The sequence below is a fragment of the Thermostichus sp. MS-CIW-23 genome (assembly GCF_054059455.1).
Genome location: NZ_JBSSCC010000026.1, coordinates 1 through 45827 on the forward strand (window position 1 = coordinate 1; position 45827 = coordinate 45827).

A 45827-nucleotide genomic window follows, 5' to 3' on the forward strand; every position below is an offset into this window, starting at 1 on the left:
CACTGTCCGCCCTTGGGAGTCGGTGATGCGGCCATCGTCCAGCACCTGCAGCAGGATGTTGAAGACATCCGGGTGGGCTTTTTCCACCTCGTCAAACAGCACCACCGAGTAGGGGCGTCGCCGCACCGCCTCGGAGAGCTGCCCGCCTTCTTCGTAGCCCACGTAGCCTGGAGGAGCTCCGATTAGACGAGAGACCGAGTGCTTCTCCATGTACTCGGACATGTCGATGCGCACCATCGCCTCGGAAGTGTCGAAGAGGAACTCCGCCAAAGCACGGGCCAGCTCGGTTTTCCCCACGCCAGTGGGCCCCATGAACAGGAAAGAGCCGATGGGGCGATTGGGATCCTTCATGCCGGCCCGGGCGCGCCGAATGGCTGCCGCTACGGCGGCTACCGCCTCGTCTTGGCCCACCACCCGCTGGTGCAAATGGGCTTCCAGGCGCAGCAGCTTCTGCTTTTCCGACTCCATCAGGCTGGTGACTGGGATCCCGGTCCAGCGGGAGACGATTTCAGCGATATCTTCAGGAGTCACTTGCTCCCGCAGCAGCGGCTCGCCGTTGGTCTGCAGCTTGGCCAGGTGAGCCTCCTGCTCTTGGATTTGCCGCTCCAATTCCATCAGCTTGCCGTACTTGAGCTCGGCAGCGCGGTTGAGGTCATATTTTTGTTCAGCCTGTTCGATTTGAAGCTTGACGGCGTCCCGCTCGGCTTTAAGGCTTTGCAGGCGTTCAATAGCCTCTTTTTCAAATTGCCAGCGAGCATTCAACTCCCGTTGTCGCTCCGTCAGGTTGGCCAGCTCCTGCTCAATTTTGCTGAGGCGATCTCTAGAGGCAGCATCATCTTCTTTTTTCAGGGAGAGCTCCTCCATCTGCAGTTGCATGATGCGCCGGTCGATCTCGTCCAGCTCGACGGGCTTGGAGGTGATCTCCATTTTCAGCTTGGCCGCCGCCTCGTCCACCAGGTCGATGGCTTTGTCGGGCAGGAAGCGCTCGGAGATGTAGCGGTTGGAGAGCACCGCTGCCGCCACCAAGGCGGAGTCGCTGATTTTGACCCCATGGTGCAGCTCGTAGCGCTCTTTGAGGCCGCGCAGGATGGAGATGGTATCTTCCACCGAAGGCTGATCCACGTACACCGGCTGAAAGCGGCGTTCTAGGGCCGCATCTTTTTCGATGTGCTTGCGGTATTCATCCAGGGTGGTGGCGCCGATACAGCGCAACTCGCCCCGCGCCAGCATGGGTTTGAGCAAGTTGCCGGCATCCATGGCCCCTTCGCCGGCCCCGGCGCCGACAACGGTGTGCAACTCGTCGATGAAGAGGATGATCTGGCCTTCGGATTCAGTGACCTCTTTGAGCACAGCTTTGAGGCGGTCTTCAAATTCCCCGCGGTACTTGGCCCCGGCAATGAGAGCGCCCATGTCCAGAGCAATGACTCGCCGGTTTTTCAGAGACTCCGGCACATCTCCCCGGTTGATGCGCTGGGCTAGGCCCTCCACAATGGCTGTTTTCCCCACGCCGGGTTCGCCGATGAGGACGGGGTTGTTTTTGGTGCGGCGGGAGAGCACCTGAATGACGCGGCGGATCTCGTCATCTCGCCCGATCACCGGGTCCAGCTTCCCTTCGCGGGCCGCCTGGGTGAGATCGCGGCCATAGCGCTCCAGGGCTTCGTAGCGGGATTCGGGGTTTTTGTCGGTGACCCGCTGTTTGCCTCGCACCTCTTTGATGACCGGTTTGAGGCGCTCTACCGTCAGGCCCAGGGGTGCCAAGACCCGCTTGCCCACCCGCTCATCTTGCAGGGATCCCAAAAACAAGTGCTCCACCGAGATGAAATCATCGCCGTACTCTTTGCGAAACTCCTCGGCCCGATCCAGGGTGGTTTCCAGGCCGCGACCCAAGTAGAGCTGATCCACCCGCGCCAACTTGGGCTGCTGGTTGATGAAGCTTTCCACTTTATCCCGCACCAGCCTCGGATCGATACCTGCCCGTTGCAGGAGGGTTTGGGTGAGCCCCCCCTCTTGATCCAGAAGGGAGATCAGCAAATGCTCGGTTTCCAACTGTTGCTGCTGGTGCCGCCGGGCCACATCTTGGGATTGGACAATGGCGCTCCAAGCTTTTTCGGTAAATTGATTGGGATTGGTGGGCTGCATAGGAGTTCGGCAGAGCTTTGCTACTCAGTATAGGAAGGCAATACAGACACAGGGAGCACCCTGGACTCTTTCGGGGCAGTAGAGCTGGGTGCCGGAAGCTCCGGTAGGATCTTCCTGATCTAGGTATCGCCTATTTTGCCAGAGCCAGAGTTCGCAACAACCGTCCTCTCCAGCTGCGATCCATGGAGGGATCCCCGCCTTATTCTTCTTCGTAGGGACGGCCTTCCCCGATTACCGCCAGGTCAATTTGTTGGCGGTAGTAATCCACGTTCTTAATCTGCACCTCCACCCGATCCCCCAGGCGGAACTGGCGTCGGCTCTTGCGTCCCACCAGCGCCTGCTGACGGCTGCGGTACTCGTACCAATCGTTTTTCAGGGTGCTGACCCGCACCAAGCCTTCCGCCAAGATGGGATCCACCTGGACAAAAAAGCCGTAGTTCTGGACGCCGATGATCAGGCCGGGGAACACCTCTCCCAGGTGCTTTTGCATGAACTCAGAGCGCTTCAGGCCCATCAGCTCCCGCTCCGCCTGCTGCCGGATCCGGTACCCCTCCTGAATTTTGGGCAGTTGCGCCTGGAGAAACGCCTGCCATTCCTCCTGCACCTTGGGCGGCAACACCTGCCAGTCGATTTGGCCGTAGCCGCTGGGGCCGTGCAGATCCACCACGGTTTTGGAGCGAGAGCTGCGGCGCTCGCGTCCTTTGCTCAGGGCCAGGTGCAGGGCACGCAAATTGAGCAAGTCGGCATAGCGGCGCAAGGGGGCCGTAAAGGTGGCGTAGGGTTCTTTGAGGCCCAACCCAAAATGGCCGAGTTGCTCTTCCAGAGGCTGGAGACGATACTCGACCGGGGGCAAGGTGGCTAGCATCTGCGCCACCAAGGCCGGGCTCGCGCCAGAGGCCAACACATCGGGAGCGGTGATGCGGGCACAAATCCGCTGCCAGTCCGCCAGAGTTACGACAGCGGGATCTTGCAAATTCAGATCCAGCTTCATGGCATTGGCCAGGCGCAAAAAGCTCTGCAGGGCCTCGGCGGCAGGGGCAGGCTGCACGCGGGCCAAAGAAGGGATCCCCAACTGGCGCAAATGGTGGCCCAGGATTTGGTTGGCCAGCAGGAGAATTTCCGTCATCAGGGCATGGGCGCCGAGGCGATCGCTGATCAAGAGGGGGCCGTAGCCGCTTTCATCGGCAGAGTGGGGAGTGAGCAAATCCAACAGGGGCAGGTCAAATCCCCCCGCCTGGTGACGTTTGGCCCGCAGGATCTGGCTAAGGCGCAGCAGGTTTTGCAGCAGGGCCATCAACTCCGGCACTTCTTCGTCGGGGCCCAAGTCGGCGGTGGTGGCCAAAAGAGCCTGCACCTGACCATAGGACAGGTGAGCCCGCGATTGCACCAGGCTGGGGTAAATCTCGAAGTTTTGTACCACCCCTTCTGGGTCGAGGGTCACTAGCAGCGAATAGGCCAAGCGCTCCTGCTGTGGCAACAGAGCCAGGCGGTTGTGCACCTCCGGCGGAAAGAGAGGCAGCACCATCGTATCGAGGTAGACGGTGGCCGTCCGCTGCTGAGCCTCTTGCTCCAAGGGGTGGTCGGGATCCAGCCAATGGGCCACGTCAGCAATGTGGATCCCCAGCAGCCAGTGGTCATTCTCTTGCCGCTGCAAGGAAACAGCCACGTTGGGTTCCAAGCCGTGGGGATGCTGCAGATCCAAAGGCTCCAAAGTGATGCAAAACCAATCGCGCAGATCGCGGCGGCCCTTTTGGTCAGAGCGGCTGAGCTTTTTGGGCAGAGCTGCTGCTGCCTCCAACACTGGAGCGGGAAACTCCTGCGGTAGGTCGTACTTGCAACAGACCAAATCTGCATCGATGGAGGCCTCTGGGCCGTCGCCCAAAATTTTGCGAATGGTTCCGGTTGGGGGCAGATCCCCCAGCGGGTAGCGATTCACCTCCACATAGGCCACCCGCCCCTCTGCCAGCTCGACAGGGGATCCCTCCGTCAGGGCCAGCTCGAACAGCAGCCGGTCATCCAAGGGCACCACCCGAAAACCCTGTTCCGTCTGTTTGAGGCGACCCACCAGGGCAGAATTGGCCCGCTCCACAACGGCCACCACCTCTCCCTCAGGGCTGCGGCGACGGTTGCCATCTTTGGTGACCCGCGCCAACACCTGATCCCCATTCCAGGCGCCGCTGAGGTTGCTGCCGTGGATGTACACATCCTCTACCCCCGGCTCGTCCCGAATGGCGAAGCAAAAGCCTTTGCTGGAACAGCGCAAACGCCCCACCACCAAAGATTCGTCCGGCTTGCGCCGATAGCGAGGGGGATCCCCGGATCGTTCCAGAAACCCAGCCCGCACCAGGCCATCGAGGGCAATCTCCAGCATTTCCGGCGCTTCTGGATCGGCGGACTGCAAGAGGGCAAGAAGAGTATCTTTGTCGGTCAATTGCTCGGGAGGCTGAGAGAGAAAATGCTGAAAAATTCGAGAGAAGTCCATTTTGGGTATTGGCAAAAGAGGAGAGAAGAAGAGGGGTTAAGACATCGCAAGACCCAACCCATTGGCGTTAGTCACGCTGGCCGGTGACGATAAAAGCTACCCGCTGACCGATGTTGGTGCTGTGGTCGGCCAGACGCTCCAGGTAACGGATCGCCAGCAACATCAATAGAATAGGCTCGACCGATCCGCGAATGTCAGACTGCTGCGCCAACGTATTGTAAAGGTTAGTGTAATCTTCATCAACGGCGTCGTCTTCCCGCTTCAATTGTCGGCCCAGGTCGGCGTCCAATTCTGTCAGGGCCACCAGGCTGTGGCTGAGCATTTTCTGGCAACGCTGCATCATCACCTGAATACGACCCAGCTCCGGGGGCGGCGGGTACATGACCAAGCGCAGGGCCACTTCGGCCAAATCTTTGGCGTAGTCGCCAATCCGCTCCAGATCGCGTACCAGTTGCATCAGGGTACTGATCCAGCGCAGATCCCGCGCCACCGGGGAGCGCAAGGCAATCAAATTAATACAGTCTTTCTCGATTTGACGATAAAAACGGTCAATTTGCTTGTCTTGGGCGATCACCTGTTCGGCGGCGGCCAAGTTCTGTTCAAACAGGGCCTGCTGGGCCAAGACCACCGACTTTTCCACCAGCGCCCCCATGCGCAGCACGTCCTGCTGTACCCGTTTGATGTGAAGTTGCAGCTCGGCTTGCCCCATGGCTTTCTCCCATGAATGTGGGCAGGGGGGAAATGTCTGCAGTCGTTTTGGATTCAACAGAGCCAGTTGATCTCAATCATGGCAAACTTCGCCTGGAATAGGGGCAGGGAAGATGGCCAACTTGGGGGAAGATGAAAATAGCGGTTGCCCTTTGAGGGGGATTCGTCTGTCTGGAGTTCTCGGGTTGCTTTGTCATTGAGACGGTCTCATGGCTCTCCCCCCTATCGTTGTGTTGGACGATGATCCCACCGGATCCCAAACCGTTCACAGTTGCTTGCTCCTCACCCGCTGGGATCCGCAGACTTTGAAGCTGGGGTTGCAGGATAGCTCGCCAATTCGCTTTATCCTCACCAACACCCGATCCCTGCCGCCGGCCAAGGCCGAAGAGGTGACGCGGTCGGTCTGCCGGGCCCTCAAGCAGGCCATGGGGGAGCTGGGGTGGGAGCGGGCCCTTTTCGTCAGCCGCTCCGACTCGACGCTGCGGGGGCATTACCCCCTGGAAACGGATGTGATGGCAGCAGAGCTGGGGCCTTTTGATGCCCATTTTCTGGTGCCGGCCTTTTTTGAGGGAGGGCGCATCACCCGCAACAGTGTCCACTACCTACGGGTGGGGGAGCGCTGGGTGCCGGTGCATGAGACGGAGTTTGCTCGGGATGCGGTGTTTGGCTACCACCACAGCTATTTGCCCGCTTATGTACAGGAGAAAACACAGGGGCGGATCCGGGCTGACCAAGTGGAGCGATTTACCCTGGAGCAGATTCGCTCTGGCTGTTTGCCGCGGCTGCTGGCCTTGCAGGGGAATATCTGCTGTGTAGTGGATGGAGAAACTCAAGCGGATCTGGATCGGTTTGCCCAAGATGTTTTGGCGGCAGCCTCTCAAGGCAAACGCTTTTTGTTTCGCAGTGCCGCCAGCCTCCTGACGGCTCTGGCCCAGTTGCCGCCACAACCCGTTCCCCCGGAACAGATGGGGCAGTTTGTTCGCTCCTCTCAACCGGGGGTGGTGATCGTGGGATCCCATGTGCAAAAGTCCAGCCAGCAGTTGGCCCGCCTTCTGCAGGAGCCCGAAACCCAAGGCATCGAGGTGGAGGTGAGGCGACTATTGGATCCCGACGCGGAGCTGCTGCCAGGGATCCTGGCCCAAGTTCACAGCGCCTACGAGAAGGGTCTGACGCCGGTGGTCTACACCAGCCGAGAGGAACTGACTTTTGAAAAGGGCTCCGTGGAAATGCGCCTAGCTTTTGGGCAGAAGGTTTCCCGGTTGTTGATGGGTGTGGTGCAGGGGCTGCCAGAAGGGATCGGCTATCTCATCAGCAAGGGCGGCATCACCTCCAACGACACCCTCAGCGTTGGCCTCAACTTGCCGGCGGTGCGTCTGCTGGGGCAAATTTACCCAGGGATCTCGATGGTGATCACCCCGTCCGATCATCCCCGCTTTCCCAACCTGCCGGTGGTGTTGTTTCCGGGCAATGTCGGCGAGGCGGATACGCTGCTTTTGCTCCACCGTCGCCTCAAAAGTCGGGGCTTGATTTAGGGTGAAGAGGATGGTCTTGTGGGTTCCTGATACATTTACGCTGAACACTGCTGAACATCACTGTTCAACTATGCAGCGATAGCATTCTGTTTGTTTCCATTCGCGTTAGCGGGACGGAGTCCAAACAGAATGGCGGTATCCCGCAAAGCTTTGAGTAGAATACCCAAAGCGCAGTTTCCGTGTCGTCTTACTACCAATTTTCTGCTTTGCTTTGGCTACCATGTTGGCAGACTCGAAAGTAAACAGAAAGATCAACTGGTAGTAATCCGTACTGAACATATTATACATTATTTTCAGTATAGTTGAGCTTATTATTGACTAGAGTCATGCTCCTGCCGATGGCTGAAGTTGTCCCCCCGCCGGAAGCCTTGCCCGCCTCGGATGCCTGGTGGGGATCCCTGCGGCAGAGGCGGAGGGAGTTACCGCCGACAGTCGTGCAGCAGGCTTCCCAGAGCTTGGGCAGCTGGGAGGTGGATGTTGTCATTGCCGGTGGCACCCTGGGGATCTTCTTGGCAGCGGCTTTGGCCAAGCGGGGCTGGCGGGTGATCCTGCTGGAGCGCGGGATCCTACGGGGGCGGGAGCAGGAGTGGAACACCTCACACCAGGAGCTGCAGGTGTTGTTAGAGCTGGAGCTGCTTACCCCGCCCGAGTGGGAGGCAGTCCAGGTTACCCACTACCCGAGGGGGCGGATTGGCTTTGGGGATGGCCCCAGTTGGTGGGTGGAAGGGGTGCTGAATGTGGGGGTGGATCCAGTCAGCCTCCTGGAGTTCCTCAAGCAGCATTTCCTGGCCTGGGGGGGCCAAGTGTGGGAGCAGACTGCCTTTCAAAGTGCCACCGTTCACCCCGATGGGATCTGCCTCCAGACCACCAAGGGACAGATCCGTGCTCAACTGCTGGTGGATGCCATGGGGCACCGCTCGCCCATCGCGGCCCAGGCTCGCCAAGGGCAGCCGCCAGATAGCGTCTGTCTGGTGGTGGGATCCTGTGCCCAAGGGCTGCCAGACCAACCCAGCGGGGATCTCTTCTACAGCTTTACCCCGGCCCAGAATGGCTACCAGCCCTTTTGGGAAGCCTTCCCCGCCCGCGATGGGCGCACCACCTATCTTTTTACCTACTGCGACCGGGATCCCCGGCGGCCTAGTCTAGAGCAGCTCTGGCGGGATTACTGCCGGCTGCTGCCAGCCTACCAGGGGGTGGAGCTGGCCCAGATCCGCTGGGTGCGCAAGCTATGTGGCGTTTTCCCCGCCTACCGCCGCAGCCCGCTGCAACTGCCCTGGGATCGCCTATTGGCGGTGGGGGATAGCAGTGGCAGCCAGTCGCCTCTAAGCTTTGGCGGCTTTGGCGCCATGTTGCGCCACCTGGATCGCCTACAGCAGGGGATCCACGAGGCCCTGGCGCAACGGCAGTTGAACCAGGCAGCCCTGGCCCTGCTGCAACCCTACCAGCCCAACTTGGCCGTGACCTGGCTATTTCAGAAGGCCATGATTCCCCCTCTGCAGAACAAAAGTTGGGATCCCAATAGCATTAACCGCCTGTTGAGCAGGGTGTTTGCGGCCATGGTTGCCGCTGGCCCCCAGGTGGTGCAGCCCTTTTTGCAGGATGTGGTGCAGTTTGGCGGCTTGGCCCAGGCCCTGTGGGGGGTGACGCGTCGGGATCCCAGCTTGGTAGCCAGACTTTTGCCTCGGTTGGGGTTGCCGGAGCTGGTGGCATGGGCGGGCCACTTTGGCGCCCTTGGCCTCTACGAGCTGCTGCAAAGGCTAACAGATCGCCCGGAGCCGGAAACCAACCCCCAGGACTACTTCTGGAAGCGGCGCCGCGAGGCTTGGCGCTACGGCTGCGGTCAAGATTACAAGTTATTTCCATAGTGATTCTGTAGATATTCTATCTGAAAATAGGGGCTTTGAACGAGCTTGAGACGTTCCCCTGACAATCTGCACCGCCGAGGCCCTAACTCGCAGTTTTTATCTCATTAGGAAGAGGAAAGTTGAGAGCCAAGGAGCGGTTGCACTACTGTAATTCAACATAGCTGCAATCAAGACACTCAAGAGATATCGAAACATTGTCAATGTGATCAAGCTCACCATTACGTTTCATGACGTTTGATATCCATAGTGGAAGAGTTGGGAATTCTTTATCCATCCACTCGTCAGTGTAGGAGTTAGCCATGGTTATTCTCGACTACAGCGATACAGACAGTGGCTTCTGGGCTTCGACTCCTCAGGGTTTGGTGGAGGTGATCAAGTTTCAGAATCACTTCTACGCCCTTCGGCAAGTGTACAAACGCGCCCAAGACGCGATATCTGCCTGTCGCGCCGACATTGAAAGGGGATTTCTTAGCATTGTGGTGCAGTTTGAGAATCACGCGGAAGTGTGGGCTCAACTGTCGCCGGGCGTACCCGTGCAGTCCCAACCAGAGGCTGCTCCTACGGGCAACCCTGCCAAGCCCAAGCTGACCTATCGCGGCCAACCGGTGAGCAAACCTTCCCGAAATCCCAGCCTCGCCCGCAGGCCCTTGCCTGACTCCCTCTATTTCCGCGGCGCGAAGATCGGCTAGACCGTTTCCGTTTGCCAGGTCTGGAGCGGTCGAGATTTCCCTTCTGGCCGCAGCCATCTGCGTTAGCGGTGCAAAGCACCATAGAGGCCCACCCCATAGCCCAGTACCTCAACCGGATCCCCTTGGCTTTCTGCTGGCAGTTGGGATCCCTTTCCCAACCACTGGGTCTCATGGCTGTCCAAAAGTTTTTCCCAGGTGCCGCTGGGCCATTGGGTATAGGTGACTGGCTGATCGGGGCTGAAATTGAAAAGGGCAAGCAAAGCCTGGGATCCCTGGCGGCGGTGCAGAGCTAGGCCAGAGTTGGAAAAGAGCTCCACTTCCACCCCGTCCCGCTCCAAGTGCTGGAGAGCCGGTTGGGTTTTGCGCAGCCGGATCAGGGCCTGGTACCACTTCCAGAGAACCTGGTGGTGACCGGCCTTTTTCAAGTCCCAATTCAGCTTGGAGCGCAGGAAAGTCTCTTCAGCTTGGGGATCCGGCGGCTCTCCCTGCCAGGCAAAGGCGCTGAACTCGCGGCGGCGTCCCTGTCGTACCGCTTCCACCAGGTCGGGATCCCCGTGGCTGACAAAATACAGAAATGGCGCCACTTCCCCATACTCTTCCCCCATAAATAGCAGCGGCAGCATGGGAGCTAGCAGCAGGGCAGCGGCAGCCAATTTGAGGCCCTCGAAAGAGGTGAGCTGGCTAAGGCGCTCTCCCAGCCTGCGGTTGCCCACCTGGTCGTGGTTTTGAATGCAGACAACAAATTGGGATCCCGGTCGCCCAACAGCGGAGTTGCCGTGACGCCTGGCGCGGTAGCAGGAGTACTGGCCAGAATAAACGTAGCTCTCCCGGTAAGCCTTGGCCAGGTGCTCCAATTCGCCAAAGTCCTGGTAGTAGCCTGTCTTTTCCCCGGTAAGCAGGGTGTGAAGTGAGTGGTGGAAGTCATCGCACCACTGGGCATCTAGCCCGTAGCCCCCTTGCTCTCGGGGGGTGATGAGGCGGACATCGTTGAGGTCGCTTTCGGCAATGAGAACCCTGGGCCGGCCAGTGCGAGCTTCTAGGGCATCCACCTGCTCTGCCAATTCCTGCAAGAAGGGGTAGGCGCTGAAGTCGTAGATGGCATGCACCGCGTCCAGCCGCAGCCCATCGAGATGAAACTCCTCCAGCCAGTACTCGGCGTTTTGTAGGAAAAACTCTCGCACGCCGTCAGAATAGCGGTCGTCGAAGTTGAGGGCATCCCCCCAAGGGGTGTGGTACTTGTCGGTGAAGTAGGGGCCAAAATCCCGCAGGTAGTTCCCCTCCGGCCCCAGGTGGTTGTAGACCACGTCCAAGATGACGGCCAAGCCCAGTTGGTGGCAGGCGTTCACCAGGGCTTTCAGATCTTCAGCTCCCCCATAGGCGGTCTGCACCGCGTAGGGATAAACACCGTCGTAGCCCCAGTTGCGTCCCCCCGGGCATTGGGCCACCGGCATCAGCTCCAGCACATTCACCCCCAACTCTACCAATTCCGGCAGGCGAGGGATCAGGGCGGCAAAGGTGCCCTCAGGGGTAAAGGTGCCCACATGCAGCTCGTAGAGGATCCACTGAGACAGGGGGATCCCCTTCCACCCCTGATCCTGCCAGTCGAAGTGGGGATCCACCACCCGCGAAGGGCCGTGGACGCCGTAGGGCTGGCAGCGGGAAGCGGGATCCGGCCGCTCCACTACCCCTGCTGAGGTGTGCAGGCGGTAGAGGTAGTCCACTGGCCCAGGTGGGATCCCGTCCACCTCCCCCTGCCAATAGCCCTGCTCATCCCGCACTAGAGTAAAGCAACGTTGGACAGGGCTGAGCAGCTTCAGCTCCACCCGTTCAAGCAGAGGCGCCCATACGGAAAAACGATAGCGACCTTGGCCCAGGGGATAGGCCCCAATTCGCCCGATCTCTGCGTGTTGCAAGGGAGTGGAGAAAAGGTGTGGCACGAAACTCACCCGGAAAACCCGGCTTCTACTATAGCGGGGCTTGATCCCAAGAGTCCTCAGAGTGGGTTCTCGGCTCCTCCCTCTGCCATAGTGGAATGGGTCTCCAGCGATTAGGTCTTATGCTCAACTATCCCCCCAGCTATCCCGATCCCACTGTTGTGGACATCTACCACGGGCAGGCGGTACCGGATCCCTACCGCTGGCTGGAGGATCTGGATTCGGAGCAGACGCGGGCCTGGATTGAGGCGCAAAACCACCTTACCTTTAACTACTTGCAGCAGATCCCAGCCCGGCAGCGGATCCGAGAACGCCTGACCCAGCTCTGGAACTATGAAAAATACAGCCAGCCCTTCAAAGAAGGGGGCCGCTACTTCTACTTCAAAAACGACGGCCTGCAAAACCAGAGCGTTCTCTACACCCAAGAAAGTCTAGAGGGCCAGGCGCGGGTTTTGCTGGATCCCAACACCTTCTCGGAAGACGGCACGGTGGCTCTAGCGGGCATTGCCATCAGCCGCGCTCGCGACAGCGGTGCGGAGCACGCTGGACGGTATCTAGCCTATGGCCTCTCCTGCTCCGGCTCCGATTGGCAAGAGTGGAAGGTGCGGGACATCGAGACCGGCGAGGATTTGCCGGATCACCTGCGCTGGATTAAGTTCTCGGGAGTAAGCTGGACCCTGGACGGGCAGGGATTTTTCTACAGCCGCTACGACGAACCAGCCCCGGGCAGCGAATACGAAAGCGCCAACTACTTCCAGAAGCTCTACTACCACCGCCTGGGCACCCCCCAGTCAGAAGATGTTTTGGTCTATCACCGCCCCGACCAAAAAGAGTGGGGCTTTGCCGGCGGGGTTACTGAAGATGGGAATTACCTCATCATCTCCGTCTGGCGGGGCACGGATCCCAAAAACCTCATCTTCTACAAAGACTTGCGGGATCCCCAGTCTCCTGTAGTAGAGCTCATCCGCGAGTTTGAGGCCGAATACAGCTTCGTGGGCAACGACGGATCCCGCTTTTGGCTGTTGACGGACTGCCAAGCTCCTCGGCGGCGACTGGTGGCCATCGACTTGGAGCAGCCTGACCGGGTGCAGGAGGTGATCCCTGAGGCGGAGGAGACCCTGCAGGGGGTTAGCTTGATCAACAATCAGTTTGTGGCCTTCTACCTCAAAGACGCCCACACCCAGATCAAGACCTTTGCTTTAGACGGCACCTACCTAGGAGAAATCCCGCTGCCCGGGCTGGGATCTGCCAGCGGCTTTGGCGGCAAGCGCTACGACACCGAGACCTTCTACACCTTTACCAGCTTCACTACCCCGCCCACCATCTACCGCTACGATTTCACCAGCGGCACCAGCACCCTGTTCCGTCAGCCCCAGGTGGATTTCAATCCCCAGGCCTACGAGGTGCAGCAGGTGTTCTACACCAGCAAAGATGGCACCCGCATCCCCATGTTTCTTGTCCACCGCCGCGGCCTGGCTCGGACAGGGGATCACCCCACTCTGCTGTATGGCTACGGCGGCTTTGGCATCTCTCTTACCCCCAGCTTTTCAGTGGGTCTGGTGGCCTGGCTGGAAATGGGAGGGGTTTACGCCCAGCCCAATTTGCGCGGCGGCGGCGAGTACGGAGAAGAGTGGCACCAGGCGGGCACCAAGCTCAACAAGCAAAAGGTGTTCGACGACTTTATTGCCGCTGCCGAGTGGCTGATAGCCCATGGCTACACCAACCCCGCCAAGTTGGCCATCTCCGGCGGCAGCAACGGCGGCCTGCTGGTGGGGGCCTGCCTGGTTCAGAGGCCGGAGCTGTTTGCAGCGGCCCTGCCGGCAGTGGGGGTGTTCGACATGCTGCGCTTTCATAAGTTCACCATCGGCTGGGCCTGGATCTCCGAGTACGGATCCCCGGAGAACCCGGAGGAATTCAAGGCCCTCTACGCCTATTCCCCTCTGCACAACCTCAAGCCCGGCACTGCCTATCCCGCCACCCTGATCACCACCGCAGATCACGACGACCGGGTGGTGCCCGCCCACAGCTTCAAGTTTGCCGCTGCCCTGCAGGCAGCCCAGGGGGGATCCCAGCCCATCCTCATCCGCATCGACACCAAGGCAGGGCACGGGGCCGGCAAGCCCACCAGCAAGCTGATTGAGGAAGCTGCCGACCGCTGGGCCTTTTTGGTGCAGGTGCTAGGGATCCCCTGGGACGGAACGGGAAGTTAGCGAGCTCTAGGACCCAGGCCCACCCGACCGGCATAAACTGCCGCTTCCCCCAGCTCGTCTTCGATGCGCAGCAGTTGGTTGTACTTGGCAATGCGCTCGCTGCGGCAGAGGGATCCGGTTTTGATCTGCCCGGCACGGGTGGCCACCGCCAAGTCGGCAATGGTGGTGTCTTCCGTCTCGCCAGAGCGGTGGCTGATGATGGTGCGAAAGCCGGCTTGAACTGCCAATTGGATGGCCGAGACGGTCTCCGTCAGGGTGCCGATTTGGTTGGGCTTGATCAAAATGGCGTTGGCGGCGGCGCTGTCGATACCCTTTTGCAGGCGGGTCAGGTTGGTTACAAACAGGTCATCTCCCACCAGCTGTACCCGGGATCCCAGTTGAGCGGTCATGGCTTGCCAACCGGCCCAGTCTTCTTCCGCTAGCCCATCTTCAATGGAAAGGATGGGATAGTTGGCCAGCAGTTGCTGGTAGTAAGCCACCATATCAGCCGCGCTGTGGGCTTTGCCCTCAAAGTGATATTGCCCATCCTGCAGCAGCTCGTTGGCGGCCACATCCAAGGCCAAGGCGATATCTGCTCCCGGTTTGTAGCCTGCCTGTTCAATAGCCGTCATCAGCAGATCCAAAGCCGCCGCATTGGAGTCGAGATCAGGAGCAAACCCCCCTTCATCCCCCACACCGGTGGACAGCCCCTTCTGCTGCAGCACTTGTTTTAGTACCGCAAACACCTCAGCCCCGTAGCGCAGCGCCTCGCGAAAGCTGGCCGCTCCAATGGGCACAAGCATAAATTCTTGAATATCGACGTTGTTGTCGGCGTGGGCGCCGCCGTTGAGCACGTTCATCAGCGGCACCGGCAGCAGGTTGGCAAAGGGCCCCCCCAGGTATTTGTAAAGAGGCAAGCCCACTGCTTCCGCAGCCGCTTTGGCTGTCGCCAGAGAAACTGCCAAAATAGCGTTGGCCCCCAGGCGGGACTTGTTGGGGGTGCCGTCCAGGTCGATCAGCAACTGGTCAATACGGGCTTGGTTGAGGGCATCTTCTCCCTGCAGCTCCGACTGGATGGGGCCAAGGATGTTTTCCACCGCCCTCAGCACACCCTTACCGCCGTAGCGTTTGGGATCCCCGTCCCGCAGCTCATGGGCCTCAAAGGTACCGGTCGAAGCGCCGCTGGGAACCTGCGCCAAGCCCGTTGCTCCATTGGCTAGACCCACCAGGGCTTCTAGGGTGGGACGCCCTCGCGAGTCGAGGATCTCATGGGCGGTAATCCACTCGATGGCTGTTTCCACAGTTACACCTCAGCAATTGGCTAGACAGCTCTGGCCAAAGCCAGATCCCCCCATAGACTAGTGGATTCTTGCCCGCGATCCGGTCAGCTTCCAGAAAACTTTAAGTCTGTCCTTCGGGCACAGAGATTCTTCAAGGCTGCAGCAGTAGATTGAACATAGGCCGGCCAGAGCTTCAACCAACCATCGAGCGGGGTTTGCCTGGGCAGGGTGCTACTCAGGAGGTGTTCTCCTCTTCCTTCTAGGCAAAGCGATGGCTCAGCCGCATCGGGTCGTGTACGGTGATCTTCTTCTTGTGAATGGAGATGTACTTCTTCTTGCGCAGCTCTCCCAACAGGCGGGTGATGGTGACGCGGGTTGAGCCAATGGCCTCGGCAATGGCCTGGTGAGACAGCTTGAGATCGATGGTGACCCCATCTGGGCCAGGCACCCCGAAATCGCGACAGAGAATCAACAAAAAGCTGACCAGACGGGATCCCATGTCGCGATGAGCCAGTGTCTCGATCATCATCTCCGTTTGCAAGATACGAGACGACAGGCTTTTAACCAGCAACATGGCCAGTTCGGCGTTCTCCTGCAAGGATTTTTCCACCTGCTCGATCGGTAGAGAGAGTAACTCGGTAGGTGTAAAAGCCACCGAGTGATAAAAGCGGTCGGAGCGCTGTCCCGTGATAAAGGAGAGCACGCCGAAGATGCTGTTTTCCCGCAGGAGGGCAACGGTGATTTCCTCTCCCATTTCGTAGACCCGCGAGAGCTTAACGGCTCCCTTTACCAAAAAGTAAACCCGCTCCGCCGGATCCCCTGGAAAAAAAATGGTCTTCCCGCGCTCGAACGTTTCGATAACCGGAGGATGGTGAGGGCCTCCCAATTGCTTGAAGGCTGTGATCAGAGATTTTTCCGCTACGGCCACCGCCATACTCATCAACCTTTTAAGGTCAGTTTGTACCTAAGATCAACCTATTAAGATCAATCTAGAAGCATTAGGCTAGGTTGCAACCCCTTGACTTCAGAATCGATGATGATACCAAGATTTACCCTAAAGTAGAAGGTTCTGCCCAGGCATCTTTGTAGCACGTGCTACATTTTTGAGTCTCGTTTTTGCCCCAGAAAGGGATCCCCAACCGAAAGCAGGGGTTAGGATAAGAGCCATTGTCGCTGGGGGTTGCGTCGGCCCTTGGCGGTAGAAAGTGGAGTGGGTTGGAACATTCTATCTATCTATCTATGGGGATCCCAGAGGTTATCGTTGCTGCACCTTCTCAACTGAGCCGCCAGCATTTCACAGTGCGGATGCCGGATCCGGCCAATCACCTGCTGGAGGTGGAACTGCAGATCCAAGAGGTGGATCCAGAGGTGCCTTTGCGGCTGCGACTGCCGGTGTGGACGCCGGGATCCTACTTGGTGCGGGAGTATGCCCGTCACGTGCAGGAGTTCCAGGCGGCAACTGAGCAAGGGATCCCTTTGGCCTGGCGGAAGGTGGATAAGAATACCTGGCAAATCGATCCGCCGGGCTGTTCTGCCGTGAAGGTGTGCTATCGGGTCTATGCCTATGAGCTGACGGTGCGCACGAACCATCTGGATTTGACCCACGCCTATTTCAACGGAGCAGCGCTCTTCCTCTACGTGCCCGGTCGCGAGCGGGAACCTTACACTTTGACGGTGATCCCCCCCAAGCCCGATTGGCGCATCGCCACCAGTTTGCGGCCCTTGACCTCTCCTTCTGAGGATCCCGCTTCCGGCCAGTCTTTTGTGGCAGAGGACTATGACGAGCTGGTGGATAGCCCGGTGGAGGTGGGTCCACATCGAGTGCAATCGTTTGAGGTGGAAGGGATCCCGCATTACCTTGTGGTTTGGGGGGCGGGCACTCTGGATGTGGAGCGGGCTGTCGCTGATGCTAAGGCGATTGTCGAAACCACAGCCGCATTTTTTGGTGGGCTACCCTATGACCGTTACTGGTTTATCGTGCATTTGTCGCCGGGAGGATTTGGTGGCCTTGAGCACAAGTACAGCACCACCCTTCTTTACTCTGGGCTGGAGCTGCATCAGCCGGAGTCCTATCGGCGCTTTTTGTCTTTGCTGGCCCACGAGTTGTTTCATGCCTGGAATGTCAAGCGTCTGCGTCCTCTGGCATTGGAAAAGATCGATTACAACCAGGAAAATTATCTGGAATGTCTGTGGTTTTGTGAGGGGGCGACCAGCTATTACGAAAATGTCATCTTGTTGAGGGCAGGGATCCTCAGTGCCGGCGATTTCTTGAAGATTCTTTCCGAACAGATTGGTCGCTTGCAGCGTACTCCGGGCCGGGCCGTGCAATCGCTGCGGGAGTCCAGCTTCGATACCTGGATCAAACTCTACCGCCCCCACGAAAACACCCTCAACAGCCAGGTTTCTTATTACTTAAAAGGGGCTTTGGTCTGTTGGCTGCTGGATCTGCACATCCGTCACCTTTCCGGCGGTCAGGGATCCCTGGATACGGCTTTGCAGGATCTGTGGCAGCGCTTTGGTCGGTCAGAGAAGGGCTACAGCGACCAAGACTTGCGGGAGGCGTTTGAGCGGGCAGCCGGTGCCGATCTTGGCCGGTTTTTCGCAGCCTATGTGGAAGGCACGGAAGAGCTAGACTACAACACTTACCTACACCCCTTTGGCCTCACCCTCAAAGCCCAATTCAGCCGCCCCAACCCCAGCCCTTACTTGGGCCTCAATTTCAACGGCGAGGGCAATCGCATCAGCGCAGTAGAGATGGGATCCCCGGCGCAAAAAGCGGGCATCTGGGCCGGCGATGAGCTGGTGGCCCTGGATGGGTTCAGGGTGAGCGCCGCCAACCTGACAGAACGCTTGACGGCCTATCAGCCCCACCAGATCATTTGTTTGAGCGTTTTTCAAGCCGATCAGTTGAAACATTTCTGGATCCCGTTGGATCCCCCTCGGCCCGATGTCTACACGTTGGAGGTGTTGCCTGAACTGACTCCTGCTCAAGAAGCTCTTCAGCAAGGCTGGCTGGGATCCCTTGTCGGCGCCCAGCTTCGGTCAGAGGCAGGTCCCCATCTGCTTGAAAATTCACCTATCTCCTCCTATCATGTTGAGGCAAGCAGGTAATCCAGTTAACTGGAAAGAAAAGTAACAGCAGCAGAGGACAGGAGTATCTGATGGACTTAGTTTTGGTTTTATTGATTGGGGCAGCTGTTGGTTTCTCGGTAGGCATTTACGTTGCTCGCCAGTATGGGGCCAGTCCTAAACTGGAAATCTGGAAACGAGAGATTATCAGAGATATATCTTCGCAGCTAAGCCAACGCAGCCAAGAACTCAACAACCCGGACAAAGCACTCATCAAGTTGAGCGAAGGATTGGTAGACAAGATTTCTCAAAAGTTACAGGAAAAGTTACAGGCCGTCCAAGCTACCCTTGAAGAGTTTAAATTTCGCCTTGCTGACAGCCAGCAAAGCTTGCTACAGGACTGGGGCAGAGACTTTCTACAAGCTATATCTGTAAAGTTGGCCGAACATGGCCAGCAACTGAACAATCAGCTAGCCATTCTGGAAAATCTAGTGGAAGAGGCCAAAGATATTTATCGGCAACTACGGGTTACTATTCAAAGTTCTCATGGATCCGAGATATGCCCAACTGCAAATCAGGACTCCCAGAATGAGCAGGTTACTCAGGTCATTGGTAAAGCACCAGATCCTGAGACACCAGACGAAGTACTAAGAGACAAGGATGGGACAGCTACTGTTGATATATCAAAGATAGAGTCGTTCTTAAACTCAAAAAACATAAAGATAAAAAGCATAGCTGCGGAAGAAAAAGAGGAAAAGCTAGATCAAATAGCCGCCTTTATGGGCAGCCGATACTCTTTTATCAAGAGATTTTATGGAATGGTTAAATCAAACATGAAGAGCGGCAGTTCTTTCTTCCTAAACCTTAGAGACGAACCTCCACAAGTAGTCAGTTCAACTTGCCAAGTTGCTAAGGAGTTACACGACATCGCATTTTTGGAAGAGTACAGATACTCTAAGGCGCCCAGATGCCTTTTGGTAGCGAGACCCAGTAGGTCGCCTCAGGCGCTGAATTTTCTGGCAGGGAACTGGCTGGAAAGATATGTTAGGGGCACGCTGATCCGCCTTGTTGCGGCTCACACCGAAAAGATCAGTTTCTCTTACGTCGCGAATGCCCAAGTTACTTTATCGAATAGAGCCGATTTTGAGATGGATCTTTTCTTCCATATCAATGATAAATTCTACTGGGTGGAATCGAGGACAGGTGGGTACCAAGATAAAATACAAAAATACTCCGGAATCGCTCATGAACTCGGTCTTCAGGGAAGCCAAGCTTTCATAGTTTTAACTGATGTTAGTCAAGATACAAGAAGTAGTCTATCTTCCCTCTATCACCTGTCAGTGATTGGCGTCGATGAGGTTGAGTCTACCTTTGATGGGATCCTGAAAAGCCATCTCTGAAAGTCTGAAAAAGTCCCCAAGAGCATCGGCTCAGGCCACAATCTTGACGGCTTGCTCCATACACCACCAGGGATCCTCCGCAAAAGCTGGCATGGGAGTGCTGCCTGCCTTGCCCAGAACGGCCAGCCTTACCTCTCGATCTAGACGGGATCCGGCCCCGTAGGGATCTTCTGAGGGAGGTTCCAGCCGTTGCCCCAGAGGGGGCATCACCATAATGCCTGGCTGCATGCTGGTGCTGCTGACCCAGATTTTGAAGCGATCCACCGCTACGTCTGTTCCTTCTGGCAGCTGCATCTGCAGCAGGTAGCGGGGGCCAGAGCCAATCAGCAGGCTCTCGTTGGGGCGTAAACGGGCAGGCAGATCTGGTTGATAGGGGTAAACCAAATCCACGCTGTACCGCCGCTCGTCAAAGACGGTGACATAAACATGCACTGGAGTGGGGGCTCTGTTTCTCAAGGCAATGGCCAGGTTGCGGCCTGCTTGGATTTGCACTTTCCCTTGGGGATCCCGCGGCAGGGGGCTCACTTCGGCAGGGGCAGAGCTGCTGGCCGGGGTTTCCAGTTGGAGAAATTCCACTTCCAAGATGCTGCTCAGCGCATCGCTGGCAGGTTGCAGGTTCAAAAGATTACCAAAAGCAGCCACGTGCTCCAACAGCCGCACCAGCTTGCGAGGCAGGGCCAGTAGCTTCTTCACCGGGATCCGGAAGGCCGCCAGAGCCACCTCTTCCCCCCGCCGGTAAAAGTGATAAGTGGCATCGGGCAACAGCTCTACCCGCAAGTCCGCTGCTTCCGGGTCTGTGTAGGTCAGAAGCGGTGAGGCCGGCAAGGCCGCCAGCAAATCGGCAACGGGCATTTGCACTTGACTGGGATCCGCACAGGTGAAAGCCACCCGCAACGGCTGGAATCGGATAGAGGACATGGGGAAAACCTGGAACGGAGTCTGCCGTATTCTCCTGCTCTGAGGTTGCCAGGCAAGCAAGCCAAGCTCTATATTACCTGCTCATTACCTGCTCAGTTCTCTCGACTGGGCTGTGGCCAAGTCAGCTCTCGGCCAACAGACTCCCAACAGGCCATAGCTCCGTAATCAAACTTAACACCAAAGGCAAATGGAACCATTGGGAAACTATCCCGGATCCCATCTGCAAATGATCTCTTAATGGTCTATTCTTGATCCTGTTGTCGGGTTTGTGGCTGGAGTGGAGCCCACCTCTCCTCTTTCTAGGCTGATCTACGGAGAACCATGTTTAGCAAAGCTTTTTCTTTTCAGAAGGTGTTTGCGCCAGCGCGTCGTCGGTTGCTTGTCCTGCTGTTGGCTGCGTTGATGGCTGGGTTTGGCTGGGGTCTGGCTCCAGTGTTTGCAGCTAGGGATATTCCTGCAGTGGCTCTGTCGCCAACTGAGTCTATTACCTTTACCGAAGCCCAGTTGGCCAAAGGGAAGAAGCTATTCAACACCGCATGCGCCCAGTGCCATGTGGGCGGCCAGACCTATCCCAACCCGGATGTGAGCTTGAAGCTTTCGGATCTGGAGGGGGCAACTCCCCCACGGGATAATGTGCTGGCGATTGTGGATTACATCAAGAATCCAGTCACCTATGACGGGGTGGAGTCTCTGTTGGAGTATCACCCCAACACCCAGCTCACCAGTGAGTATCCACGTCTGCGCAACCTCACCGACGAGGATCTGAAGCTGATTGCGGGCTACATTCTGGTGCAGGCCAAGACCGTTCCCGGCTGGGGTGGTACCAAGAACGAAAGCCACAGCGACCTATCAGCCTATCTCTAATGCCGCATCTGGATCAGAAGTTGCCTATGAGATGGCGGATCCCGTCTCGCCTCTGGGCCTGGGTCGGGATCCTAGCTTTGTTGTGGCTGGGGCTGGCCAGTCCGGTGGCTGCCCGCATTGATCCTTACGTGAACCAGTATTTGCGGGTGAGTGGCCCTGTGGAATTGCCTCTAGATGCCGCAGGGCATACCCTCACCTTTACCCCAGAGCAGCTCACGGACGGCAAAAATCGTTTTCAGTCCGCCTGTTTGAATTGTCATGTGGGCGGTGCCACTTTGCCGGCTCCCAACATTTCCCTCTCTTTGAAGGACTTGCGCGGTGCCACTCCACCCCGAGATACCCTTCAAGCCTTGATGGAGTACCAGCGGGATCCCCGCAGCTACGATGGCTCGGATTCCAGCTATGGATGCCGACCTGTACCCCCTTCCTGGATGGACGACGAAGCCCTGAGAAATCTGGCTGCCTTTATTCTCAGAGCGGCTCAGGTTGCCCCTGGCTGGGGATCCAACGATTTGATCGATGCCGGTTAGGGTGTAGCACAAAAGCCACCGTGCTAGGCCCGCCAAGGCGAGCTGCATAGCGGTACGGCAGGGCTTTAGACCCAATTCTTTGGTAAGGGCACCTTCTTTTCGCTTTTCAATGCGCTTCTGGCCGCGCGAACCCATCTTTGCCCAAGAGAAGCAGAGGAGAAGTAAACTACCCGGCTCCGACCGCTAAGCGGTACGGAGCGGGCTTTCAGTAGCCCTGAGCCTGTTCTGCTCTACCAGAGAACAAAACAAGCCCGGACCTCTAGGCCGGTTTACGGCAGCCCCCAAGAGCGCAATCACATTCGCACCATTCAAATCCGCATCCCCTTCCCATCCACAGTGCCCACACTTGAACGACTTGCCACTGCGGTAGGATTGCGCAGGATCGGGATGGATGTGTAAACACTTGTGACAGGTCTGCGACGTGTAAGCAGGCGGCACAAGAACCAGAGAAACCCCTGCAACCCTCGCCTTGTATTCCAGAAACTGACGTAGTTGGTAGAACGCCCAACTGTTGGCCCTGCGCCGCTCGGCTTTGCTGCGCGGCTGTTGATTGACTCTTTTCCGGATCCCTGTCAGGTCTTCCAGGGCGATAGCGCTGTTGGTAGCTTTTGCCCTAGAGACAATAGCTTTGGAGATGCGATGATTGACCCACGTTTGAAAGCGTCTCTCCTTGCCAGACAGCCGTTGCAACAGTTCTCTGCATCTGCGCCGCGAACTGCGGGTGCCCTTACTGGCTTTGCGTTGGAGTACCGCCCTCAACCGCGAGTGATGGTCTCGTACCTTGTTTAACTGCTGTCCATTCCAGTTCTTCCCCTCTGAGGTATGAGCGATATCTATCCTTCCCAAATCCACCCCGATCACCTTGTCGGTATCTTGTTGCTTGGGTGGTTTTTTCTCTACGCAAATCTGGATGTAGTAGGAGCCATCTTTGCGCTTGACCAGGGTGGCGGATTTGGGGTTGGAACCAGCCAGCATCCCACGCTGGTAGTTGCCAATGACCAGTTCAAAGCGTTCTCTCCCTTCCACCGTGGTCAGCGACACCGTCCAGTCTTTTTGACGGAACGAAAAGATGCGAGCGTCGTAGGTAACAAAGCCGCTCTTAAACTCCTTGACGGGACGCTTTTTCTGCTTAGCCACTTTGCGGGAACCCGCTACCCGTCTGCACACCTGTTGAGCCAAGTTACTGGACAAGCCAAACCGGGCTCGAATCTCGTAGTAGCAAAGGGATTGGAGTTTGACTGCGTTGACTACTTTTTCTGGTGTGTTTTGGTTGACCCAGTTCAATGCCTGTACAAAGGCATCCATCGTCGCGTCCAATTTGGCGGCTTGCGACGGGGACGCCTTGAGCTTACAGGATATGGTCAGGACTTGGCTCATGAGTTCATTGTACTTCATCAAAGCGCATTCCTCCCGACAGTGACCCTACGGGTACAGTGCGGGGCTCCTGCGATTTCTAGCTGAACTCCCCTCTCCCTCTGGGAGAAGGGTTTAGGGGTGAGGGTTGACGGCTTTCAAGATTGAAAAAGGCGGGAATAGAGCTGTTGGTGGACTTGACAATCGCGTTCTTGTAGGAGGGTGAAGCTGCCCAAAGCCGGCCAGCTGGGGGAGAGGTTTGGCCTTTCGGCCCGCTTCACAACCGGCAGGATCTCTTGGTGTACCACTGCCTCGATGGGCTCGTACAACTGAGCCAATAGGCTTTGCCCCTCGGTATGCCCCAAAGGTACCAGACGCACCGCTGCCGAGACCAGCCCAGTGAGGGAGGAGAACAAGAAGGCACGCAGGGTATCTTCCAACCCAATGCCCGCCTGAGCGCAGATCCAGCCAAACACCACGGAATGATGCAGTGGATCCCCCTCTGCCTTGGGGACAGAGATTCCCCAGGTGCGTTCTGCCAGTTGAGCTAGGCGTTTCCCCAAATCTAGGCTGGCTTGGCGCGGCTCTGCCGCCCAACGGGTTGCTTGCAGCTGTTGCTGCAGCTTCTCCACTCCCGACTCGGATCCCAATCGGGATAGACGATGGGCCAAGGCACAGGCTCTGCCCTCGGTGGGGGCTAAGCCCATGTGCAAAACCCCCAACAGGTACTGCTGCACCCCAGCCCGATCGCGAAGTTGACCCGCTTGAACGGCAGCTTCCAAGCCCCAGGAGTGGGAATAAGCCCCAATCGGCAGGGCAGAATCGGTGAGCTGTAGCAACAGATAGAAAGTGCCGCTGGATCCTGGAGAAGTAAGTTGGGAGGAGAGCTCACCACGCATCTTCACCAAGCCTTAGCGGGGGCGGATCAGGCCATAGCCGCCATGGTTGCGGACGTAGATAACGTTGATCTCGCCATTTTCGATATTGCGGAAAACGTAGAAGTCGTGATCCACCAGCTCCAACTGGTGCAACGCTTCCTGAACCGTCATGGGTGGCATGGCGAAGTATTTGGTGCGCACCACCTCTGCGGGTAACTCCGCTTGCCGTTCCGTATTTAGCGGATCGGTGACGGGCTGCTGGGCCACTGCCACGGAGGTTTTGGGGGTGTGGCGGACGCGGTGAATGCCGTTCCGTTCTTTGTATTTGCGCAACTTGCGGGCCAGCTTGTCGGCCACACGGTCGATGCTGGCATAGAGGTTTTCGCTGCTTTCTTCCGCCCGGATCACGGTGCCATTGGCGTAGACGGTCACTTCGGCAGATTGGCTGGCACTGATACGGGGGTTGCGGGCTACCGATAGATTGACATCAACCTCACTGGTGATCTGGGCAAAATGACTGACAGCACGCTCAATTTTTTCTTGAACGTAGCTGCGGATGGCGTCGGTAATCTCGACGTTTTTCCCTTGGATCACAAGCTTAGTCATGAGGACTCTCCCAGTCATGTCGGTTTATACCTGAGATAGCGCCTCATCCCCACCCGGGATCCCTCTAACTCTGGAAAGCGATCCCAGCTCACAGGCGACGTCAGCCCTTTAATTGGCAAAAATGGAGCCCTGTCATCAAGGGTGAGCAGATCGGCTTTGGGAGTGGCACTAACCTCTTGGGTTAAGTCTAGGTTAACATCTCGCTCAAGGATCTCTGCCAGAGGTTAAGAATAAATTTAGGCTCTCTTAATGTTTCAGAGATGTTGAATTCCAGATTTTCCCGAATCGCAGGAGCTCTGTAGAGAAGCGGGATCCCCGCCCTGCAAGACATGCACTTCTATTGGCTGTGTTGAGTGTCTTTGGGAAAGGTTTTTTAGAGTTTAAGTTGCAAGTTCCTCAGTCAAAAGCCAGATCTATCATCAAACCCATAGACAGATCTAGCCTGCTAAAAATCTTCCTGAGCTGGATTTTGAGTTGGTTAAACAATGTCTCTAACTCTGACCTGTTTTTGAGAGACTGAAGGTGGGCCGTATTGCCCATAAGCTCGGCAATCCAGATGCTTCAGCTTTCCTCCAGGGTATGTTGGTATTATCCTACAGCCTAGCAGCATCTTGATTGGATAGCCATTGACAGCAAAAATGAAGGGATATTGATATAAATTAAGCTTTTTATCGATTTTTTATCAATATGAGGCTTTCGACTTGAGAGATGGTGTTGTTGTCGGTATTAGCTTTGACAAGCCTGTTGTTCACTGTTCCATGCTGTAAGGTTTCTATCGGAGAGCTACATAAGTACATAAGAACTTGGAACTCGGTTCTGCCGCTGCAGTCACCTTGAGGAGCGGTGGGGAGAAGGCCAACTCTTTCCGGGGTGGCTGAAATGCTACCCTCGAAACCAGCTTGGTGTGCAAAAGGTGGGGCAGACTGGGTGGGCGGAGGGATCCCGTTGAAGGCGGCAGAGCTTTTAGACAGAGCAGAAGAGGCTCTACAGGAGCAGTTTCAGGCGGTGGAGAAGACCCTCAGAGAGAACCTGGCGCGGGTGCTGCGGGCCTTTCGCGACCAGCGGGTGGGATCCCATCACTTTGCCGGGGTGTCGGGGTATGGCCACGACGACCAGGGGCGGCAGGTTTTGGATCGGGTGTTTGCCCAGATCATGGGCTGTGAGGCAGCGGTGGTGCGGCTGCAGATGGTGTCTGGTACCCATGCCATTGCCTGTGCTTTGTTTGGGGTGCTGCGTCCGGGGGATGAGCTGCTGGCGATTACCGGCCCCCCTTACGACACCCTTGAAGAGGTCATCGGTCTGCGGGGTTCCGGGCGGGGATCCCTACGGGAGTTTGGCATCGGTTACCGCCAGTTGGATTTGCGGGAGGGAACTGTCGATTGGCAGGCCCTGAAAACCGCCCTCAGACCGCAAACCCGCTTGGTTCACATTCAGCGGTCCTGTGGCTACGATTGGCGGCCCAGCTTTTCCATTGCCCAGATTGCCGAGATGATCCAAATGGTCAAAGCGCAAAACCCCGAAGTTGTGGTTTTTGTGGACAATTGCTACGGCGAATTTGTGGAAACCCAGGAGCCAACCCATGTGGGCGCAGATCTGATTGCCGGATCCCTGATCAAAAATCCGGGGGGCACCCTCGTTCCCGCAGGGGGCTATGTGGCCGGGCGGGCAGAGCTGGTGGAGCAAGCCGCTTGTCGGTTAACGGCTCCGGGCATTGGTTCGGAGGGGGGGGCAACTCTAGATCTCAACCGCCTTCTGTTTCAAGGCTTGTTCTTGGCCCCGCAGATGGTGGCCGAAGCGGTGAAGATCGCCCATCTGGCGGCGCAGGTGTTTTCTGATCTGGGCTACCCGGTCTCGCCTCTGCCTCAAACTCCCCGCACCGATATCATCCAGGCCATTCAATTGGGATCCCCGCAAAAGCTGCAGGCTTTCTGCCAAGCGATTCAAAACAGTTCTCCTGTGGATTCCTACCTCACCCCAGTTCCGGAGGTGATGCCCGGTTATGCAGACCCGGTGGTGATGGCAGCAGGCACCTTTATTGCCGGGAGCAGCGCCGAGCTGTCTGCCGATGGGCCGATGCGGGATCCCTACACCGTCTACTTGCAGGGGGGAACCCATCTCTACCATGGGCGGCTGGCCCTAGAAGCCGTCTTGCAAGCTTGGGAAACCCTGTAGGCCAACAGTTTGCTCTCGGCTGAAACAGCAAGGAAGGGGCAAGCCAACAACCTCAAAACTCAGCACGAAGTTGGCAGAAGTTGTCGTCTCTGACCAACTTTTCGCTCAATCAATCAGGGGGTAGGATCAGTCTACAGTTGCCATTCTTTAGAAAGGGATCCCTTCCGATGTTGAGCTGGTATCGTTCTTGCGTGTCTCCTCGCCGTTGGGGATCCCGTTTGACTCTGGCTCTGGTGGCATTGGGGTTGGCCGGCGGCTGTCGGCTGCTGGATCGGGTGGGAGAGAGAGGCTTGCCGGTGGGATCTGCGCTGACCCGTTCTGCTCTGTGGAGAGGCAGCCAAACCGTGACGGGAGCGCTGGAGGTGGGAGATCAAGTCAGCCGCCAGTACGGCAGCTTTTGGGATGGGATCCCCGTCACCGCTGAGCCGGGACAAATTTTGATTGCGGCCCTAGAGAGCGAAGATTTTGATGCTTATCTGGAGCTGGTGGACGGTCAAGGGCGGGTGATTGGCTTTGACGATGACTCTGGCCTGGATGTGAATGCCCTGTTGGCAGTGCGTCTGCCGGAGGGAGGCACCTATACCCTGCGGGCCACCAGCTTTGAGCCCGAATCCACCGGCAACTACCGGCTCACCTATATCCTCACCCAGGTAGATTGGCAGGAAAGCCTATCGGGCCGTCTGCAGGAGGGATCCCTTCAGCATCCCGAGGATGGCAGTTGGATGGACGAATATCCCATTGCCGCCCGCGCCGGCCAGATCCTGATCGCTTCCATGACCAGCTCCGATTTCGATGCCTTTTTGCAGCTGCTGGATCCCAGTGGAGAAGTCAGGGCTTGGGATGATGACCAAGGGGGTGGAACCGATGCTCTGATGATTGCCTTTCTGCCCCGCACCGGCACTTATACCCTGCGGGCCAACACCCATAAGCCACGAGAAGAAGGAGCCTATAGGTTACAGTACGCCTTGCGCTAGCCCCTGCTCGCCCAGATTCCCTGTCTTACAGCTTGGATAAGGGGGCTTGTGAACCTTCTGATGCTGATGTCGAGATTTTGACAGGAATCATCGTTTTTTAACGCCTAATGTTGATTAATGTTGATATATGTCAGGAGTTGCCAGTTTACCTTCCTAAGATCCTCACAAAGCCAGAAGGGGCACTGCTTGCTGAGCTTTGTGGGAAAGCATAACATCTTATCCTAAGTTGTGACGGAGCTGAAATATTGTCCTCGGGGATGAGGTCTTTTTTCTAGAATCGAATCGATGGCCTAGACCATTCTTTTGCAGTTCAGCCCCTATCTCCACAAAATGGATGCCATGACTCCTGAAATGGTACGCCAGTTTTGGTCTTTGGTCAGCGAGATTGGCAGGCCAGATTGGCTCACAAAGCGTGACGATGACTTGGTGAACCTGCTTCTGAGCGCCTGTCAGAAAAAACACGCCCTCAGCAGTGTCGATGCCTCAATTCTCAATCGCTACATCAGCATTCGCTTGCCCTTGATTCGCGATATCCTCGTGGATTAAACCTAGAGAGGACAAGGTTTTCCCATCATGCTGGCCGCACAAATCACCTTGCTGGTCTACGGGGCACTGCTTTTGGTGGGCGGAGCAATCGGCTATAGCAAAGGCAAAAGCTCCAAGTCTCTCATCGGGGGGCTGGTTGGGGCTGCCCTCAGCGGAGTCAGCTATGGGCTGCTGGGGGTGGATCCCCGCTGGGGGCTGGGCTTGGGCCTGGGGACGACAGTGCTGGGATCTATCGTATTCGCCCTGCGCTACCGCAAAACCCGAACGTTAATGCCTGCCGGCTTGATGTTCATCCTCAGCTTGGGAGCAGCTGTCCTTCTGGGACTTAGCTTTGGAGCGGCCTAGGCGACTTCTGGTTGCGCCGGTGGGGTGAAGTTTGTTGAACATTCGATGTAGTCAATTTCGATGTAGTCAATTTTCAGCTCTCGGCCCGAGCGAATCTGATACATTTACGCTGAACACTGCTGAACATCACTGTTCAACTATGCAGCGATAGCATTCTGTTTGTTTCCAAACAGAATGGCGGTATCCCGCAAAGCTTTGAGTAGAATACCCAAAGCGCAGTTTCCGTGTCGTCTTACTACCAATTTTCTGCTTTGCTTTGGCTACCATGTTGGCAGACTCGAAAGTAAACAGAAAGATCAACTGGTAGTAATCCGTACTGAACATATTATACATTATTTTCAGTATAGTTGAGCTTATTATTGACTAGAGTCATGCTCTTCCATCGGGGATCCACAGTTGGGGCAAGCATAGCGCCGGCCTATTTCTGGCTTGTATTCTTGGCCCCAGGGATGGCAATAGGCAATGAGCGGCGTTTCCCGGATGACCAACTGGGATCCCTGTAGGAAAGTACCCTGGGTTTGTGCGGCATAGGCAAAGGTTAGGCTGGCCGGCTCTACACAGGTGAACTGTCCTACCACCAGGTGCACCCGAGCGATCTGAGGCTGTCCCGGCTGACTTTGCCACCAGTCACGTAGTGTTTGGATCAAGGCGCGGGTCATGTCGGTCTCGTGCATCTCTTACCTCCAGTCGCCGGCCATTTCTGGCGTCGCCTCCGGGTGGATGTAGGCGGGCTTCTCTCGGCGCGGCAGTTGCCCAGATACCACCAAATGGGCCAGCGTATCGCAAATAACTCGGGTGGCCATTAGAGCTGTGATATCGCTGATGTCGTAGGGGGGAGAGACTTCCACCACCTCTAGGCCGCAGATCGGCGCTTCCCGCACAATGCGCTTGAGCAAGTAGAGCGCTTCCCGCGGCAGCAGCCCACCCGGCTCTGGCCAGCCTGTACCGGGTACAAAGCCGGCATCGATGCAGTCGATATCGAAGCTGATGTACACACAATCGGTGCCGTCTAGGGCTTTTTCGAGGGCGAAATCGGCGGCTGCATCCAAGCCCATTTCGGTGATGTCGGTAACGGTGAGGATGTGGGTGGCCCGCTCCCGGCACACCTTCACCCCTTGCCGTGGCACTTGCCAGCCGCCAATGCCCAGTTGCACCAGGTTATGGGCCGGTGCGTTGCGGATGTTGGTGGCATGAAACCAAGGCTAAGCCTCGACTCATTGTTGCCAGCCGGATAGGGAAAGCCTCGCTTCTTTGGCCAAAGCCGCTTGGGCTTCGGTGGAAAAGCCGTTATTTGCGTTCGATTCGGTGGTCATGGCTGGGATCCCCCGTTAGGTGGTGTATTCGGCGTTGATGCGCACGTAATCGTAGCTGAGATCGCAGCCCCAGGCCACGCCCTGGCCGGATCCCTGATGGAGATCCACGGTGAAGGTCACCGGATCCCCTTTCAAGTACTCAGAGGCTGCCTTGCGATCGAAAGCCAGGGGCATTCCCGCCTGCATGAGCAGAAAATCCCCCAGACGAATATCCAACCGGCGGCTGTCAAAAGGGATCCCGGCTCGGCCGGCGGCGGCTGCCACCCGTCCCCAGTTGGGATCGTTGCCAAAAGCTGCCGCCTTCACCAAGGGAGAGCTGGCGATCACACGGGCCATATGCCGGGCTGCCCCATCATCCACAGCCCCACACACCCGAATTTCCAGCAGCTTGGTAGCTCCTTCCCCATCGCGGGCAATGGCCTTAGCCAGATGAATGCAAACTTGGTTGACCATCTCCGCCAAAGTCTGGGCAGCTTCTGTGCCGGCTTGCAGGGTTGGGATCCCACTTTGGCCGTTGGCCAGAGCCAAGAGCATGTCGTTGGTGCTGGTATCCCCATCCACCGTGATTTGGTTAAAGCTGAGGTCGGCAGCTTGCTTGAGGATCTGCTGCCACAGGCGGGGATCCACAGCCGCGTCACAGGTTAAAAAAGCCAGCATCGTGGCCAAGTTGGGGTGGATCATGCCGGATCCCTTGGCAATGCCCCCGACCCTGACGGTGTACCCGTCGATCTCAGCTTGCAGGGCAACGCTTTTGGTCACCAAGTCGGTGGTGATGATGGCGCGGGCGGCGCTCTCCCCCCCCTCTGGAGAGAGGCTGTCGATAAGGCCGGGCAGGGCTGCTTGGATTTTCGGCATTTCCAGTTGTCGCCCGATGACCCCTGTGGAGGCCGTGAGCACCTGATGGGCCGGGATCCCCAACCGTTCTCCCACCCAGAGGGCCAGTTGGGCATTGTTGCGCTCCCCTTCTTCGCCGGTACAGGCATTGGCTTGCCCGGCATTGCAGAGAATGGCCCGCACCGGCTGCTGCTGGGAAAGGATCCCTTGGTTGTAGGTGACACAGGCTGCTTTGACCTGATTGGTGGTGAAAACGCCTGCCCCAACCGCATCGCACTCGGAAACGATCAAAGCCAGATCCGCAGCTCCTGAGGGCTTGAGGCCAGCGGCCACTCCAGCGGCTCGAAATCCTCGCGGGGCTGTAACAGCACCTGCAACCGGTTTAAATGGGGATCCCATGTGTTCCTTGGCCAGGGGGTGGTCGGCAATATCATACCGGCTGGCTGCCCGGATTTGGACTATCGCAAGCTTTCGGTGAAAAACTCTCTAAGAACCGGTTCTGAGGGCAAGAGTTGTAGTTATGCCTACCAAGCAGAGGCGGCAGAGAGGGTTATTTTGAAAGTGTGCGCTTTCTATCACCCATCTTTTCCCCTTTTTAGATTGGGAAGGATACTCTTCTATCCTCTGCTCTGGGAACTGCCAGCCATGCCTGCCCCTGTCATCACCCTCAACCATGTCAGCAAGGTCTATTCCAATGGCACGGTGGCTTTGCAGGACATGAATATGACCATCCAAGAAGGGCAGTTTGTCAGCTTGGTGGGGCCATCCGGCTGTGGGAAAAGCACAGTGCTACGGTTGGTGGCAGGTCTGGGGCATCTGACCACAGGCTTTATCGAATGGGGGCAAAATCTTGAGAAGGATGCTCCCCAAGGGGAACCCAAGTTGGCCTTTGTGTTTCAGGAACCGGCCCTTATGCCTTGGGCAACGGTGATGGACAATGTGCGTCTGCCCTTGAAGTTGGCAGGTGAGCCCAAGCCAAAAGCCGATCGAGATGTCTTGGAAGCTCTACAACGGGTGGGCCTGCAGGGGTTTGAGCGCAGTTTTCCCCGCGAGCTATCGGGCGGCATGCGCATGCGGGTTTCCATTGCTCGCGCCCTGGTAACCAAGCCCCAAGTGTTGCTGATGGACGAGCCCTTCGGCGCTTTGGATGAAATCACCCGCAGCAAGTTGAACAGCGATCTGTTGGAGCTGTGGCAAGAAAAGCGCTGGACGGTGCTCTTCGTTACCCACAACATTTACGAGGCTGTCTACCTGTCCAACCGCGTGGTGGTGATGGCGGCTCGCCCAGGGCGAGTGGTAGCCGATATTCCCATCGATGCGCCCTATCCCCGCTCGGAAGACTTTCGCACCTCTTCCCTTTACAACAACTACTGCCGTGAAGTGTCGGCCCGTCTGCACGAGGCCATGCACGGCTCAGCTCAGGATCCTTATTTGCGCCCCCTCTCTGCTGGACGTTTGCGCTGATGGGATCCCTGGCTTAGCGGTGTTCTCTCTGTTGCGTAAGTCCCTTGATGCCCCAACCTCACGATATGTTCGACCTGTTTGTCCAGCTTCTCGAGCCATGGCGCCGTTGGCTGGGATCCCTTGTTGGCTTGGGGGAGAGCTGGCCTCTCCATTGGCCAGATTGGTCTCTGCCCAAGCTGACCGGCGCAGTTGGAGAAAAACTCGGATCCCAACCCACGGATGAGGCAGACATACCGAGTGCCGGCTCAGGGGTGCCTGCAAAGGGGTTGAATCTGGGCCGTTGGTTCAACCTGGAAGTGATTGCCCCCCTTATCGTCGGGATCCTCTTCTTGGTGGGCTGGGAAGTGGCGGTGCGGGTAACGGGAGTGCCCCACTACCTCTTGCCGGGGCCGATTTTGGTGGTGCAAACCCTCATCCGCGACTGGGGAACGCTTTTTCCTTCCCTGTTGATCACTGTGCAAATTACGGTGGTGGCCTTTTTGGCTGCCACAGTGTCGGGGCTTTTGGTCGCGATTGTGTTCACCCAGAGCAAGTGGATTGAGCGCAGCTTTTTCCCTTATGCGGTGATTTTACAGACGATGCCCATTGTCTCCATCGCCCCGCTGATCATCATTTGGCTGCGCAACAACACCTTTGCTGCGATGGTGGTGTGCGCCTGGATTGTGGCGTTTTTCCCGATTCTTTCCAACACCACTCTGGGGCTGAACAGCGTCGATCACAACCTGCTCAACCTGTTCCAACTGTACAAAGCCAACCGCTGGCAAACGTTGATCTACTTGCGGCTACCCAGTGCCATGCCCTATTTCATGGGGGGCCTGCGCATCAGCGGTGGCCTCTCTTTGATTGGGGCGGTGGTGGCGGAGTTTGTCGCTGGTACTGGCGGGCAGCGGGCCGGGATCGCCTACCAGATCTTGATCTCCAGCTTCAACCTGCAGGTGCCCCGCATGTTTGCGGCCTTGATCTTGGTTACCGGCTTGGGGATCCTGATCTTTATTTCCTTAAGTGCTCTATCCGACAGGGTGTTGGGCAAGTGGCATGAGAGCGCTGTGCGCCGAGAGAATTGAAAAGTTGAGCTTGTTAGAAATCTATAGTCTTTCAGGTTAGGGCAAGACGCCTGGTTTACTGAGAAAAGCCTTTTGGCCTGGCATATTCACCGTTTTAGGTGTGGGTACAGTGTCTTAGAATAATCACGACATCTAAAAGCAGGTAGAAGACGTCTTCTGGAAAAGCAGAGGAACCGCGCTGCGCTTGCTGTCAGCGGCTATCTCAGTCCTACTTGTGGGTTGCTATCGGAGGGGGATGAACTCGGTGCGGCCAATGATTTGCTGGCCTTGATCCGAAAGAGCATAGTTGATGAAGTCGGCCACCACAGGGCTGGTTCTTTGAGGTGCCACCAAAAACACATTCCGCGCCAAGGGGTAGCTGCCCCTCTGGATGGCCTCACGGGTGGGCATCTGGCCGTCGATGGGCACAATCCGCACCGTTTGCTGGTTCTGCACCTGATCGACGGTGCTGTAGGTGATGCCATCTTCTCCCAAAGCCCGCAGCAGCGGGGTGGTGACATCTTCTGTGGCGGTGGTGAAGTAGGGAGGGTTATCGGGAGCGAAGGGCAGCCCCAACAACACGAGTTCTTGGAAAACGCTGTAGGTGCCGCTCTGGGGGGCGCGATTGAGGACCCGAATCCGCCGATCCGGGCCGCCCACCTGGCTCCAATTGGTGATCCGACCCTGGAAGATATCGGCCAATTGCTGCAGCGTCAGTCCTCCTTTGTAGGGGTTGTTCACCCCCACCGCCACCGCCAGGGCATCTTTGGCCACCGGGATCGCCTGTAGACCCGCCTGCACTTCGCTGGCATTGAGGGGGCGGGAGCTAGCGGCCATCTGGATGCGACCTTCCATCAGGGCCTTCAGGCCAGCATTGGATCCATTGGGCTTGCCATCCGGGATCCCATAGGCGAGGGGAATGCCGGGGTTGCGCTGGGTGTAGCCTCCCTTCAGGGCCAAGACGAGCCGGATCATCGTGACGCTGCCATCCATCTGGAGCACTGCTGGGTTGGGCAGAGAAGTATCCAGATTAACGGCGTTGGCGGGCGGATTGGGCGCTTGAGCCTGAGGGGGGTTGGGCGCTGTTGGGGCTTGGGGCTGGGCGACCGGGATCCCTGCTTGGGTGGGAGTGGAGCGATTGAGCAGCGAGTCCAACAGGCCGGAACGATAGGCATACCAGCCGCCGCCTCCCAGTATCGCGAACAAAAGAATGTAAACGATTGGAGGTGGGCCGGAAGGTCGTGCAGTCATGGGATCCCCCCTAAAGAAAATTCACGATCCAGACTTTTGAGACTTCCCCCTCTGTTGTATCAGCTATCCGCGCAGATTGGGTGAGCAGCAGGTTAAGGTGCATCTATCCGCCCATGGCCGCCTCTCGTCCCACCTCGCGCAGCTCGATCACATCCGCACGGGGATCCGCCTGCACAACTTCCAACTCGATCCAAGCCCCCAGAGGAATCTGGCGTTCTAGGCGCACCGGCACCCGAAAGGCAATCTCATCCAGCATGGCCAACACCAAGTTTTCCTGCTCGCGCAGGTAGCCCAAGACCAGAGCCCGCCAAATTTGCCCCGGTCGCAGGCGCAGGTATTCGATGCTCCAATAGCGCTTGGATTTCCGCTCCACCTGGTTGGCCTCAGCGGTGCCCGGCTCAATCCCCAGCAGCAGCTGCTGCACATCCGCCTCCGTCAACGGCAAGGGATCCCCGCGCAAAAAGGCCTTGATCTGGTAGTGGGCCACCAAATCCAGGTAGCGCCGAATCGGGGAGGTAACCTGACAGTAGGCATCGAGACCCAGCCCCGTATGTCGCCCCGGCTGGGTGGCTACTTCCGCCCGCGATAGACAGCGCATGATGGCAAAAGACCGAACTGGCCCCTGGGGATACCTATCCAGCACTTCGGGAGGAGGTAAGTCGGGAGCCGGCTGCAGACGATAGGGCACCGGGATCCCATTTTGGCTGGCGAAGCGGGCCGCCACGTCGCCGGTGAGCACCATCATTTCCGCCACCATCTGCCGCGCAGGAGTATCCTCGATTACCCGGAGATGGGGGATCTCGTCGATGACCTTGATATCTTGCTCCGGCAGGCCGATCTGAATGGCCCCCTGAGCCATGCGCCACCCATAACGCCACTGGGCCGCCCGGGCAATAGCCGTCAGTTGGGCCTCTGCCCCCAACTCCAACATTTCATCGGCATCTTCGTAGGTGAGGCGGTAGGTCACTTTGATCTGGCTGAGGCAAATTTCGGAATCCCGGATCTGGCCGTCGGATCCCAGGAGGATGCCAAAGCTGAGGGCGGGCCGCACCTCTCCCTGCACCAAGCTCATCGGGCCGGTGGACAGCTCCGGCGGGAACATCGGGATCACCCGCTCCGGCAAATAGACGCTGGTGCCACGCTTGCGGGCTTCCAAATCAAGGGGATCCCCCCACTGCACCCAACAACTGGGATCGGCAATGTGGATCCAGAGCTTCACCGCGTCATCCGACCAGAACTCGACGCTGAGGGCATCGTCAATGTCGCGGGTGCTGGCATCATCGATGGTGTAGGTGTGGAGGTGGGTGAGATCCTGCCGCAGGTGGGGATCCCAGAAAGAGGGAGGCTGGCTGAGCAGGGCTTGGGTGTATCGCTCCACCGCCTTCGGGAACTGGGTTGGGATCCCGGTGAGGCGCAGGGCCAGGTTCTCGTGGCGGCTCCACAGGCCCAGGGCCACCAAAGCTTCAAAAGCCCCCTGCGGAGTGTCAGGAAACCCCATCAGCTCCAGCAGTTGCGAGGCCCGTTCCCGATCCGACGGGTTGAGATTGTAAGAGAGATCCTCGTGGCTGCGAATGGCTGCTGCTGCTCCCTGCAGGGCCAGGCGTTCCAGCACCTCCAGGCGGGCCCGCTCGGCAGGAGTCCAGGGATACCCTTGGCCGGGATGAGCCAGAGCCTCCCGCAGGTGGGCCTCAAACTCTGCTTGTTCCTGCTGCCGTTGTTGGGCGACGGCCATTTGATGGAGGATCTCCTTCACCTGAGCCGGAGTGCGGGGTTCGTAGCTTTCCCCCTTTTGCTTGAAGTAGGTGCGATCCTCGCTCAAGAGGCGATAGGCGGCATAGGTAGAGACCGGAGAATCATCAGAAAACAACAGCCGAGCCATCTCCGCCAAGCTCAGGGGCTGACGCTCCTCCTGCACCAGTTCCCAGGCCAACGCCAAACTTTCGGGATCCAACTTTGCCTGCACCGCCTGCCAAAAGCCGGGAATGTCGGAAGCCGTGAAGCTGGATCCCCCGTTCAAAGCAAAGGTAATCTGGCGAGGGTGAACACTATGAACCTGCCCGGAAGGCACCCCCAGCAGTAGGTTCTTCTTGCCCTCGGTGCCCTGAACCACTGCCAACACACGGTCGTTATTGTAACGAAACTCCACCAGTGTGCCCTTTTCCACCCGTTCTCCTTATGTGGGCTGTCGTCAGATTGCAGGCTTTCTTCCATTCTCCATCAGCTCTGTCCGCCTGCCTACCTGGAAACCCCAGCCAGAAGACATACGGACACTATGAACAGGTAGCAGATGTCAGATACATGGGTACTTAAGCATATAGATATATGACATATAGACATATGAGATACGGGTTCTCAGGTAGATTACGGCTATGTATTGGGTACTGCGAGTCTCAAGCAGAGGCCAGCTCTGCCAAGTTCCTGGGATGAGGTTACCAACTGGAGTCCCTAAACTGCGTAGAGATACTGTTGCCAACGTTTCCCAAGTATGTACTTCCACTTCCATGTGTGATATCCTAGGCTCTAGGGGTAAGGCACAGTTATCACGGACTGCTGCCTGATCTAGCGAACAAGAATCGGGCACTTACGGATTGTTTTCCTGCGGTGAAGATCCTCAAAGCAGGAGGGGTTGTGTTTTTTCCCTAGAGCTTCTTAGCACTCAACTTTTTAGCACTCATTAGCACTCAAAAGGTGAGCTGTGGACAACCCGAAGCGACTGTTGCTCATCGACGACGATCCGAACTTGATCCTTCTGGCAAAGGATTACTTGGAGTTTCGCGGCTACGAAGTGGTGGCGGCAAGCAACGGTCTGGAGGGGTTGGAAGCGATGCGCCATTTCACTCCAGACCTGATCATCTGCGATGTGATGATGCCGGAGATGGATGGCTACACCTTTGTGGAAACCATTCGCTCCAACAGTGCTACGGACTGGATACCTGTGATTTTTCTGTCGGCGCGTGGGCAAACGGCAGACCGGGTGCGCGGCCTGACCACAGGGGCAGATGTTTACATGGTCAAGCCCTTTGAGCCGGAAGAATTGGTGGCGCAGGTGGAATCTTCTCTCAAACATACCGAGCGCCTGTTACAAGTGCAGAATGTGGGCATTCAGCCGGTCATAAAACTGGATCGGGAAATTGAACTTACGCCAACGGAAACCAAGGTGATCCAGTACGTGGCCAGGGGCCTGTCCAACCGCGAGATTGCCGAAGTTCTTGGGGTGAGCCAGCGCACCGTTGAAAGCCACGTCAGCAACATGCTGGGCAAAACCGGCCTGCACAACCGCACAGAACTGGCCCGCTGGGCGATAGAAAGTGGTCTGGGCAAAAAACCGTTGTAATTCCCGCCACCCCTTTCAACGGCTGGAGAACTCTATCTCCTCGGCGCGATTGGAGATAGGGTAGTGAGCGCACTTGAAGGGCAAGGTAACTGGGGTGGGCAAGTCTTTTCAAAAATTGGCGGGGGAGGATCTGCTGGCCTTGCCCCAACGTACATTGGCCGCCGATTTTCACTGCGTTACCCAAAAACTGGGTCTAAAGCCCCGTCCTTCCAGGACAGTTTTTGCCCTGTTGTTGTCATTTTAAACAGGAATGAAACATTTCCGTTGCATTGCTTCCTAGCTCCTTTCTCCCTCTGGGACAGGATCTAAAGGTGATTGTGGAAGCGGCGTGGAACGTTTGGGCAGCAGCGGGGGTGTCTCAATCTAGTTTGAAATGACTATAGACCTGCAATGATATAGACCTGCAATGAAATAAACCCATGCTGGTCAGGGAAGCCAAACTCCTCAACGCCGCTCCAGCGCCATACCAAGCCTTGGATGAGGCCCTGCCCAGTTTGTCCGCAACCAATGCTTGCGTCACTGGATGGATGAGCGTGGTGTCAACAAAGCTGCCTTGTACTCCCGATGCAATGTTAACTTGGCAACTGGGATGGGTTTCCCCGCAAGGCTTCCAGGAAGGCAAATACTGCAGGCGGATGCAGCGCAGAGGCCAGAACGGCAGCCCCGATCACCCGCTCCAGTGGGATCGGCAGCCGGCGGATCTGGATCCCTTCGGGAATGGGAATGGCGGCCAAGCGGGGCAAGATGGCAGCCCCCAGACCCTGTGCCACCATGTTCACAATGGTGGAGTCTTCCTTCACCAAGTAGGCCACCTTGAGGGTTTGGTGAGCGGCTTCCCAGTGGTTCCGCACCGCGGTGGTGCATTCGGCGTAGTTGTAGAGAATGTAGGAAAAACGGGAAAGATCCTCCCAGGTCAAGGTTTCCGGCAGGGGCCCAAAACTCAGCGGAACCAACACAATGAATTCATCACGGGCGATCTCCCACGTCTGGAGATCCTCAGCAGCCCGCGGCAGGGGCAATAGACCAATATCCACCTGGCCCGATCGCAACAGATGTTCAACAGTGGCCGGATCTTCCTCTGTAAGGGTGAGGGTAATCTGGGGAAATTGTTGGCGGAAGCGGGCGATCGCCGGCGGCAGCAAATGGGTTGCAGCACTGCGAAAAGCGGCAACTCGCACATTTCCCCCCCGCAACCCTTTTTCCAGGTTGGCCTCATAATCCATTTGTTCCCGCAGTTGCAGCATTTTGCGAACATGGCGCAGCAGTCGCTCCCCCACCGGCGTCAGGCGCGCCCCAAAGCGACCGCGCACCAACAGGGTCACCCCCAGTTCTTCCTCCAGGCTGGCAATGGCCCGGCTCACCGCCGACTGGGAAATGTGCAATTGCAGAGCGGCATCGCTGAAATTTCCCCGCTCCACCACAGCCACCAGGGTTTGCAGTTGCGAGATGTTCATGGATCCCATCTATTCGATCTGCGCATAGATGTGATGCTATCTCAGGTTTGAACCCTCCGCCGCACCTGACTAAACTACGACATAGCTTCCCCTTCACACTGCGAAACAGCGGGAAACAGTGTGAAAACCTCTTTATCTTCCTGTCGTTGGTCAAGTGTCCCTATGTCGAGATCCATGTTTGCCCTGCTGCCATTCCATCAATTTCGAGATACTCCCGGCGTGCGTTTTTTTGACATCACGGTTGCGCGATCCAACGCCCGCGATTTGGTTTACCACGATGGGCCGGCCATCAGTCCCCCCAATAATCCTCAGGGCTATTGGCAGTTTTATATGCATCCACACCAAGAGGACAACCTACTGGCTCTATGGGGCGGACGGACGTTTTACCTGGTGAATTTTAGCTGGAGGGATCCCTTCCATATTGTGCGCCTGGAAGCGAATCGAGGTATTTTGCGCATTCCTCCCGGCACTTTTCACCGTTCCGTCTCCGATCCAGAGGGATCCATCGTATTGAACCAGGCGGTGCGCGACGAAAAAGCCATCTTGGAAAAAGAATTTCGCATCTACGACAGCAGCCGCATCCCCCGATTGCTGCAGGTGACCTCGGCGCCTGCACCTTTGCCCCGCATTTGTGCGTAAACTACCCGACTCCGACCGCTAAGCGGTACGGAGCGGGCTTTCAGTAGCCCTGAGCCTGTTCTGCTCTACCAGAGAACAAAACAAGCCCGGACCTCCAGGCTGGTTTACGGCAGCCCCCAAGAGCGCAATTACGTTTGCACCATTCAAGTCCGCATCTCCTTCCCATCCACAGTGCCCACACTTGAACGACTTACCACTGCGATAGGATTGCGCAGGGTCGGGATGGATGTGCAAACACCGGTGGCAGGTCTGCGACGTATAGGCAGGCGGAACAAGAATCAGAGAAACCCCTGCAGCCCTCGCCTTGTATTCCAGAAACTGACGTAGTTGGTAGAACGCCCAACTGTTGGCCCTGCGCCGCTCGGCTTTGCTGCGGGGTTGTTGATTGACCCTTTCCCGAATCCCTGTCAAGTCTTCCAGAGCAAGAGCGCTGTTGGTAGCTTTTGCCCTAGAGACAATAGCTTTGGAGATGCGATGATTGACCCACGTTTTTGCTACGCAACGCTGACGCGACTGAAAGCGTCTCTCCTTGCCAGACAGCCGTTGCAGCAGTTGACGGCATCTGCGCCGCGAACTGCGTGTGCCCTTACTGGCTTTGCGTTGGAGTGCCGCCCTCAATCGAGAGTAGTGGTCTCGGACTCGGTTCAACTGCTGTCCATTCCAGTTGTCCCCCTCTGACGTATGGGCAATATCTGTCCTTCCCAAGTCCACCCCCAGCACTCTACCCGTGCGTTGCGGTGGGGATGGCTCCGTTTCCACACAGATCTGAATAGAGTAGGAGCCGTCTTTACGCTTGACCAGAGTGGCAGATTTGGGATTGGAGCCCGCCAGCCGTTCTCTCTGGTAGCGGCCAATCGCCAGCTCAAAGCGCTCCCGACCCTCCACCGTGGTCAGCGACACCGACCAGTCTTTCTCGCGGAACGAAAAGATACGAGCGTCGTAGGTAGCGAAGCCACCCTTGAACGCTTTGACGGGGCGGTTTTTCTGTTGTGCCACCTTGCGAGCAGACGCTACCCGTCTGCATATCTGTTGAGCCAAGTTACTGGACAAGCCGAACTGGGCACGGATTTCGCGGTAGCACAGAGACTGGGGCTTAACGGCGTTGGCGACTTTCTCGGGTGTGTTTTGGTTGACCCAGTTCAAGGCTTGGCCAAAAGCCTCCAAAGTCGCGTCCAATTTGGCGGCTTGCGACTGGGACACCTTGAGCTTGCAGGATACGGTCAGGACTTGGGTCATAGTTCTATTGTAACCTCGCATTCCTCCCGGCACTGACCCTACGGGTACAGTGCGGGGCTCCTGCGATTTCTAGCTGAAGCTAGAGTAAAGATGGGTGCTGGGGGATCGACCAATGCTCTCTCTGGAGCGCAAGGGCATAGCGGATAGCTCGCTCAATTTGGCGGAGTACATCGACCATACTCTGCTGTTGCCGATGGTTACTCCAGAACAGATTGACCAGGGGTGTGAGATTGCCTTGCGCTATGGCTTCCCCACTTTTTGTGTTCCTCCTTGCTACGTGCCGCGGGTGGTGGAGCGGCTGCACGGATCCCCGGTCAAGGTGAGCACGGTGGTGGGGTTTCCCCTGGGCACAACCACTGCAGAGGCCAAGCTTTACGAGGCCCAACTGGCGGTGGAGCAGGGGTGCCGGGAGCTGGATGTCCGCATCAACTTGGCTTGGCTCAAGGCGGGAGAGCTGGATCGCCTCCATGCCGAGATTGCCCAACTGGTGGAAGAAACGGGGGTCTGCATCAAGGCCATTTTGGAAACGGCTCTGCTGACCGAGGAGGAGAAAAAGCTGGCCGGGGAGATTTGTATCGATGCGGGGGCGGCTTTTCTGATGACTTCCACCGGCTGGATGGGGGGGGCGACGCCGGCAGATGTGCAACTGTTGTGGCAACTCAGCCGCGGCAAAGTGGGGGTGAAAGCGTCGGGCGGCATTCGCACGGTGGCTCAAGCAGAGGCCATGATCCAGGCGGGGGCCAGCCGTATCGGCACCTCTTGGGGGCTGGAGCTGATGCAAGAGCTGCGAGCCAGAGGAACCCCATGAGTGGCCGCACCTATCGGGTTACGGGCATCAACCTGAAAGGGATCCCCCTGGGAGAGGCGGATCGGATTGTAACCATCTTGACTCGCGAGCAAGGGTTGATCCGGGCAGTGGCCAAGGGATCCCGTAAGCAGCCTTCCAAGCTGGGCGGGCGGATGGAGCCTTTTGTCATCAACGACTTGCTGATGGTGCGGGGGCGCTGGTCTGCCCAAGCAGATACCTCCCAGCGTTTACAGCGCATTGTCCAAGCGGAAACCCTCCAGACTTTTCCCCGCCTCAGCCGCAGCTTAGCCCATCTCACGGCAGCGCAGTACTTGGCGGAGGTGGCTCTGCAGTTGGCCTTGCCCGATCAAGCTCAGGAAGAGCTGTTTGTGGTGTTGGTCGAACACTTGGAACGCATCGAGCGGGCTGCTTCGGAACGGGCCGTTTTGCCCTTGCTCACCCACGGGTTGTACCACCTCCTGGCGTTGGCGGGGTTCGCCCCTCAGGTGCAGGCTTGTTACTTCTGTCAAGGGGAGTTGGTCGACGGCGTTTTTTTCAGCCCCCAATGGGGTGGCTTGATCTGTGATCCCTGCCGGGTGGCCCAGCGGCCCAGCCCGATTGCCTGGGTCTCCGCTTCTGCCTTACGTGCCTTGGGATCCCTGCCCAGCTCCACACTGCCTCTGCCTGAGGATTCGCTGCCTTTGGCTGCTTGGCTGGAGGCAGAACGTCTGTTACGGCGCGTTTTGGAGCATCATACGGATCGAGAAATCCGTTCCGCCGAGCTATTGGCCAGTTGCTACGCTGTTCCCACCGCAAACGGCCAGGGATCCCCGGCTTTTCCTGAGGGACATCCCAAAACATGGGCATCGGCCTGAAAAAGTTGTGAAGGTATGTATCAAGTCCGGCCCAATAGCCGCAAAATAGAGCATCGAGGCGGGTTGGCAGCCGATTTTGGATGATAAATTAGGTTATGGAAAGTAACTTCTTACGAAGGCCTCTCAGGTTTGAGCAATGTTTTTTGGGGAGGAGTGCCTTGCACCAGGTACTGGACAGCATCATCAGGTGGGATTGAAGTTGGAGCTTTTAACAAGATTGAATCCACTGCCGAGAGGGCCTTCTGTTTTGTGCTTGTTTCCCGGAGCTGCATCCCTGAGGTGCGGCTTTGGTTAATTGCAGATGATTGCTTGTGAGTGTTCAATTTCCTCGGTGAGTCTGCCCAACTGAGGAGCAGCCCCTGAGGTTCCTGCATCCGCCCAACTCAAGATAGCGCCCACCTTAGTTCTTTTTCAGATCTCTCTTTTACCGAGTACCGTTAGAAGTTCAGGAGTTGCAGCACCGTGGAAGCACAGCGTAAGGAACGGATTCTGGTGGTCGATGATGAGGCCAGCATTCGACGCATCTTGGAAACCCGTCTGTCCATGATCGGATACGATGTGGTCACAGCTTCGGACGGCGAGGAGGCGCTGGAGGTTTTCCACAAGCAGGATCCCGACCTGGTGGTGCTGGATGTGATGATGCCGAAGCTGGATGGCTATGGGGTTTGCCAGGAGCTGCGCAAAGAATCCGACATCCCCATCATCATGCTGACGGCGCTGGGAGATGTAGCCGACCGTATCACAGGGCTGGAGCTGGGGGCAGACGACTATGTGGTCAAGCCCTTTTCGCCCAAGGAGCTGGAAGCTCGCATTCGGTCGGTGTTGCGCCGGGTGGCGCGGTCGGCCCACGATGGGATCCCCAGTTCTGGGGTGATTCAAGTGGGGGATATTCGCATCGATACCAACAAGCGGCAGGTCTACAAACGGGACGAGCGCATTCGCCTGACGGGGATGGAGTTTAGTCTGCTGGAGTTGTTGGTCAGTCGGTCGGGGGAGCCTTTTTCCCGCTCCGAGATTTTGCAAGAGGTGTGGGGCTATACCCCGGAGCGCCATGTGGATACGCGGGTGGTGGATGTCCACATCTCGCGGCTGCGGGCCAAGCTGGAGGATGACCCCAGCAACCCAGAGCTGATCCTGACGGCCCGAGGCACCGGCTATCTGTTTCAGCGCATCGTTCAGGGAGAGGAACAGGCACGGTCTTGAGAGGGGATCCCTCGCAACTTCTCTTCAAGAGCGGCCTGCACCCGCCTCAACACGCCAACCCAGTCTCCCGGTGTGTCTTGTCGAAACAGTCGCATCACCCCGGGGTACCAGGGGCTATCTTCTCGATGGAGCAGCCAGCGCCAATCGGCGGCAAAGGGCAGCAGCACCCATACCGGCTTGCCCATCGCCCCGGCCAAATGAGCAACGGCTGTATCAACGCTGATCACCAGATCCAACTGGGCAACGGCTGCGGCTGTATCGACAAAACTGCGGAAACGGGATCCCAGCTCCAACACTTGGTGCTGCTCCAATAGGGATCCCACCGGGTGAGGACTCTGTCCGAGTGGCGCGGACAGATCTTCCCCCACCTGCAGGCTAACCCACTGGATGGAAGGCCCATGCAAGTGTTGGAGCAACAGATTCAGAGGGCAACTTTTCAGCCTTTGTACGCGGTTGAGCTCAGGATGGGCACGCCGACCGCTGGCCCACACCAGCCCCACCTTCATCCGCTCCTGGGAAAGCTCCGGCCAGTCTTCCCGCCAGGAGAGGCTCAAAGGGATCTGCGGCCCGCCGGCATGAACGGGATAGACAAGATAGGGGATGCGGGCCGGGATCGTCTCCAGAGTGGTGCCCAACCGCTGCGGCAAGCTGAGCAAGGGCAGATGGCAATCGAAAGAGGGCAAGGGATCCGTTTCCGAGATCACCTGCACCTGGGGAAGGGGGAAGCACCCTCTGAACAGCTCGACAAGGGATCCCTGACAGCGGAGGCAGATTTGCGCTTGGGGATGGGCCTCGGCCAGCAGCGGCAGGTAGCGCACAAACTGAAGCGTGTCCCCCAACCCTTGTTCGGCGTAGATCAGCAGGGTCTGGCGGCCCAGAGGGGATCCCGTCCACAGAGGCGAAAGAAAGCGCGGGTAGGTCGCCCCTTGTCGCTGCAGCCGCCATTCGTATTCCCGCCACCCCTCCTCGTAGCGGCCCAGGGTCAGCAAAGCCGTGCCCAGGTTGTAGTGGATCTCCGGCCAGTGGGGGGCCAGTTGTAAGCCGCGCCGATAAGCCTCAATAGCCCCTTCCAGCCGGTTTTGTTCTTGCAGGATGGTGCCCAAGTTGTTGTGGGGCTGGGCGTCCCTCGGCAACAGCGAGATGGCCCGTTGCAGACAATCGGCGGCCTCTTCCAGGCGATCTTGCAGGTGCAGGCAATGGCCGAGGTTAACGAGAATTCGCCCCTCCTGGGGTGCGAGGGCAAGAGCTTGGCGAAACCAGCTTTCGGCTTCCCCAGCTTGGCCATCGAGCATCAGGGCATTCCCCAAAGCTGCCAGAGCATAAACCTGGGGAGGCTGGGCTGCTGCTGCCTGCCGTAGCGCCGCAATCGCTGGGGCCAATTTCCCCAAGGTAAGCCAACAACTGCCCAATCGGAAAAGCAATTGCCCATCACCGGGCGCAAAGGCCAGGCCCTGTTCATAGGCTCGCGCCGCTTCCTCAGGGTTGCCGAGCTGCATCCAGGCATCGCCCAGATCCTGCCAGGCCGGCACCCAATCCCCCCGCAGGTGCAGAGCCAGTTGCAAGGGGGTCAAAGCTTGGCGGGGATCCCCCATCTGGAGATAAAGGGATCCCAGCAACGCCTGAGCGGCGAACAAACGCGGCTGGGTGCGGGTAAGCTGCCGGCAGAGGTGCAGAGCAGTCTTCAGATCCCCCGCCTGTCGGTAGCGTTGAACCAACGCCAGAGCCGCCTGCGAAGAGGATGGGATCTCGGATCCCCGCTCTGGATCCTGTGACTCAGCCGCTTGCCGATTGTCTTTCCCTCGCCCAAAGCCCCGTGGCACGTCTTTGCCTGATACATTTACGCTGAACACTGCTGAACATCACTGTTCAACTATGCAGCGATAGCATTCTGTTTGTTTCCATTCGCGTTAGCGGGACGGAG

Annotated in this window: 37 protein-coding genes and 1 pseudogene; 20 read left to right on the forward strand and 18 right to left on the reverse strand. The window is 57.5% G+C overall.

Annotation, left to right across the window (positions count from 1 at the left end):
- The 3 genes from ACVW0B_RS09855 to phoU form a co-directional block, all read right to left on the reverse strand.
- Positions 1 to 2139 (reverse strand): AAA family ATPase (locus ACVW0B_RS09855; RefSeq protein ID WP_457385074.1); only part of this gene is annotated, 2139 nt, incomplete at its 3' end.
- Positions 2140 to 2338: 199 nt separating this feature from the next.
- Complete coding sequence (locus tag ACVW0B_RS09860) at positions 2339 to 4621, reverse strand: ribonuclease R family protein (protein WP_457491581.1); 2283 nt, start codon at positions 4619 to 4621, stop codon at positions 2339 to 2341.
- A gap of 67 nt (positions 4622 to 4688) precedes the next feature.
- Positions 4689 to 5330: a phosphate signaling complex protein PhoU gene (gene phoU / locus ACVW0B_RS09865; RefSeq protein WP_414357802.1), complete on the reverse strand. Its 642-nt coding sequence runs from the start codon at positions 5328 to 5330 to the stop codon at positions 4689 to 4691.
- Positions 5331 to 5538: 208 nt separating this feature from the next.
- Here phoU and ACVW0B_RS09870 point away from each other — a divergent pair, with 208 nt between their 5' ends.
- The 3 genes from ACVW0B_RS09870 (at position 5539) to ACVW0B_RS09880 (ending at position 9415) form a co-directional block, all read left to right on the forward strand.
- The gene (locus ACVW0B_RS09870; RefSeq protein ID WP_457491582.1) at positions 5539 to 6861 is read left to right on the forward strand and encodes a four-carbon acid sugar kinase family protein; all 1323 of its coding nucleotides are present in this window, start codon (positions 5539 to 5541) and stop codon (positions 6859 to 6861) included.
- 338 nt (positions 6862 to 7199) lie between these two features.
- Positions 7200 to 8726 (forward strand): NAD(P)/FAD-dependent oxidoreductase, encoded by a 1527-nt coding sequence (locus tag ACVW0B_RS09875; protein WP_457491583.1) that lies wholly within the window; start codon positions 7200 to 7202, stop codon positions 8724 to 8726.
- 299 nt (positions 8727 to 9025) lie between these two features.
- Complete coding sequence (locus tag ACVW0B_RS09880; protein ID WP_457404955.1) at positions 9026 to 9415, forward strand: hypothetical protein; 390 nt, start codon at positions 9026 to 9028, stop codon at positions 9413 to 9415.
- A 62-nt stretch (positions 9416 to 9477) separates the two neighbouring features.
- On the opposite strand, the gene treZ is transcribed toward ACVW0B_RS09880, so the two are convergent.
- Complete coding sequence (treZ, locus tag ACVW0B_RS09885) at positions 9478 to 11304, reverse strand: malto-oligosyltrehalose trehalohydrolase (protein ID WP_457491595.1); 1827 nt, start codon at positions 11302 to 11304, stop codon at positions 9478 to 9480.
- A gap of 167 nt (positions 11305 to 11471) precedes the next feature.
- On the opposite strand from treZ, the gene ACVW0B_RS09890 reads away from it, so the two are divergent.
- Positions 11472 to 13559 carry a prolyl oligopeptidase family serine peptidase gene (locus tag ACVW0B_RS09890; RefSeq protein WP_457491584.1) on the forward strand — a complete coding sequence of 696 codons (2088 nt, stop codon included), beginning with the start codon at positions 11472 to 11474 and terminating at the stop codon, positions 13557 to 13559.
- Here the strand turns inward: ACVW0B_RS09890 and eno are convergent.
- Positions 13556 to 14839 carry a phosphopyruvate hydratase gene (gene eno, locus ACVW0B_RS09895; RefSeq protein ID WP_011434092.1) on the reverse strand — a complete coding sequence of 428 codons (1284 nt, stop codon included), beginning with the start codon at positions 14837 to 14839 and terminating at the stop codon, positions 13556 to 13558. The genes ACVW0B_RS09890 and eno overlap by 4 nt on opposite strands.
- Before the next feature lie 238 nt (positions 14840 to 15077).
- Entirely contained in the window at positions 15078 to 15752 is a 675-nt protein-coding gene (gene ntcA / locus ACVW0B_RS09900; protein WP_011434093.1) for a global nitrogen regulator NtcA, read from the reverse strand.
- Positions 15753 to 16057: 305 nt separating this feature from the next.
- Between ntcA and ACVW0B_RS09905 the strand changes: the two genes are divergently transcribed.
- Together ACVW0B_RS09905 and ACVW0B_RS09910 are read left to right on the forward strand one after the other, a co-directional pair.
- Positions 16058 to 17929 carry a M61 family metallopeptidase gene (locus tag ACVW0B_RS09905; RefSeq protein WP_457491596.1) on the forward strand — a complete coding sequence of 624 codons (1872 nt, stop codon included), beginning with the start codon at positions 16058 to 16060 and terminating at the stop codon, positions 17927 to 17929.
- Positions 17930 to 17979: 50 nt separating this feature from the next.
- The gene (locus ACVW0B_RS09910) at positions 17980 to 19287 is read left to right on the forward strand and encodes a hypothetical protein (RefSeq protein WP_457443342.1); all 1308 of its coding nucleotides are present in this window, start codon (positions 17980 to 17982) and stop codon (positions 19285 to 19287) included.
- Between the two features lie 30 nt (positions 19288 to 19317).
- Here the strand turns inward: ACVW0B_RS09910 and ACVW0B_RS09915 are convergent, their stop codons facing one another.
- Positions 19318 to 20205 (reverse strand): hypothetical protein, encoded by an 888-nt coding sequence (locus ACVW0B_RS09915; protein WP_414375365.1) that lies wholly within the window; start codon positions 20203 to 20205, stop codon positions 19318 to 19320.
- A 321-nt stretch (positions 20206 to 20526) separates the two neighbouring features.
- Here ACVW0B_RS09915 and psbV point away from each other — a divergent pair, with 321 nt between their 5' ends.
- Positions 20527 to 21069, forward strand: a complete 543-nt coding sequence (gene psbV, locus ACVW0B_RS09920) for a photosystem II cytochrome c-550 (RefSeq protein WP_011434097.1) — start codon at positions 20527 to 20529, stop codon at positions 21067 to 21069.
- 26 nt (positions 21070 to 21095) lie between these two features.
- On the forward strand, positions 21096 to 21599 hold the full coding sequence (gene psbV2 / locus ACVW0B_RS09925; protein WP_414380910.1) for a photosystem II cytochrome PsbV2: 504 nt from the start codon (positions 21096 to 21098) through the stop codon (positions 21597 to 21599).
- Between the two features lie 183 nt (positions 21600 to 21782).
- Here psbV2 and ACVW0B_RS09930 read toward each other — a convergent pair whose 3' ends face one another.
- From ACVW0B_RS09930 to hpf, 3 genes are all read right to left on the reverse strand, one after another.
- The gene (locus ACVW0B_RS09930) at positions 21783 to 22976 is read right to left on the reverse strand and encodes an RNA-guided endonuclease InsQ/TnpB family protein (protein WP_457491585.1); all 1194 of its coding nucleotides are present in this window, start codon (positions 22974 to 22976) and stop codon (positions 21783 to 21785) included.
- A gap of 134 nt (positions 22977 to 23110) precedes the next feature.
- Complete coding sequence (locus ACVW0B_RS09935) at positions 23111 to 23851, reverse strand: urease accessory protein UreF (protein WP_148202769.1); 741 nt, start codon at positions 23849 to 23851, stop codon at positions 23111 to 23113.
- 12 nt (positions 23852 to 23863) lie between these two features.
- On the reverse strand, positions 23864 to 24436 hold the full coding sequence (gene hpf / locus ACVW0B_RS09940; protein ID WP_011434101.1) for a ribosome hibernation-promoting factor, HPF/YfiA family: 573 nt from the start codon (positions 24434 to 24436) through the stop codon (positions 23864 to 23866).
- An 879-nt stretch (positions 24437 to 25315) separates the two neighbouring features.
- Here hpf and ACVW0B_RS09945 point away from each other — a divergent pair.
- The 4 genes from ACVW0B_RS09945 to ACVW0B_RS09960 all read left to right on the forward strand — a co-directional run bounded on the left by ACVW0B_RS09945 (position 25316) and on the right by ACVW0B_RS09960 (position 28473).
- The gene (locus ACVW0B_RS09945; protein WP_414341573.1) at positions 25316 to 26608 is read left to right on the forward strand and encodes a methionine gamma-lyase family protein; all 1293 of its coding nucleotides are present in this window, start codon (positions 25316 to 25318) and stop codon (positions 26606 to 26608) included.
- Between the two features lie 167 nt (positions 26609 to 26775).
- A complete protein-coding gene (locus ACVW0B_RS09950) occupies positions 26776 to 27582 on the forward strand; it encodes a PPC domain-containing protein (RefSeq protein ID WP_457387553.1) in 807 nt (268 codons plus the stop codon).
- 339 nt (positions 27583 to 27921) lie between these two features.
- Entirely contained in the window at positions 27922 to 28128 is a 207-nt protein-coding gene (locus ACVW0B_RS09955) for a hypothetical protein (protein WP_238376795.1), read from the forward strand.
- A 27-nt stretch (positions 28129 to 28155) separates the two neighbouring features.
- Positions 28156 to 28473 carry a TMEM14 family protein gene (locus ACVW0B_RS09960; RefSeq protein WP_011434105.1) on the forward strand — a complete coding sequence of 106 codons (318 nt, stop codon included), beginning with the start codon at positions 28156 to 28158 and terminating at the stop codon, positions 28471 to 28473.
- 356 nt (positions 28474 to 28829) lie between these two features.
- Here the strand turns inward: ACVW0B_RS09960 and ACVW0B_RS09965 are convergent, their stop codons facing one another.
- The 3 genes and pseudogenes from ACVW0B_RS09965 to argJ form a co-directional block, all read right to left on the reverse strand.
- Positions 28830 to 29147, reverse strand: coding sequence for a hydrogenase maturation nickel metallochaperone HypA/HybF (locus ACVW0B_RS09965; RefSeq protein WP_457491586.1), 318 nt, complete (start codon positions 29145 to 29147; stop codon positions 28830 to 28832).
- Positions 29148 to 29150: 3 nt separating this feature from the next.
- Positions 29151 to 29675: pseudogene (locus ACVW0B_RS09970) on the reverse strand (arginase family protein); the annotation flags it as partial.
- Positions 29676 to 29801: 126 nt separating this feature from the next.
- The gene (gene argJ / locus ACVW0B_RS09975; protein ID WP_457385120.1) at positions 29802 to 31019 is read right to left on the reverse strand and encodes a bifunctional glutamate N-acetyltransferase/amino-acid acetyltransferase ArgJ; all 1218 of its coding nucleotides are present in this window, start codon (positions 31017 to 31019) and stop codon (positions 29802 to 29804) included.
- A 246-nt stretch (positions 31020 to 31265) separates the two neighbouring features.
- Between argJ and ACVW0B_RS09980 the strand changes: the two genes are divergently transcribed.
- Together ACVW0B_RS09980 and ACVW0B_RS09985 are read left to right on the forward strand one after the other, a co-directional pair.
- Positions 31266 to 32084 (forward strand): ABC transporter ATP-binding protein, encoded by an 819-nt coding sequence (locus ACVW0B_RS09980; RefSeq protein WP_457491587.1) that lies wholly within the window; start codon positions 31266 to 31268, stop codon positions 32082 to 32084.
- 266 nt (positions 32085 to 32350) lie between these two features.
- Positions 32351 to 33148, forward strand: coding sequence for an ABC transporter permease (locus tag ACVW0B_RS09985; RefSeq protein ID WP_457404989.1), 798 nt, complete (start codon positions 32351 to 32353; stop codon positions 33146 to 33148).
- A 222-nt stretch (positions 33149 to 33370) separates the two neighbouring features.
- Here the strand turns inward: ACVW0B_RS09985 and ACVW0B_RS09990 are convergent, their stop codons facing one another.
- A complete protein-coding gene (locus ACVW0B_RS09990) occupies positions 33371 to 34378 on the reverse strand; it encodes a phosphate ABC transporter substrate-binding protein (protein ID WP_457491588.1) in 1008 nt (335 codons plus the stop codon).
- 103 nt (positions 34379 to 34481) lie between these two features.
- A complete protein-coding gene (locus ACVW0B_RS09995; RefSeq protein ID WP_457491589.1) occupies positions 34482 to 36542 on the reverse strand; it encodes a ribonuclease catalytic domain-containing protein in 2061 nt (686 codons plus the stop codon).
- A gap of 531 nt (positions 36543 to 37073) precedes the next feature.
- On the opposite strand from ACVW0B_RS09995, the gene ACVW0B_RS10000 reads away from it, so the two are divergent.
- The gene (locus ACVW0B_RS10000; RefSeq protein WP_011434112.1) at positions 37074 to 37712 is read left to right on the forward strand and encodes a response regulator transcription factor; all 639 of its coding nucleotides are present in this window, start codon (positions 37074 to 37076) and stop codon (positions 37710 to 37712) included.
- Positions 37713 to 37785: 73 nt separating this feature from the next.
- Entirely contained in the window at positions 37786 to 37956 is a 171-nt protein-coding gene (locus ACVW0B_RS10005; protein ID WP_414380900.1) for a hypothetical protein, read from the forward strand.
- A gap of 328 nt (positions 37957 to 38284) precedes the next feature.
- Here the strand turns inward: ACVW0B_RS10005 and ACVW0B_RS10010 are convergent, their stop codons facing one another.
- On the reverse strand, positions 38285 to 39166 hold the full coding sequence (locus ACVW0B_RS10010) for a LysR family transcriptional regulator (RefSeq protein WP_457491590.1): 882 nt from the start codon (positions 39164 to 39166) through the stop codon (positions 38285 to 38287).
- Between the two features lie 174 nt (positions 39167 to 39340).
- On the opposite strand from ACVW0B_RS10010, the gene ACVW0B_RS10015 reads away from it, so the two are divergent.
- Positions 39341 to 39805 (forward strand): redox protein, encoded by a 465-nt coding sequence (locus tag ACVW0B_RS10015; RefSeq protein WP_414343843.1) that lies wholly within the window; start codon positions 39341 to 39343, stop codon positions 39803 to 39805.
- Positions 39806 to 39823: 18 nt separating this feature from the next.
- Here ACVW0B_RS10015 and ACVW0B_RS10020 read toward each other — a convergent pair whose 3' ends face one another.
- Entirely contained in the window at positions 39824 to 41041 is a 1218-nt protein-coding gene (locus tag ACVW0B_RS10020) for an RNA-guided endonuclease InsQ/TnpB family protein (RefSeq protein ID WP_457491591.1), read from the reverse strand.
- 112 nt (positions 41042 to 41153) lie between these two features.
- Here ACVW0B_RS10020 and deoC point away from each other — a divergent pair, with 112 nt between their 5' ends.
- The 3 genes from deoC (at position 41154) to rpaB (ending at position 43906) form a co-directional block, all read left to right on the forward strand.
- On the forward strand, positions 41154 to 41849 hold the full coding sequence (gene deoC, locus ACVW0B_RS10025; protein ID WP_457491592.1) for a deoxyribose-phosphate aldolase: 696 nt from the start codon (positions 41154 to 41156) through the stop codon (positions 41847 to 41849).
- Positions 41846 to 42703: a DNA repair protein RecO gene (gene recO, locus ACVW0B_RS10030; RefSeq protein ID WP_457491593.1), complete on the forward strand. Its 858-nt coding sequence runs from the start codon at positions 41846 to 41848 to the stop codon at positions 42701 to 42703. Before deoC ends, recO begins: the two co-directional genes overlap by 4 nt.
- A gap of 462 nt (positions 42704 to 43165) precedes the next feature.
- Positions 43166 to 43906 carry a response regulator transcription factor RpaB gene (gene rpaB / locus ACVW0B_RS10035; RefSeq protein ID WP_011434119.1) on the forward strand — a complete coding sequence of 247 codons (741 nt, stop codon included), beginning with the start codon at positions 43166 to 43168 and terminating at the stop codon, positions 43904 to 43906.
- Here rpaB and ACVW0B_RS10040 read toward each other — a convergent pair.
- Positions 43879 to 45726 (reverse strand): tetratricopeptide repeat protein, encoded by a 1848-nt coding sequence (locus ACVW0B_RS10040; protein WP_457491594.1) that lies wholly within the window; start codon positions 45724 to 45726, stop codon positions 43879 to 43881. The genes rpaB and ACVW0B_RS10040 overlap by 28 nt on opposite strands.
- Between the last annotated feature and the right edge of the window lie 101 nt (positions 45727 to 45827).

Coding starts and splice junctions, on each gene's coding strand:
- ACVW0B_RS09860 (WP_457491581.1), bottom strand. CDS start 4,621: ATGGACTTCTCTCGAATTTTTCAGCATTTTCTCTCTCAGCCTCCCGAG.
- ACVW0B_RS09910 (WP_457443342.1), top strand. CDS start 17,980: ATGGACTTAGTTTTGGTTTTATTGATTGGGGCAGCTGTTGGTTTCTCG.
- ACVW0B_RS09965 (WP_457491586.1), bottom strand. CDS start 29,147: ATGCACGAGACCGACATGACCCGCGCCTTGATCCAAACACTACGTGAC.
- ACVW0B_RS10015 (WP_414343843.1), top strand. CDS start 39,341: ATGTTTGCCCTGCTGCCATTCCATCAATTTCGAGATACTCCCGGCGTG.
- ntcA (WP_011434093.1), bottom strand. CDS start 15,752: ATGGCGGTGGCCGTAGCGGAAAAATCTCTGATCACAGCCTTCAAGCAA.
- ACVW0B_RS09915 (WP_414375365.1), bottom strand. CDS start 20,205: ATGTCCTCTATCCGATTCCAGCCGTTGCGGGTGGCTTTCACCTGTGCG.
- ACVW0B_RS09870 (WP_457491582.1), top strand. CDS start 5,539: ATGGCTCTCCCCCCTATCGTTGTGTTGGACGATGATCCCACCGGATCC.
- ACVW0B_RS10020 (WP_457491591.1), bottom strand. CDS start 41,041: ATGACCCAAGTCCTGACCGTATCCTGCAAGCTCAAGGTGTCCCAGTCG.
- ACVW0B_RS09880 (WP_457404955.1), top strand. CDS start 9,026: ATGGTTATTCTCGACTACAGCGATACAGACAGTGGCTTCTGGGCTTCG.
- recO (WP_457491593.1), top strand. CDS start 41,846: ATGAGTGGCCGCACCTATCGGGTTACGGGCATCAACCTGAAAGGGATC.
- ACVW0B_RS09890 (WP_457491584.1), top strand. CDS start 11,472: ATGCTCAACTATCCCCCCAGCTATCCCGATCCCACTGTTGTGGACATC.
- psbV (WP_011434097.1), top strand. CDS start 20,527: ATGTTTAGCAAAGCTTTTTCTTTTCAGAAGGTGTTTGCGCCAGCGCGT.
- ACVW0B_RS09960 (WP_011434105.1), top strand. CDS start 28,156: ATGCTGGCCGCACAAATCACCTTGCTGGTCTACGGGGCACTGCTTTTG.
- ACVW0B_RS09950 (WP_457387553.1), top strand. CDS start 26,776: ATGTTGAGCTGGTATCGTTCTTGCGTGTCTCCTCGCCGTTGGGGATCC.
- argJ (WP_457385120.1), bottom strand. CDS start 31,019: ATGGGATCCCCATTTAAACCGGTTGCAGGTGCTGTTACAGCCCCGCGA.
- ACVW0B_RS10010 (WP_457491590.1), bottom strand. CDS start 39,166: ATGAACATCTCGCAACTGCAAACCCTGGTGGCTGTGGTGGAGCGGGGA.
- phoU (WP_414357802.1), bottom strand. CDS start 5,330: ATGGGGCAAGCCGAGCTGCAACTTCACATCAAACGGGTACAGCAGGAC.
- ACVW0B_RS09875 (WP_457491583.1), top strand. CDS start 7,200: ATGGCTGAAGTTGTCCCCCCGCCGGAAGCCTTGCCCGCCTCGGATGCC.
- ACVW0B_RS09905 (WP_457491596.1), top strand. CDS start 16,058: ATGGGGATCCCAGAGGTTATCGTTGCTGCACCTTCTCAACTGAGCCGC.
- psbV2 (WP_414380910.1), top strand. CDS start 21,096: ATGAGATGGCGGATCCCGTCTCGCCTCTGGGCCTGGGTCGGGATCCTA.
- deoC (WP_457491592.1), top strand. CDS start 41,154: ATGCTCTCTCTGGAGCGCAAGGGCATAGCGGATAGCTCGCTCAATTTG.
- ACVW0B_RS09935 (WP_148202769.1), bottom strand. CDS start 23,851: ATGCGTGGTGAGCTCTCCTCCCAACTTACTTCTCCAGGATCCAGCGGC.
- ACVW0B_RS09990 (WP_457491588.1), bottom strand. CDS start 34,378: ATGACTGCACGACCTTCCGGCCCACCTCCAATCGTTTACATTCTTTTG.
- hpf (WP_011434101.1), bottom strand. CDS start 24,436: ATGACTAAGCTTGTGATCCAAGGGAAAAACGTCGAGATTACCGACGCC.
- ACVW0B_RS09955 (WP_238376795.1), top strand. CDS start 27,922: ATGACTCCTGAAATGGTACGCCAGTTTTGGTCTTTGGTCAGCGAGATT.
- ACVW0B_RS09980 (WP_457491587.1), top strand. CDS start 31,266: ATGCCTGCCCCTGTCATCACCCTCAACCATGTCAGCAAGGTCTATTCC.
- ACVW0B_RS09945 (WP_414341573.1), top strand. CDS start 25,316: ATGCTACCCTCGAAACCAGCTTGGTGTGCAAAAGGTGGGGCAGACTGG.
- ACVW0B_RS09930 (WP_457491585.1), bottom strand. CDS start 22,976: ATGAGCCAAGTCCTGACCATATCCTGTAAGCTCAAGGCGTCCCCGTCG.